The 55,458-nt window shown below is 67.8% G+C and carries 53 protein-coding genes and 1 pseudogene (2 of these 54 cut by a window edge); 20 read left to right on the plus strand and 34 right to left on the minus strand.

From position 1 onward, the window contains the following. A protein-coding gene (locus B9Y64_RS05230) for an NAD(P)-dependent oxidoreductase (RefSeq protein WP_100439749.1) crosses the window boundary here: on the plus strand, positions 1-184 show its end. It extends 455 nt beyond the left edge of the window; 184 of the gene's 639 nt are visible here — the last part of the coding sequence; its start codon lies beyond the left edge, outside the window; the stop codon is at positions 182-184. A 91-nt stretch (positions 185-275) separates the two neighbouring features. Next, positions 276-1,187, plus strand: coding sequence for an MBL fold metallo-hydrolase (locus tag B9Y64_RS05235; RefSeq protein WP_100439750.1), 912 nt, complete (start codon positions 276-278; stop codon positions 1,185-1,187). 105 nt (positions 1,188-1,292) lie between these two features. Here the strand turns inward: B9Y64_RS05235 and dinB are convergent, their stop codons facing one another. Next, positions 1,293-2,387, minus strand: coding sequence for a DNA polymerase IV (gene dinB, locus B9Y64_RS05240; protein ID WP_100439751.1), 1,095 nt, complete (start codon positions 2,385-2,387; stop codon positions 1,293-1,295). A gap of 191 nt (positions 2,388-2,578) precedes the next feature. Between dinB and fabA the strand changes: the two genes are divergently transcribed. Together fabA and fabB are read left to right on the plus strand one after the other, a co-directional pair. Next, positions 2,579-3,094: a 3-hydroxyacyl-[acyl-carrier-protein] dehydratase FabA gene (gene fabA / locus B9Y64_RS05245; protein ID WP_100439752.1), complete on the plus strand. Its 516-nt coding sequence runs from the start codon at positions 2,579-2,581 to the stop codon at positions 3,092-3,094. Further along, positions 3,094-4,302 (plus strand): beta-ketoacyl-ACP synthase I, encoded by a 1,209-nt coding sequence (gene fabB, locus B9Y64_RS05250; RefSeq protein WP_100439753.1) that lies wholly within the window; start codon positions 3,094-3,096, stop codon positions 4,300-4,302. Before fabA ends, fabB begins: the two co-directional genes overlap by 1 nt. Positions 4,303-4,657: 355 nt before the next feature. On the opposite strand, the gene B9Y64_RS05255 is transcribed toward fabB, so the two are convergent. From B9Y64_RS05255 to B9Y64_RS05265, 3 genes are read right to left on the minus strand one after another with little or no spacing between them, the layout of a single operon-like run. Further along, the gene (locus tag B9Y64_RS05255) at positions 4,658-5,341 is read right to left on the minus strand and encodes an HAD family hydrolase (RefSeq protein ID WP_100439754.1); all 684 of its coding nucleotides are present in this window, start codon (positions 5,339-5,341) and stop codon (positions 4,658-4,660) included. Further along, positions 5,338-6,039: a pseudouridine synthase gene (locus tag B9Y64_RS05260; protein ID WP_075675469.1), complete on the minus strand. Its 702-nt coding sequence runs from the start codon at positions 6,037-6,039 to the stop codon at positions 5,338-5,340. The genes B9Y64_RS05255 and B9Y64_RS05260 overlap by 4 nt, the downstream gene beginning before the upstream one ends. Next, positions 6,036-7,100: a class I SAM-dependent methyltransferase gene (locus B9Y64_RS05265; protein ID WP_100439755.1), complete on the minus strand. Its 1,065-nt coding sequence runs from the start codon at positions 7,098-7,100 to the stop codon at positions 6,036-6,038. The genes B9Y64_RS05260 and B9Y64_RS05265 overlap by 4 nt, the downstream gene beginning before the upstream one ends. 157 nt (positions 7,101-7,257) lie before the next feature. Here B9Y64_RS05265 and B9Y64_RS05270 point away from each other — a divergent pair, with 157 nt between their 5' ends. Continuing rightward, positions 7,258-7,521 carry a hypothetical protein gene (locus B9Y64_RS05270; RefSeq protein ID WP_005407925.1) on the plus strand — a complete coding sequence of 88 codons (264 nt, stop codon included), beginning with the start codon at positions 7,258-7,260 and terminating at the stop codon, positions 7,519-7,521. Between the two features lie 133 nt (positions 7,522-7,654). On the opposite strand, the gene B9Y64_RS05275 is transcribed toward B9Y64_RS05270, so the two are convergent. After that, a complete protein-coding gene (locus B9Y64_RS05275; protein WP_100439756.1) occupies positions 7,655-7,945 on the minus strand; it encodes a DUF3247 family protein in 291 nt (96 codons plus the stop codon). Positions 7,946-7,988: 43 nt separating this feature from the next. Further along, positions 7,989-9,977 (minus strand): annotated as a pseudogene (locus tag B9Y64_RS05280) (PAS domain-containing hybrid sensor histidine kinase/response regulator). A gap of 243 nt (positions 9,978-10,220) precedes the next feature. On the opposite strand from B9Y64_RS05280, the gene B9Y64_RS05285 reads away from it, so the two are divergent. After that, the gene (locus B9Y64_RS05285) at positions 10,221-10,787 is read left to right on the plus strand and encodes a DUF3016 domain-containing protein (RefSeq protein ID WP_100439757.1); all 567 of its coding nucleotides are present in this window, start codon (positions 10,221-10,223) and stop codon (positions 10,785-10,787) included. Positions 10,788-10,895: 108 nt separating this feature from the next. Here B9Y64_RS05285 and alr read toward each other — a convergent pair whose 3' ends face one another. Together alr and B9Y64_RS05295 are read right to left on the minus strand one after the other, a co-directional pair. Continuing rightward, positions 10,896-11,963 carry an alanine racemase gene (gene alr / locus B9Y64_RS05290; RefSeq protein WP_100439758.1) on the minus strand — a complete coding sequence of 356 codons (1,068 nt, stop codon included), beginning with the start codon at positions 11,961-11,963 and terminating at the stop codon, positions 10,896-10,898. After that, positions 11,942-13,246 carry a D-amino acid dehydrogenase gene (locus B9Y64_RS05295; protein WP_100439759.1) on the minus strand — a complete coding sequence of 435 codons (1,305 nt, stop codon included), beginning with the start codon at positions 13,244-13,246 and terminating at the stop codon, positions 11,942-11,944. The genes alr and B9Y64_RS05295 overlap by 22 nt, the downstream gene beginning before the upstream one ends. A 149-nt stretch (positions 13,247-13,395) precedes the next feature. Here B9Y64_RS05295 and B9Y64_RS05300 point away from each other — a divergent pair, with 149 nt between their 5' ends. Continuing rightward, a complete protein-coding gene (locus B9Y64_RS05300) occupies positions 13,396-13,875 on the plus strand; it encodes an Lrp/AsnC ligand binding domain-containing protein (RefSeq protein ID WP_004140558.1) in 480 nt (159 codons plus the stop codon). 103 nt (positions 13,876-13,978) lie between these two features. On the opposite strand, the gene B9Y64_RS05305 is transcribed toward B9Y64_RS05300, so the two are convergent. Beyond that, positions 13,979-14,164 (minus strand): lana protein, encoded by a 186-nt coding sequence (locus tag B9Y64_RS05305; protein ID WP_100439760.1) that lies wholly within the window; start codon positions 14,162-14,164, stop codon positions 13,979-13,981. A 144-nt stretch (positions 14,165-14,308) separates the two neighbouring features. Further along, the gene (locus B9Y64_RS05310; RefSeq protein ID WP_100439761.1) at positions 14,309-14,683 is read right to left on the minus strand and encodes a classical arabinogalactan protein 4; all 375 of its coding nucleotides are present in this window, start codon (positions 14,681-14,683) and stop codon (positions 14,309-14,311) included. A gap of 140 nt (positions 14,684-14,823) precedes the next feature. Here B9Y64_RS05310 and msrB point away from each other — a divergent pair, with 140 nt between their 5' ends. From msrB to B9Y64_RS05335, 5 genes are all read left to right on the plus strand, one after another. After that, a complete protein-coding gene (gene msrB, locus B9Y64_RS05315) occupies positions 14,824-15,291 on the plus strand; it encodes a peptide-methionine (R)-S-oxide reductase MsrB (RefSeq protein WP_100439762.1) in 468 nt (155 codons plus the stop codon). A 91-nt stretch (positions 15,292-15,382) separates the two neighbouring features. Continuing rightward, positions 15,383-16,237 (plus strand): flagellar motor stator protein MotA, encoded by an 855-nt coding sequence (motA, locus tag B9Y64_RS05320; protein WP_005407915.1) that lies wholly within the window; start codon positions 15,383-15,385, stop codon positions 16,235-16,237. A 3-nt stretch (positions 16,238-16,240) separates the two neighbouring features. After that, positions 16,241-17,179 carry a flagellar motor protein MotB gene (gene motB / locus B9Y64_RS05325; RefSeq protein ID WP_100439763.1) on the plus strand — a complete coding sequence of 313 codons (939 nt, stop codon included), beginning with the start codon at positions 16,241-16,243 and terminating at the stop codon, positions 17,177-17,179. Between the two features lie 97 nt (positions 17,180-17,276). Beyond that, the gene (locus tag B9Y64_RS05330) at positions 17,277-17,765 is read left to right on the plus strand and encodes a hypothetical protein (RefSeq protein WP_100439764.1); all 489 of its coding nucleotides are present in this window, start codon (positions 17,277-17,279) and stop codon (positions 17,763-17,765) included. A gap of 13 nt (positions 17,766-17,778) precedes the next feature. Continuing rightward, positions 17,779-18,054, plus strand: coding sequence for a DUF4031 domain-containing protein (locus B9Y64_RS05335; RefSeq protein WP_100439765.1), 276 nt, complete (start codon positions 17,779-17,781; stop codon positions 18,052-18,054). Positions 18,055-18,278: 224 nt separating this feature from the next. Here B9Y64_RS05335 and B9Y64_RS05340 read toward each other — a convergent pair whose 3' ends face one another. Further along, entirely contained in the window at positions 18,279-18,821 is a 543-nt protein-coding gene (locus B9Y64_RS05340) for a DUF6630 family protein (RefSeq protein ID WP_100439766.1), read from the minus strand. 90 nt (positions 18,822-18,911) lie between these two features. Here B9Y64_RS05340 and B9Y64_RS05345 point away from each other — a divergent pair, with 90 nt between their 5' ends. After that, positions 18,912-19,160, plus strand: coding sequence for a DUF3297 family protein (locus tag B9Y64_RS05345; protein ID WP_100439767.1), 249 nt, complete (start codon positions 18,912-18,914; stop codon positions 19,158-19,160). Between the two features lie 78 nt (positions 19,161-19,238). Here B9Y64_RS05345 and B9Y64_RS05350 read toward each other — a convergent pair whose 3' ends face one another. The 3 genes from B9Y64_RS05350 to B9Y64_RS05360 form a co-directional block, all read right to left on the minus strand. Then, complete coding sequence (locus B9Y64_RS05350; RefSeq protein WP_100439768.1) at positions 19,239-20,888, minus strand: Na+/H+ antiporter; 1,650 nt, start codon at positions 20,886-20,888, stop codon at positions 19,239-19,241. Between the two features lie 117 nt (positions 20,889-21,005). Then, the gene (locus tag B9Y64_RS05355; RefSeq protein WP_100439769.1) at positions 21,006-21,794 is read right to left on the minus strand and encodes a dioxygenase family protein; all 789 of its coding nucleotides are present in this window, start codon (positions 21,792-21,794) and stop codon (positions 21,006-21,008) included. A 31-nt stretch (positions 21,795-21,825) separates the two neighbouring features. Next, the gene (locus tag B9Y64_RS05360; protein WP_100439770.1) at positions 21,826-22,236 is read right to left on the minus strand and encodes a DoxX family protein; all 411 of its coding nucleotides are present in this window, start codon (positions 22,234-22,236) and stop codon (positions 21,826-21,828) included. A gap of 96 nt (positions 22,237-22,332) precedes the next feature. Here B9Y64_RS05360 and B9Y64_RS05365 point away from each other — a divergent pair, with 96 nt between their 5' ends. Then, positions 22,333-23,214, plus strand: a complete 882-nt coding sequence (locus B9Y64_RS05365) for a LysR family transcriptional regulator (protein WP_100439771.1) — start codon at positions 22,333-22,335, stop codon at positions 23,212-23,214. Positions 23,215-23,304: 90 nt separating this feature from the next. On the opposite strand, the gene B9Y64_RS05370 is transcribed toward B9Y64_RS05365, so the two are convergent. Further along, on the minus strand, positions 23,305-26,367 hold the full coding sequence (locus B9Y64_RS05370; RefSeq protein WP_100439772.1) for a bifunctional diguanylate cyclase/phosphodiesterase: 3,063 nt from the start codon (positions 26,365-26,367) through the stop codon (positions 23,305-23,307). A gap of 176 nt (positions 26,368-26,543) precedes the next feature. Between B9Y64_RS05370 and B9Y64_RS05375 the strand changes: the two genes are divergently transcribed. After that, complete coding sequence (locus B9Y64_RS05375; RefSeq protein ID WP_100439773.1) at positions 26,544-28,655, plus strand: M13 family metallopeptidase; 2,112 nt, start codon at positions 26,544-26,546, stop codon at positions 28,653-28,655. A 292-nt stretch (positions 28,656-28,947) separates the two neighbouring features. Here B9Y64_RS05375 and B9Y64_RS05380 read toward each other — a convergent pair whose 3' ends face one another. Further along, entirely contained in the window at positions 28,948-29,877 is a 930-nt protein-coding gene (locus B9Y64_RS05380; RefSeq protein WP_100439774.1) for an oxygenase MpaB family protein, read from the minus strand. 309 nt (positions 29,878-30,186) lie between these two features. On the opposite strand from B9Y64_RS05380, the gene B9Y64_RS05385 reads away from it, so the two are divergent. After that, a complete protein-coding gene (locus tag B9Y64_RS05385) occupies positions 30,187-30,801 on the plus strand; it encodes a hypothetical protein (RefSeq protein ID WP_014035825.1) in 615 nt (204 codons plus the stop codon). Between the two features lie 39 nt (positions 30,802-30,840). On the opposite strand, the gene B9Y64_RS05390 is transcribed toward B9Y64_RS05385, so the two are convergent. From B9Y64_RS05390 to B9Y64_RS05450, 13 genes are all read right to left on the minus strand, one after another. Further along, complete coding sequence (locus tag B9Y64_RS05390; protein ID WP_100439775.1) at positions 30,841-31,185, minus strand: hypothetical protein; 345 nt, start codon at positions 31,183-31,185, stop codon at positions 30,841-30,843. A gap of 35 nt (positions 31,186-31,220) precedes the next feature. After that, complete coding sequence (locus B9Y64_RS05395; protein ID WP_075675481.1) at positions 31,221-31,991, minus strand: LytR/AlgR family response regulator transcription factor; 771 nt, start codon at positions 31,989-31,991, stop codon at positions 31,221-31,223. Further along, entirely contained in the window at positions 31,981-33,240 is a 1,260-nt protein-coding gene (locus B9Y64_RS05400; protein WP_100439776.1) for a sensor histidine kinase, read from the minus strand. Before B9Y64_RS05400 ends, B9Y64_RS05395 begins: the two co-directional genes overlap by 11 nt. Before the next feature lie 212 nt (positions 33,241-33,452). Continuing rightward, entirely contained in the window at positions 33,453-35,102 is a 1,650-nt protein-coding gene (locus B9Y64_RS05405) for a M28 family metallopeptidase (protein WP_100439777.1), read from the minus strand. A gap of 260 nt (positions 35,103-35,362) precedes the next feature. Beyond that, the gene (locus tag B9Y64_RS05410; RefSeq protein WP_100439778.1) at positions 35,363-37,012 is read right to left on the minus strand and encodes a CsgG/HfaB family protein; all 1,650 of its coding nucleotides are present in this window, start codon (positions 37,010-37,012) and stop codon (positions 35,363-35,365) included. Positions 37,013-37,028: 16 nt separating this feature from the next. Beyond that, positions 37,029-37,715, minus strand: coding sequence for a hypothetical protein (locus B9Y64_RS05415; RefSeq protein ID WP_100439779.1), 687 nt, complete (start codon positions 37,713-37,715; stop codon positions 37,029-37,031). An 89-nt stretch (positions 37,716-37,804) separates the two neighbouring features. Beyond that, entirely contained in the window at positions 37,805-38,905 is a 1,101-nt protein-coding gene (locus B9Y64_RS05420) for a hypothetical protein (RefSeq protein WP_014035818.1), read from the minus strand. Then, positions 38,896-40,092, minus strand: a complete 1,197-nt coding sequence (locus tag B9Y64_RS05425) for a hypothetical protein (RefSeq protein WP_100439780.1) — start codon at positions 40,090-40,092, stop codon at positions 38,896-38,898. The genes B9Y64_RS05420 and B9Y64_RS05425 overlap by 10 nt, the downstream gene beginning before the upstream one ends. A 106-nt stretch (positions 40,093-40,198) precedes the next feature. After that, the gene (locus B9Y64_RS05430; RefSeq protein WP_100439781.1) at positions 40,199-41,461 is read right to left on the minus strand and encodes an RNA polymerase sigma factor; all 1,263 of its coding nucleotides are present in this window, start codon (positions 41,459-41,461) and stop codon (positions 40,199-40,201) included. Between the two features lie 45 nt (positions 41,462-41,506). Continuing rightward, a complete protein-coding gene (locus tag B9Y64_RS05435; RefSeq protein ID WP_100439782.1) occupies positions 41,507-41,863 on the minus strand; it encodes a DUF1428 domain-containing protein in 357 nt (118 codons plus the stop codon). Between the two features lie 23 nt (positions 41,864-41,886). Continuing rightward, complete coding sequence (locus B9Y64_RS05440) at positions 41,887-42,297, minus strand: VOC family protein (RefSeq protein WP_100439783.1); 411 nt, start codon at positions 42,295-42,297, stop codon at positions 41,887-41,889. Between the two features lie 34 nt (positions 42,298-42,331). After that, a complete protein-coding gene (locus B9Y64_RS05445; RefSeq protein ID WP_014035813.1) occupies positions 42,332-42,754 on the minus strand; it encodes a VOC family protein in 423 nt (140 codons plus the stop codon). Between the two features lie 67 nt (positions 42,755-42,821). Then, on the minus strand, positions 42,822-43,235 hold the full coding sequence (locus B9Y64_RS05450) for a YciI family protein (RefSeq protein ID WP_100439784.1): 414 nt from the start codon (positions 43,233-43,235) through the stop codon (positions 42,822-42,824). An 815-nt stretch (positions 43,236-44,050) separates the two neighbouring features. Between B9Y64_RS05450 and B9Y64_RS05455 the strand changes: the two genes are divergently transcribed. Then, positions 44,051-44,458 (plus strand): YciI family protein, encoded by a 408-nt coding sequence (locus B9Y64_RS05455; protein ID WP_100439908.1) that lies wholly within the window; start codon positions 44,051-44,053, stop codon positions 44,456-44,458. Here the strand turns inward: B9Y64_RS05455 and B9Y64_RS05460 are convergent. Further along, positions 44,436-46,517: a gluconolaconase gene (locus B9Y64_RS05460; protein WP_100439785.1), complete on the minus strand. Its 2,082-nt coding sequence runs from the start codon at positions 46,515-46,517 to the stop codon at positions 44,436-44,438. The two genes, B9Y64_RS05455 and B9Y64_RS05460, sit on opposite strands and share 23 nt — an antisense overlap. A gap of 167 nt (positions 46,518-46,684) precedes the next feature. Between B9Y64_RS05460 and B9Y64_RS05465 the strand changes: the two genes are divergently transcribed. Beyond that, positions 46,685-48,205 carry a hypothetical protein gene (locus B9Y64_RS05465; RefSeq protein WP_100439786.1) on the plus strand — a complete coding sequence of 507 codons (1,521 nt, stop codon included), beginning with the start codon at positions 46,685-46,687 and terminating at the stop codon, positions 48,203-48,205. Between the two features lie 48 nt (positions 48,206-48,253). Here the strand turns inward: B9Y64_RS05465 and B9Y64_RS05470 are convergent, their stop codons facing one another. Both B9Y64_RS05470 and cycA read right to left on the minus strand, forming a co-directional pair. Next, positions 48,254-49,030 (minus strand): lytic transglycosylase domain-containing protein, encoded by a 777-nt coding sequence (locus tag B9Y64_RS05470; RefSeq protein WP_100439787.1) that lies wholly within the window; start codon positions 49,028-49,030, stop codon positions 48,254-48,256. A gap of 156 nt (positions 49,031-49,186) precedes the next feature. After that, complete coding sequence (gene cycA, locus B9Y64_RS05475; RefSeq protein ID WP_100439788.1) at positions 49,187-50,557, minus strand: D-serine/D-alanine/glycine transporter; 1,371 nt, start codon at positions 50,555-50,557, stop codon at positions 49,187-49,189. A gap of 231 nt (positions 50,558-50,788) precedes the next feature. Between cycA and B9Y64_RS05480 the strand changes: the two genes are divergently transcribed. Beyond that, positions 50,789-52,405 (plus strand): EAL domain-containing protein, encoded by a 1,617-nt coding sequence (locus B9Y64_RS05480; RefSeq protein ID WP_100439789.1) that lies wholly within the window; start codon positions 50,789-50,791, stop codon positions 52,403-52,405. A gap of 107 nt (positions 52,406-52,512) precedes the next feature. On the opposite strand, the gene B9Y64_RS05485 is transcribed toward B9Y64_RS05480, so the two are convergent. Next, positions 52,513-53,697, minus strand: coding sequence for an MFS transporter (locus B9Y64_RS05485; protein ID WP_100439790.1), 1,185 nt, complete (start codon positions 53,695-53,697; stop codon positions 52,513-52,515). Then, on the minus strand, positions 53,694-54,872 hold the full coding sequence (locus tag B9Y64_RS05490; protein ID WP_100439791.1) for a serine hydrolase domain-containing protein: 1,179 nt from the start codon (positions 54,870-54,872) through the stop codon (positions 53,694-53,696). Before B9Y64_RS05490 ends, B9Y64_RS05485 begins: the two co-directional genes overlap by 4 nt. Before the next feature lie 228 nt (positions 54,873-55,100). Here B9Y64_RS05490 and B9Y64_RS05495 point away from each other — a divergent pair, with 228 nt between their 5' ends. Further along, positions 55,101-55,458, plus strand: the beginning of a protein-coding gene (locus tag B9Y64_RS05495) for a LysR family transcriptional regulator (RefSeq protein WP_100439792.1). It continues 542 nt past the right edge of the window; the window shows 358 of its 900 coding nt (coding positions 1-358); it begins with the start codon at positions 55,101-55,103; its stop codon lies off the right edge, out of view.

Consider the following 55,458-nt stretch of genomic DNA (forward strand, 5'->3'; position numbering starts at 1 on the left):
CTTCTCGCCGGCCGCCGAAATCGGCCCGGGCGAAGAGCGCGGCCAGTACCGCGTGCAGCCCAGGGCCTTCCTCGCCGATGCCAGCGGCCACAGCCGGATCAGCTATGCCGACTACGGCGCCGCCTTCGTTGCCGAGCTGGAAGCACACGCGTACCCGAAGCAGATCATCACCGCCGCGTACTGATCGACACGCCTGTTCTGTAGAGCCGGGCCCACGCTCGGCTCTACGCAGACATGCAGCCGAGCATGGCTCGGCTCTACACAAGGAATTTCCCATGCGTACCGCTGCCCTGCTGCTTCCCCTCGCCCTGGCCGCCGGCTTCACCAGTGCGCCACTGCTTGCCGCACCGGCCACCACGGCGCCGGCAGCGGCGACGAAATCCCAACTGCACCTGCAGACCTTCCACCCGGGCCCGCAGGCGATGTTCTCGGTGTCCTCGGTGCTGATCGAAGGCCGTCATGACGCCATCCTGGTCGATGCGCAGTTCGGCGCCAGCGACGCACGCAAGCTGGTCGAGCTGATCCGCGCCAGCGGCAAGCAGCTGACCACGATCTACATCAGCCACGGTGATCCGGACTACTACTTCGGCCTGGCCACCCTGCAGGACGCATTCCCGCAGGCACGCATCGTCGCCACCGCGCAGACCGTTGCCCACATCCAGCAGACCCAGGCCGGCAAGCTGGCGTACTGGGGACCGAAGATGGGCGCCGACGTGCCGGCACGCATCGTGGTGCCGCAGGTACTGGACGGCGACGCCCTGCAGCTGGAAGGCCAGCGCCTGCCGCTGATCGGCCTGGATGGCCCGACCCCGGACCGCACGGTGCTGTGGGTGCCGTCGCTGCGCGCGATCGTCGGTGGCATTCCGGTGGTGGCCGGTGAACACGTGTGGATGGCCGACACGCAGACGCCGAAATCGCACAGCGACTGGCTGCAGACCCTGCAGCGGCTGCAGGCACTGAAGCCGAAGGTAGTGGTGCCTGGGCACTACGCGCCCGGCGCGGCGCTGGATGCCAGTGCGTTGCGCTTCACCGCCGACTACATCCGCGCGTTCGATGCCGAGACTGCAAAGGCCAAGGACAGCGCAGCGCTGGTGAAGGCGATGCAGGCGCGCTACCCGAAGCTGGCCGGCGTCGCATCGCTGGAGCTGAGTGCAAAGGTAGCCAAGGGCGAGATGCAGTGGCCGTGAGATAGGGGGGTCTTTTGCAGGGCTGCGTCCTGCAGCCGTTCCCACGGGATGCCGATGGGGTCAGATCCGTTTTCCTTCGGGAAACGGATCTGACCCCAGGCTTGATCAGCTGTGCGGAGAGTCGCTGGATTCACTCTCGAACAATTCCCCCTGCACCACCGCCTCCTTTTCGCGGAAGCCACCGAGCCCGACGCCGACCAGGCGGTAACGCGTCTCCGCCGGCAGATCGACGCGGGCGCGCAGGGCCAGTGCGATATCGCGCAGTTCTTCCATCGATTCCGGCGGGCGTTCCGGGGTGAAGCTGCGGGTGAGGATGCGGAACTGCGCGGTCTTCAGCTTCAGCACCACGGTATGCCCGACACGTTCGGTCTTGCGCGTGGCGTTCCAGGTCTTCTCCGCCAGCTGCACGATCGCTTCGCCCAGGTCTTCCAGCAGCAGGTCCTCGGCGAAGGTGTCTTCCGAGGAGATCGACTGCACCTGCTGGTCCGGTTCCACCGGCCGCTCGTCGATGCCGCGTGCACGGTTGTACAGGCTGCGGCCAAAGCTGCCGAACGCCTCTTCCAGGTCGATCAAGGCCCACTGCCGCAGGTCGCCGCAGGTGACGATGCCGCGCGCGGCCAGCTTGGCTTCCATCACCTTGCCGACGCCGGGGACCCGGTTCACCGGCAGCGGCAGCAGGAACGCATCCACCCGCTGCGGCGGAATCACGAACTGGCCATCGGGCTTGCGCCAGTCCGAAGCGATCTTGGCCAGGAACTTGTTCGGCGCGATCCCGGCGGAGGCCGTCAGCTGGGTTTCCTCACGGATCTGCATGCGGATGGTACGGGCGATGTCGGTGGCCAGTTCGATGCCGCTCTTCGGCTCGGTCACGTCCAGGTAGGCCTCGTCCAGCGACAACGGCTCGACCAGGTCGGTGTGGCGCAGGAAGATCTCGCGCACCTGGCGTGACACCGCTTTGTAACGTGCGAAATCCGGCGGCACGAAGATCGCATCCGGACACAGGCGTTCGGCACGCAGTGCCGGCATCGCCGAACGCACACCGAACACGCGCGCCTCGTACGAGGCCGCGCACACCACCGAGCGTGCGCCGCGCCATGCCACAACCACCGGCTTGCCGCGCAGTGACGGATCGTCGCGCTGCTCCACCGACGCGTAGAACGCGTCCATGTCGACGTGGATGATCTTGCGCAGTCGGGTCATGTCAGGCGGAAAAGGCGGGGGCGGGCCGGGCGGGCCACACGCCCAAGTATGGTCTTTGCACATCAACAGGATGCGCGTATTCCCTTGAAAACACTACGGTTGCGTACGGTTGAAATGTTTGATCGGCACCGTTTCCACGGGCATCCTCGAGAACTTGTTTTCCCGTTTCCCCGCTTCCAGGATTGTGCTTCATGACCCGTCTCCACGCGTTCAACCGCGAACAGCTGCTGGCCAGCGCACGCGGTGAACTGTTCGGCGCCGCCGCCGGCCGTTTGCCCAACGATCCGATGCTGATGTTCGACCGCATCACCGACATCCACGAGGACGGCGGACCGCACGGCAAGGGCATGGTACGCGCCGAGCTGGATATCCGCCCGGACCTGTGGTTCTTCGGCTGCCACTTCATCGGCGACCCGGTGATGCCCGGCTGCCTGGGCCTGGACGCCATGTGGCAGCTGACCGGCTTCTTCCTGACCTGGCTGGGCGCCCCCGGCAAGGGACGTGCACTCGGCTGCGGCGAGGTAAAGTTCACCGGCCAGGTACTGCCGGACGCCAAGCTGGTGCGCTACGAGATCGACATCAGCCGGGTCATCAACCGCAAGCTGGTGATGGCCCAGTCTGACGCCCGCATGTACGTGGATGATCGCGAAATCTACAGCGCGCGCGACCTGCGCGTCGGCCTGTTCACTGAAACCGGGAGCTTCTGATGCGTCGCGTTGTCATCACCGGCATGGGCATCACGTCCTGCCTCGGCAATGATCTGGATACCGTTTCGGCCGCGCTGCGCGAAGGGCGCTCCGGCATCACCGCGCTGTCCGACCACACCGAAGCCGGGCTGCGCAGCCAGGTCGGTGGCCGTGTCGACCTCGACCTGGACGCCTTGATCGATCGCAAGCAGAAGCGCTTCATGAGCGACGCGGCGGCCTTCGCCTACCTGTCCATGCGCGATGCCATCGCCGACGCCGGGCTCAGCCCCGAGCAGGTCAGCAACCTGCGTACCGGCCTGATCGCCGGTTCCGGCGGCGGCTCCAGCGAATGGCAGATCGGTGCCGTCGACCTGCTGCGCGAACGTGGCGTACGCAAGGTCGGCCCGTACATGGTGCCGCGCACGATGTGCTCGACCGTCTCGGCCTGCCTGGCCACGGCCTACCAGATCAAGGGGGTCAGCTACTCGCTGTCGGCCGCCTGCGCGACCTCGGCGCACTGCATCGGCGCCGCCGCGGACATGATCCGCCACGGTGCGCAGGACATCATGTTCGCCGGTGGCGGCGAAGACCTGCACTGGTCGATGAGCGTGATGTTCGACGCGATGGGTGCGCTGTCGACCAGCTTCAACGAAACCCCGGCCAGCGCCTCGCGCCCGTATGACAAGGACCGCGACGGCTTCGTCATCGCCGGTGGCGGCGGCATGCTGGTGCTGGAAGATTACGACCACGCCGTCGCGCGCGGTGCCCACATCCATGCCGAGCTGATCGGCTATGGCGTGACGTCCGATGGCGCCGACATGGTCGCCCCGTCCGGTGAAGGCGCGGTGCGCTGCATGAAGATGGCGTTGCAGGGCGTCGATCGCCCGCTGGACTATCTCAACACCCACGGCACCTCGACCCCGCTGGGCGACGTCACCGAGCTCAACGCGATCCGCGAAGTGTTCGGCGACGCGGTGCCGCCGCTGTCCTCGACCAAGGCGCTGTCCGGCCATTCGTTGGGCGCGGCCAGCGTGCACGAGGCGATCTACTGCCTGCTGATGATGCGCGATGGCTTCGTCGCCGGTTCGGCCAACATCGGCGAGCTGGACCCGAAGGTGGTGGACTTCCCGATCCTGCGCGAGAGCCGCGAGCAGAAGCTGGATACGGTGATGTCCAACAGCTTCGGCTTCGGTGGCACCAACGCAGCGCTGGTGTTCGGGCGGGTGTGATGCGGCAGGTGTGCCGACCAACGGTCGGCACCCACCAGGGCGGTGGTCGGCACCCTCCCGAAGATGTAGAGCCGAGCCCATGCTCGGCTCAGTGCCAACCAAGGTTGGCACCTACCGGAAGGGTAGCGCCGGGCCATGCCCGGCGGAATCGGCAAGATGTGCCGACCAACGGTCGGCACCCACCAGGGCGGTGGTTGGCACCCACCCGAAGATGTAGAGCCGAGCCCATGCTCGGCTCAGCAAGATGTGCCGACCAACGGTCGGCACCCACCAAGGCGGTGATCGGCAGCCACCGGAGCGGTGGTGGGCATTCACCAGGGCTTTGGAGCATGCCGACCTGCGGCCGGCCCCACGGTTACCTCGGCAACAACGGCAACAGCAGCGCGTGCGCGTCCACCAGCGAGCCGACGATGCGGTGGCCCAGTGCGCGCAGTTCTTCATCCGGGTGCACCAGGTCCGGCACCTGGATCACGGTCATGCCGGCCGCCAGTGCGGCCCGCGTGCCGGCTGGCGAGTCTTCCAGCGCCAGGCACCGCTCGGGCACCTGGCCCAGCCGCTGCGCGGCCAGCAGGTAGATGTCCGGCGCCGGTTTCGGCCGCGCCACGTCACCACTGGTGATCACGGCATCGAAGTACGGCAGCAGGCCGGCAGCGGCCAGCTTGCGGTTGGCCCGCGGCTGCCGCGTGGTGGTTGCCACCGCACGTGGGATCGCATGCGACTTCAGCAGGTCCAGCAGCTCCAGAATGCCCGGCCGCAGCGGCAGCCCGGTCTGCGTGCGTGCTTCGTACAACTCATGGCAACGTGCCGCCACCGCGTCGATCACGCTGTCCTCGATACCCTGCGCATGCAGCAGCGCGTGCGTGTCGCGGTCGCCGAGGCCGACCATGCGCAGGAACACCGCCTCGTCCAGGCCCAGCCCGAATTCGTCGGCCGCCTGGCTCCAGCAGGCCAGCGAGACACGCTCGCTGTCGATCATCAGTCCGTCCATGTCGAAGATGACGGCGTCGGGCAGGAACGGCAGCGCAGCAATGGTAGTCATGGAGCGAACAGCGTATCCAGGTCGGTGGAAGTGAGCTGCCGCCATTGCCCTTCGTCCAGCCCCTGCAGGTCCAGCCCGCCGACGCGGCTGCGGTGCAGGGCCTGCACGTGGTTGCCGGTGGCGGCGAACATGCGGCGTACCTGATGGTAACGGCCTTCATGCAGCACCAGGCGCGCGCGACGCGCCTCCAGCACCTCGAGTTCAGCCGGCAGCAGGGGGGTCTTCTCGGACTCCAGCATCAGCGTGCCGCTGGCGAACAACGCCACTTCGTCGCCGCGCAGGTCGTCGCTCAACTCGACTTCGTAGACCTTCGGCAGTTTCGACTTCGGCGAGATGATCCGGTGCAGCAGGCCACCATCATCGGTCAGCAGCAGCAGGCCACTGGTCTCGCGGTCGAGGCGGCCGACCGTGGACAGCACCGGATCGCGGTCGCGGAAGCGCGGCGGCAGCAGGTCATAGATCAGGCGACCGGTGTCCTTGGTCGAGCAGGTGTAGCCGGCCGGCTTGTGCAGCGCGATCGACAGCCCCACCGGCGGGTCCAGCGGCTCGCCATCGACACGGATCGCCTCGTGCGGCACCTGGTCGTCGGCGTACAGCACCTCGCCGTCGGCGTCGGTGACGCGGCCTTCGCGGAACATCCACTGCACCTGCTTGCGGCTGCCATAGCCGAGGTTGGCGATGTGCTTGACCAGCTTCACTTGCCCTTCCCCTTCACCGCTTCAACCAGCTTGAAGCCGTCGCGCTCGGCGACCACGCGCACCGCGCCGAAGCTGTCGTTGAGGGTGTGCTCGTAGGGCAGGTGGCGGTTGGCCACCACGTACAGGCGCCCGCCCGGGCGCAGCGCCTGCGCGGCCACGGCAATGAAGCGCTGGCCGATGTCCGGGCGGTCGGCACGCGACGGAGTATGGAACGGCGGATTACTGATGATGACGTCGTAGCCCGGCTCGATGCCGGCGGTGACGTCACGCCACAGGAAGCGCAATGGCAGCGCGCGCGGCGGCGGCGCCAGGTTCAGTTCGGCCAGCGCCAACGCACGCTGCTCGGCCTCGTACAGGTCCAACGCGGTGATCTTCGGGCAGCGTTCCAGCAGCTCGCGCGACAGATAGCCGTAGCCGGCACCGAGGTCGGCGGCACGTCCGGCCAGGTCAGCCGGCAGGTGCTCGGCCAGCAGCGCCGACGCCGGATCGATGCGGTCCCAGGCGAACACGCCCGGGCGGCTGAGGAAGCGGCCGCCCATGATCGGGCGCACCGCATCCAGCGCCGACCAGCGCTTGGCCAGGTCGGCATCGTGCTGGCCCTGCAGCGGGGCGGTCCAGTACACGCGGCAGTGGTTCTTGGTCAGGCAGCCACCGAGGCCGGCCAGCTGCTTGAGGTCGCCTTCACCCGAACGCGCGCCTTCGTTGTTGGACTGGCAGGCAACGATGCGGCCGCCTTCGGCGACCAGCGCCAGCGCGCGGGCGAACAGCGCACGGGCTTCTTCACGCTGGCGCGGCGGCAGCACCAGCACCAGCGGGTAACGGCCCTTGCCGGCCACATCATCCAGCTGGCCGCTGACGGTCCAGCCGGCGGCCTGCTGCAGCGGCTGCGCGAACGGGGCAAAGCTCTGTTCGCAGTGCACCTCGCGGTTGCCGGCCGCTTCGCGCAGCGGCCAGCCATCGCGGGCACGCAGGAAGGCCACCGGGCCCTCCGGCCAGCGCAGGGCGCCTTGGGAGAACGGCAGGAGCAGGGTCTGCAGGGGGGCGTCGTCGCTGGAGGCCATCGGCGCGGGTACTTCAAGCGTGAGGGCCGTCCATTGTACCGGCTTGGCCGGGCCGGCCCCGGCAGGCCGCTTTGCAAAACCCGAACGGGGCCTTGATCTGCCTGAAACATTGAAACGTTCAGGGTAGAGGCTCCCCCGGAAACCCAGGAGAACCTGCATGCGAGCCTTGTTCGTCGGTGGCGTGGTCGACAACAGTGAAATGGACCTGGAAGGCAGCCATCCGCCCGTGCATTACCCCGAGGACACCGGCGGCGGCCACTCGCGCTACCGGCTGCACCAGGTCGGCCATGGCGCCGACGGCAGCGTGGCCTATGCGGTGTACGGCGCACCAGACCTGGCCGATGACGAGGTGGCGAGGGTTGCAGAGGAACGCGCCTACGCGCGGCGCTTCGAGGCCACGCCGACATTGTTCGAGCATTGATGGACGGCGGCCACGCGTGGCGTGGACTTGATGCGCTCATCCACGCGTGGCGTGGATCTACTGCATTGCGTGGATGTGACGCGAGGTGTGGCGCATTCCATCAGTAGATCCACGCCATGCGTGGATGACGTTGTCAGACCTTCGGTGGCAGGCGGTCGATGCTGGCGATCTCGTCCAGCCAGACGTGGTGCTGCTGCACCGGCGTATCGTAGTCGTCCAGGCGCAACTGGCCGTTGCTGCCTTCATCGCCGGCCTCATTGCGGTACTGCTGCACGGTCGGTTTCACCGCGACGGTGCCCAACAGGCGGCGGCCGTCGTGCAGCGTGAGCTGCACCTGCGTTTCGCCTTCCAGCTGCGGCAGCAGGGCTTCCAGGCGCGCGATCTGCGCCGGGTCGGTATGGATGCGGGGAGCTATGCGGGACATCGGCGACCTCCTGCATGCAGGGTCGCCGATCGGCCGTGAATGCTCAGTGCAGCGCGCTGTCCGCGCGTGGCACCTGCACCTTGCGCACCGCAGCCACCAGCTGCGCCACCGAATACGGCTTGGCCACATGCTCCTGGAAGCCTGACGCCAGCGCACGTCGCCGGTCATCGGCACGTGCCAGCGCAGTCACGGCGACCGCAGGCAGGGTCATGGCATCCACCCCCATGTCCTCGCGCAGCGTGCGCACCAGGCCATAGCCATCCATGCCCGGCATGCCGATGTCGGTCAGCATCACGTGGTACTGCAGATGGCCGGTGTCGGCCAGCAACGCCAGCGCCTCGCCGGCCGAACTGGCTGCCGACACGCTGGCACCCTGCTCTTCCAGCATGCGCCGCAGGTACTCCAGCACTTCCGGCTGGTCTTCCACCGCCAGCACATGCATGCCGCGCAGCGGATACGGCTCGACGATCACCGGCTCCAGGATCGGCCCGCTGATCACTTCACGCAGCGGCCGCCGTTCGGCATCGGGAACATGCTGGGGCAGGCGCACGGTAAACGTCGCACCGTGGCCGTGGCCCTCGCTGGCCGCGGTGACGGTGCCGCCATGCAGCTCGACCAGCTGCTGCACGATCGCCAGGCCCAGGCCCAGGCCGCCATGGCGGCGGGTGGTGGTGCCGTCGGCCTGGCGGAAGCGGCTGAACAGATGATTGAGGAATTCGGGCGCGATGCCATCTCCGGTATCGCGCACGGTGATCACCCAGTGGCCGTCCTCGGCCTGCAGCTGCACGTCGATGCGGCCTTCGGCCGGGGTGAACTTGATCGCGTTCGAGAGCAGGTTCCAGAACACCTGCTGCAGGCGCGTGGCATCGCCCAGTACCAGGCTGGATTGCTCGGGCAGCTGCAGGTGCACATCCAGCGCCTTGCCTTCGGCCACCAGTTCCTGCGCGCCGATCGCCTCGCCCAGCACCGAGCGCAGGTCCAGCACCTCCACCTCCAGCTGCACCTTGCCCAGCAGCATGCTGCTGAGGTCGAGCATGTCCGAGATCAGCCGCTTCTGCGCACCGGCGCTGCTGGCGATCACGTTCAGACCCTTGTACAGCGGGCTGGTGTTGTCCACGCGCTGCAGCAGCAGTTCGCTCCAGCCGAGAATGGTGGTCAACGGCGTACGCAGCTCATGCGACAGCGTGGCCAGGAATTCATCCTTCAGCCGCGCCATGTTTTCTGCGGCACTGCGCGCAGCACGTTAGGACTGCAGCAGTTCCTCGCGGGCCAGTTCGATCTCGCGGCGTTCGGTCACGTCCGGGCTGCTGCCGGCCAGGCCGATGAAGCGCCCCATGCGCGAGAAGCGCGGGCGTGCATTCATCTCCAGCCAGCGCCACTGGCCATCGGCACGGCGTGCACGCACCAGCGCGTGCATCGAGCGCTGCGCCTTCAGCGCTTCCTGCAGTTCGTACTCGAATACCGATGCATCGTCCGGGTGCACCAGGCCGCGCCAGACGTCTTCCGGCACGCGCGTCTCGTCGCCACCGAAGAACTCACTGAAGGCGCTGTTGACGAAACGGGCGTGGCCGCGCTCGTCGAGCACCCACACCGGCATCGGCAATCCATCTGCCAGTGCGCTGAAGCGGGCTTCGCTCTCGCCCAGCTCCACTTCCATCTGCTTGCGCGCGGTGATGTCGAAGAACAGGATGCCGACCTTGTCCTCGCCTGCCCGGCCCACGCGCACCGCGTCGACCGCGAACGAACGGCCCAGCGCTCGCGCTTCCATCTCGAACTGGGCGGGGCGGCCGCTGCGTGCGACCTCGCCGTAGATGCGGAACCAGTCTTCCTCGTGGTGCGGCTCGAGCAGGCTCATGCGCTGGCCGCGCGCGTCCTTCAGGCCGGTGTGGCGCTCGAAGGCGTCGTTGACCTCGATGAAACGATAGTCGACCGCACGGTCGCCCTCGAACAGCACCTGGATCACGCAGAAACCGGCGTTGATGCGCTCAAGCACGCCATGATGCAGGTCGGGTTCGGGCGCCGGCACCATCATCGGTGGGCGCTCCACTAGGGGCGGCAGTGTGGACAAGGGCGTCTGGACGGGCCGGATTGGAGGCACAGCATCTTCCAAAGGGCGTATTCACAGCGTCAAGCGCCGTCAGTCATGGTTGACGACAATGAATTGGCGGCAACCGCTCTTGCGTATGTCGCAATCGGCCGTTGCGATGGCCAGAAAGCAGGATCACACTCGATCCGTAACCCGTATCGTCCCTCTGATGGGACGCAGGAGACCGTCATGAACCGCCCATTGGTCGCTGCCCTGCTGCTGGCAGGCGCCCTCATGGCGGGCAGCGCGAACGCCGCACCGCGCGCCGTCACCGATCCGGATGCGCCCCGAGCGCTGCAGGCCAATGGCCCGGTCAGCGTCAAGTGGGACGATCCGGCCAAATTCACCGAAATCCGCCAGAGCACCAACCGCTTCGAGGCCGAGCGCGGCAACTGGGTGCAGCAGCTGGCCAGCTACGTGCAGACCACCGCGGCCAAGCCACTGCAGCCCGGGCAGACTCTGGACGTGACGCTGGTCGACATCAAGCGCGCCGGCGACTACGAGCCCTGGCACGGCCCGCGCGGCAGCGACATCCGGATCATGCGCGACATCTATCCGCCGCGGATCACCCTGCAGTACACGCTGAAGGACGCCAATGGCCGCATCGTCGATGAGGGCGAAGCCAAGCTCAGCGACACCGGCTACCTGCACAACCTGGGGCTGAAGAGCGACAGCGACCCGCTGCGCTATGAGAAGCGCCTGATTGACGACTGGGTGAAGCGGCAGCTGACAACGCAGGCCACCGCAGCACGGTGATCCCGGGCAGCACGACCCTCCGGTAGGTGTCGACCTGGGTCGACACGCATTCACGGCGCCGACCAAGGTCGGCGGCTACCAGGGCCGCGCGCGGCAGCAGGCTCGGCCCTACAGGTATACCTTGGCCACGCGCTTGACCGCGCAGGGCAGCTGGTAGGCACTCACGCCACAACGCGGCGCCAGCTCCGACAGCGTCGGCGCAGAACCCCACAGCTCCACCACGCTGCCGATGCCGGCCTGCGCGTGCGCGGTCAGGTCCACCGTCAGCATGTCCATCGACACGCGCCCGATCAGTGCGCCGGGCTGGCCATCGATCAGCACCGGCGTGCCGTTGGGCGCGAACTGCGGATAGCCATCGGCATAGCCCAGCGCGACCACGCCAACACGCGTACGTGCCTTCGACACGAAGCGGGCGCCATAGCCCACCGGCTCGCCGGCCTCGATCCAGCGCTCGGCGATCACCCTGGACTGCATCGTCATCACCGGGCGCAGGCGCGCGGTGATCTCCGAGGTGTCCGGCAGCGGATTGGCACCGTACAGCATCAGGCCCGGGCGTACCCAATCGCTGCGTACATCCGGCCAGCCCAGCAGCGCCGGCGAATTGCACACGCTGGTCTCGCCCTCCAGGCCGTCGATGGCCCGCGCGAAGGTCGCCGCCTGCTCGTGCGTGCGCTCGCTGTCCAGCTCGTCGGCACGCGCCAGGTGGGTCATCAGCACGATGCGCTCGACCTGCGGCAGCGCCGACAGGCGTGCATGCGCCGCGCGGAAGCTGTCTACGTCCAGCCCGAGGCGATGCATGCCGCTGTCCAGCTTCAGCCACACCGTCAGCGGGCGCGGGCTGGCGAACGCCGCCAGCGCTTCCAGCTGCCACGGCGAACCCACCGCGAACCAGAAGTCGTGCTCGGCCACCAGCGCCATGTCGCTGGGCTCGAAGATGCCTTCCAGCAGCAGGATCGGCGCACGGATGCCGGCCTGGCGCAGCTCCAGCGCCTCTTCAATGGTGGCCACGCCGAAGCCATCGGCCTCATCTTCCAGCGCTTGCGCACAGCGCACCGCGCCATGGCCGTAGGCATCGGCCTTGATGATCGCCAGGGCCTTGCCACCGCCCAGTTCACGGGCGAGCCGGTAGTTGCTGCGCAGGGCGCCCAGATCGATCAGCGCGCGGGCAGGACGCATGTGCGGTTCTCATGTTGCGGGGCGTGACCGTACTGGCCGTAGCGGAAAATATCCAGGCCTTCGGTGCTGATCTGCGGCTGGCGCCCGCTCATCAGGTCGGCCAGGTAACGGCCCGAACCGCAGGCCATGGTCCAGCCCAGGGTACCGTGGCCGGTGTTGAGGTACAGGTTGCGGAACGGCGTGGCGCCGATCACCGGCGTACCGTCCGGCGTGGCCGGGCGCAGGCCGGTCCAGAACTGCGCGCGCGACAGGTCACCACCCTTCGGGTAGAGGTCGCTGACCACCAGTTCCAGCGTCTCGCGGCGGCGCTGCGACAACGACAGGTCGAAGCCGGCCACTTCGGCCATGCCACCGACACGGATGCGGTCGTCGAAGCGGGTCACCGCCACCTTGTAACTCTCATCGAGGATGGTCGAGGTCGGCGCCATCGCCGGGTCGGTGATCGGCAGGGTCAGCGAGTAGCCCTTCAGCGGATACACCGGCAGGCGCATGCCCAGCGGTGCGACCAGCGCCGGCGAGTAGCTGCCGAGCGCGACCACGAAGCGGTCGGCGGTTTCCAGCTTGCCGTCGATGCGCACGCCGGTGATGCGGTCGCCATCGAACTCCAGGCCGGTGATGTCCTGGTCGAAGCGGAATTCAACGCCGGCATCCACGCACATCTGCGCCAGGCGGCGGGTAAACAGCTGGCAGTCGCCGGTCTGGTCACGCGGCAGGCGCAGCGCGCCGACCAGGCCGTCGACATGGGCCAGGGCCGGTTCGGCCTGGATGATGCCGGCGCGGTCCAGTACCTCGTACGGCACGCCGTACTGGGCCAGGATCTCGATGTCCTGCGCCGAGGCATCCAGCTGCTGCTGGGTACGGAACAGCTGGGTGGTGCCCAGGTCGCGGCCTTCGAATTCGATGCCGATCTCCGCACGCAGCGCGTTCAGGCAGTCGCGGCTGTACTCGGACATGCGCACCATGCGCGCCTTGTTGATCGCATAACGCTCGTGGGTGCAGTTGCGCAGCATCTGCCACAGCCAGCGGTACTGGGCCAGGTCCATGCCCGGCTTGATCGCCAGCGGCGCGTGCTTTTCGAACAGCCAGCCGATCGCCTTCTTCGGCACGCCCGGCGCCGCCCATGGCGAGGTGTAGCCGAATGACAGCTGGCCGGCATTGGCGAAGCTGGTCTCCAGCGCCGGGCCGGGCTGGCGGTCGATGACCGTGACTTCAAACCCGGCCTGTCGCAGGTACCAGGCACTGGTGGTGCCGATCACGCCGCTGCCGAGAACTAGGACTCGCATGGGACTTCTCCAACCCGATCATTCCCTGCACTGGAGCGTGCCGGGACCATAATTGGGGAAGTATAGACAGCCAATACCAGTTGATTTGCCTGATTTGAAATCAACCGGCAGGATGTTCTCCTGCAATTCATTCCCCGAGGTTGACGGCCATGGCCACCCGTACCCGCGAACTGGACAAGATCGACCGCAAGATCCTGCGCATCCTGCAGGCCGAGGGCCGTATTTCCTTCACCGAACTGGGTGAACGGGTCGGCCTGTCGACCACGCCGTGCACCGAGCGCGTGCGCCGGCTCGAGCGCGAAGCGGTGATCACCGGCTACCACGCCCACCTCGACCCGGCCGCGGTGAAAGCCAGCCTGCTGGTATTCGTGGAGATCAGCCTGGCCTACAAGTCCGGGGACATCTTCGAGGAGTTCCGGCGCGCGGCCCTGAAGCTGCCCAATGTGCTGGAGTGCCACCTTGTGTCGGGCGACTTCGATTACCTGCTGAAGGCGCGGATCAGCGAGATGGCCTCCTATCGCAAGCTGCTCGGCAGCACGTTGCTGACCCTGCCGCACGTACGTGAGTCGAAGAGCTACATCGTCATGGAAGAAGTGAAGGAAACGCTGAGCCTGCCGATTCCGGACTGAGGGCGGAAAGGGGTTGGGTCAGAGCCCGCCATGCGGGATCCGACCCCGATCAGGGTGCTGTGAGGGGTCAGATCCCGCAACGCGGGCTCTGACCCCAGATCTGTCAGCGCTGCTGCGGATGCTTCTGCGAGCGCTGCTCCTGCTGCTTGCCGCCCTTGTGCGGCTGCTGCGGCTCCATCTGCTGCTGTTGCTGCTGCTGTTGGTGCTGCGGGTTGCGGCCCTGCGGCTCCTTGCCGGGATGACGGTTCTGCTGGTTTTTCATGATCGCGATCCAGTGGACGAAGGACATGCGGCGGCGGAATGCCGGCGCACGGCCACGGTGGTCCCGGAACGGTTAATCGCAGGCGAAAAAGCAGTGATCGGCGGAAGGATGTTTTCGTGCGTTCAGGCCGCACAGCGCACGGTCGCTGCCAACCCTGGCTGGCACCAGGGCTCAGCGCTTGATCTGCTGGCCATCGCCGGCCGGCACGCTGTCGTAATACCGGCCGGTGCGCGAATCGAACACGCGGTTCGGGCCCGCCGGGCGCACACCCGGCACGATGCGGCCGTTGCGGTCATAGACCTTGTCGGCCGGCTTCGGTACCGGCGACGGCGCGACCTGGGCCGGACCGGTGGACCTGATCGGCTGCGCCGGCTGCGGTGACGGCAGCACCTGCGGCTGCGGGCGGGCCGCCTGTGGCGGCGGCACCACCGGCGGCGGTGCCACGGTGGTCGCACTGCGGGTGGCAGTCGGGTCGGCGGTGGGCACCTGGGCCAGCGCCAACGTAGGCAACAGGGCCATCAACAGCAGGGAAAGGGTCGGTTTCATTTCACGCTCCGGCGTGGCTCACATTCACCTTGCGCCTGCACCTGTGTGCCGCCCATGAACGGCCGTCACACTTGCAAGCGCGCGCCGGCACCCCCACGTGTTCCGGCATCCCCAGGCCATCGACCCCACGGAGCGCCGCCATGACTGCCTTCGACCTGACGCCCCCCACTGCCACCCAGACCGAGGCGCTGATCGCCGGCCTCAGCAGCGAGGAGCGCCGCGTGCTGCTGCAGCACGGCACCGAGGCGCCGTTCTGCGGCGTGTTCCTCGACAACAAGCGCGAGGGTGTCTACTGCTGCCGGCTGTGTGCGCTGCCGCTGTTCCGCTCCAGCACCAAGTTCGATTCCGGCACCGGCTGGCCCAGCTTCTTTGCCCCGTTCGACCCGGCGCACGTGCGCGAGATCCGCGATACCAGCCATGGCATGGTGCGCACCGAGATCACCTGCGCACGCTGCGGCAGCCATCTGGGCCACGTGTTCCCGGACGGTCCGCCGCCCACCTACGAGCGCCACTGCCTGAACTCCGTCTCACTTTCGTTCACTGGCAATGGCGAGCCCTGGCCCGATCCGTTGCGGCGTGGCGGCGCAGAAAGCGGCGTGGCGGGCTGAAACACCCCGCTGACCGATTTCACAGAATTCCCTCTTCAGAAAACCGGGCGACGGGCCGACAAGGAGATATCCCCTCTCCTTGCGTCGCCCCATGCTCATCATCGTTGGATTCCTGGTCGTCATCATCAGCGTGATCGGGGGCTACCTCGGTGCCCACGGCCGCCTGGGTGCCCTCTGGCAGCCCTATGAGCTGGTCATCATCGGCGGCGCCGCACTCGGCGCCTTCCTGGTCGGTACCCCGGCCAAGACGGTCAAGCAGACCCTGCAGGCCATGGTGGGGGTGTTCAAGGGGCCGCGCTACAAGCAGCAGGACTACATCGATGTGCTCAGCCTGCTCTATGAACTGCTCAACAAGGCCCGCCGCGAAGGCTTCATGGCGCTGGAAGACCATGTCGAACGCCCGGCCGAGAGCGCACTGTTCGGCAACTACCCCAAGGTGCAGGCCGACCATCACCTGATCGACTTCATCACCGACTGCCTGCGCCTGATGATCGGCAGCAACATCGAGCCGCATGAGCTGGAGCCGCTGCTGGAACTGGAGCTGGAAAAGCACCATGCCGAGGCGATGGCACCGTCGCAGGTGCTGACCAAGGTCGCCGACGGACTGCCCGGTTTCGGCATCGTCGCGGCGGTGCTGGGCATCGTCATCACCATGGGCTCGATCGGCGGGGACATCGTCGAGGTCGGTGGCCATGTGGCCGGCGCGCTGGTCGGTACCTTCCTCGGCATCCTGCTGGGCTATGGCTTCGTCGGCCCGATGGCGGCCGCGATGGAGGCCCGCGCCGAACAGGACAGCCGCATCTACGAATCGGTGAAGACCGCCCTGCTGGCCTGCCTGCGCGGCTACAACCCGAAGATCGCGCTGGAATTCGCCCGCAAGACGCTGCCGTCGAACGTGCGCCCGGCCTTCTCCGATTTCGAGCAGCACCTGAAGACGGTCAAGTAAGCCATGGCCGAGAACAAGCCCACCGTCATCGTCCGTCGGGTCAAGAAGGCCGGCCACGCCGCCCACCACGGCGGTTCGTGGAAGGTGGCCTATGCCGACTTCGTGACCGCGATGATGGCGTTCTTCCTGGTGCTGTGGCTGATGGCCACCACCAACAAGAACGACCGTGCAGCCATTTCCGAGTACTTCCGCAACCCCAGCCCGCTGAGCGGGCAGAGCGCCAGGCCGGCACCCGGCATGGCCGGCCCGGGTGGCGCCAGCACCTCGATGATCAAGCTGGGCGGTGCCACCGACATCTCGCGGGGCAGCAGCAACGATCCCTTCCAGAACCAGAAGGAAGCGGTGCCGCAGCCGGTGGACCAGCAGCAGCGCGACAAGCAGCAGCTGGAAGCGCTGATGAAGGAACTGCAGGAAGCCATCAGCAGGAGCCAGGCGCTGGAGCCGTTCAAGGACCAGCTGCTGCTGGACCTGACCCCGGAAGGCCTGCGCATCCAGATCGTGGACAAGCAGAACCGGCCGATGTTCGACCTCGGCAGCGCCACGCTGAAGCCGTACACGCAGCAGATCCTGCACGAGCTGGCCAATTACCTGAATCACGTGCCGAACCGGATCAGCCTGACCGGCCACACCGACATCACCGCCTATTCGGCTGCGCGCGGCTACGGCAACTGGGAACTGAGTGCCGATCGTGCCAACGCCGCACGGCGCGCACTGGTGGACGGCGGCCTGGAGGACAGCAAGATCACCCGCGTGGTCGGCCTGTCTTCCTCGGTGCTGTTCGACAAGGCCGACCCGCAGAACCCGATCAATCGCCGCATCAGCATCGTGGTGATGACCCAGGCCGCCGAAGCGGCTGCCCTGGCCGGTGCCGGCCCGCAGGTGGGGCTGTCAGCGCCCACCACCGACCCGGACGTACAGGCCGCGCAGGGGCCCGCGCACTGAATCGGGGTCAGATCCCTTTCCACCGGAAAGGGATCTGACCCCACCTGCATGCGGCCGCTACAATGGGCGTCTTTCCGTTTCCAGGTGACCCCACCCCATGTCCCAGAACTCCAAGGCCAAGCGCGACAAGCGCAAGAAGCAGCAGGCCAAGCGTCCGTTCCTCCGCCTGAATGCGCAGCAGCAGGTGCAGAACCATGCCGTGCTGACCAGCGAAGACGGCCAGGTGGTCGCGGCCATCGGCCTGCAGGGCCGTGAGTGGCTGCTGGCCATCGGCGGCCAGACCATGGGCAACGCCGAGAACCCGGTACCGATGCTGGCCATGCTCAAGCACCTGGCCAACGTGCAGGAGAAGGAAGGCCGCAAGGTCAACCTGGAGTACTCCGAACTGCTGCAGAAGCTGCTGGACACCCTGGCCGCCGACGCTGGCCAGACCGCTGACGAGTACCTGGACAAGCTGGTCGCCGAGTTCGAAGGCGTCGACGCCGAAGAGGGCGAGGAAGGCGAAGCCGCCGAGGCCGACGTGGCCGAAGAGGCCGCTGCCGAGGCCACCCCGGCCGCTGACAGCGACAGCAAGCCGCAGGCCTGAACCGGCCACGGCGGTGACGGTCTACGTCGATGACGCGGTGCATCCCTGGCGCGGACAGCGCTGGGCGCACCTGATGGCCGACACCCTGGCCGAGCTGCACGCGATGGCGGCGCAGCTCGGCATCCCCCCGCGGGCCTTCCAGAACAAGGCCAGCGGCGCCCACTACGATGTCACCGCCGAACTGCGCGCTCACGCGATCGCACTCGGTGCGCGGGCGATTTCCCGGCACACCGACCGCGACCTGGTCAAAGCAGTGATCGCCAACGCGCGGGCGCAGTACCGGCCGTAGGCGCGCTGCCGTTTGCCTCCTGTAGAGCCGAGCCCATGCTCGGCTGCTCTACGCGGACTGCAGCCGAGCATGGGCTCGGCTCTACAAGAGAACGGACTGCAGCCGAGCATGGGCTCGGCTCTACAAGAGAACGGACTGCAGCCGAGCGCGGGCTCGGCTCTACAAGAGAACGGACTGCAGCCGAGCGCGGGCTCGGCTCTACATGCGCAGCGCTGCCGGCCCGATCAGAACGGATCGCTGCCCAAGCGGATTTCCACGTTCAGCAACGAGCACAGCGCCAGCATCGCGTCATCGTCACGGGTCAGCGCCATCACACCGGTGAAGCCATCGCTGCCGGCATCCACGCTCCACAGCGTGTAGTTGTGCTCGCGCAGGCGGTCGAAAGCCGTGGACATCAACTGCACGCCGTCCAGGTCTTCGGTGAAGTCCTCGTCGTCCAGGTCGCCGCCCCAGTCCAGCTGCAGGTTGAAGCGCGCCGACAGCTCGTTCACCGCCGACTGCAGCGATTCCAGATCGTCACGCTCGACCTCGAAACCGGACTGCCAGGCGATGGCCGTGAACAGTGCCGGCAGCCAATCGCTGTCCGCCTCCAGCGGCTGCCCGTCCTCGGACAGCTGCTCGCGCCAGCGGTTGAACTGCTGCAGGGCCAGCTCCTCGTCGCCCGGGTTGATCAGCACCAGCAGGTTCCAGACCCGCGCCTCGAAGCCTTCTTCGTCGAAGTCGTGGATGTCTTCCTCGAAGTCGAAATAGTCGCTGTTGTCGGGCATGGCGGAACTTCCTCTGGGGCAGGCCGGCATTCTACGGTTTATCCTGTGCCGCTGAAGCCGGCCTTGGTGGCCGTCACTGTGAATGAAGCGATGAGCGATACCCCTCCCGACCACCTGGCGATCAACCCGGCCAGCCCCTTCCATGATGCGCAGGCGCTGGAGCGCGGCGTCGGCGTGCGTTTCAACGATGTCGAGCGCGACAACGTCGAGGAATATTCGATCAGCGAAGGCTGGATCCGCGTACAGGCCGGCAAGGCCCGCGACCGCCGCGGCAACCCGATGACCATCAAGATCAAGGGCAAGGTCGAGGCATATTTCCTGGAAACGAAGCCCGAGTAAGCGCGGCTCCCGGATCCTGGGGTCAGATTCCTTTCCTGCGGAAAGGGATCTGACCCCGATCGACGGCGCCCGACAGCGTCATTCGCGCTTGCGCGATTCCAGCAGGTCCAGGTTGCGGATCAGGCGCCGCGAGATCTCATCGGAGATCACCCCGCGCCGGGTCAACCGGAACAGCTCCTCGCGCTCGGCATTGAGGCCGGCGCTGCGCAGCTGGCGGTAGCCCATCTCCATGCGCCGCACCTTCTCCGGGTCCACGTCGGGCCCGTCGTTGTCCTTCTCCAGGTGCCGCTGGTACAGCAGGCTCACCCGCGAGGCGGCGTCGTTGTACAGCTGCACGTTCTCGGTGTTCTGGTTCATCACCAGCTGCTGGCGCATGCGCTCGACCCCGGCCAGCGCGGCCTTCGACGACAGCCGGCGCGCCAGGTCCTCTTCCTTGCGCTCGCCCGAATCGGCGGGCAGCTGCAGGCCCTTCAGCAGCTGCGGCAGCGCCACGCTGGCGCCGATCAGCGAGAACAGGATCACGGCCGCCGCCAGGAAGATCACCAGGTCGCGTGCCGGGAACGCACTGCCATCGGGCAGGAACAACGGCAGGGTCAACACACCGGCCAGGGTGATCGCGCCGCGCACACCAGCCACCGAGGTCGCCACCACGATGCGCCAGTTCGGCGCCTCGCCGCGCTCCAGGCCACGGCGGCGCGCGCGCAGCAGGTTCCAGCGCAGCGACAGCCATACCCACAACAGGCGCAACGTGATCAACGCCAGGTTGATCACCACGACGTACACCACCAGCCACCACGCACTCTGGTGGCCGGATTCGTTCATGGTGGTCGTGGCGCGTTCGACGATGCCCGGCAGCTGCTCGCCCAGCAGCACGAACATGATGCCGTTGAAGCTGAACTGCAGCATGTTCCAGACCCCCGCACGCTGCACGCGCATGCTGCCGGAGACACGGCCGGTCAGCTCGACGTAGCTCATCGCGATACCGGCCGCCACGGCGGCGAGGATGCCGGAGGCATGGATTTCTTCGGCCAGCAGATAGGCCGCGAACGGGATCAGCAGGTTGACCAGCATCGCGGCACCCGGCTCTTCGCCGAAGCGGCGCCACAACCAGCGCTGGAACGTGGACACGCCCAGGGTGACCGCCACGCCCACGGCGAGGCCGGCCACCGCCACCCACAGGAAGGTCAGCGAGGCGGTGGCCAGCGAGAAGGAGCCGGTCATCACCGCCGCCACCGCGAAACGGAAGCAGACCAGGCCGGACGCATCATTGAGCAGCGACTCGCCTTCCAGGATGTGCATCAGTCGCTTCGGGATCGGTGCCTTGGAGGCGATCGCCCCCACCGCCACCGGGTCGGTCGGCGACACGATGGCCGCCAACGCGAAGCACACCGCCAGCGGCATCACCGGAATCATCCAGTGGATCAGCAGGCCGGCGCCGATCACGGTAAACACCACCAGGCCGAACGCCAGTTCGAGGATCGCGCCCTTGTCGCGGAACAGGCCCTGCTTGGGGATGCGCCAGCCATCAAGGAACAGCAGTGGCGGCAGGAACAGCAGGAAGAACACCTCCGGCTCCAGCGCATGGCCGCGGTTGAACACCCCGGCGATCACCGCACCCAGGCCGATCTGCACCAGCGGCAGCGGCAACGAGAACGGGAGGACGCGAACCAGGTAGCCGCTGGCGACAACGGCCACCAGCATCGCCAGGACGACTTCAATGGTATGCATGCTTCTTCCAGGAAGCGGCGCGCGGGGAGGCTCGGGAGCCAGCGCCGGAAACCCGGAAAAAACTACCACATGCGGCCATGACCGCGGCGGCCGGAGCCGCCGCGCGTCAGCCCCGGCTCATGCCCCGTCGAAGCGGTACAGATCCATGGCGAGGAAGCCTGCATCGATACCGGCGTCGATGCGGCGTGCACCGAAGCGGTCCTCCCCGGCCGCGCCCATCGCGAAGAACAGCGGCAGCAGGTGCTCGTCGGTGGGGTGCGCGCGTTCGGCGAACGGCGCCTGCCGGCGGTAATCGAGCAGGGCCTGGCGGTCATCGGCGGCCAGGCGCTGCTCCACCCACTCGATGAAGGGCCGCACGTACGGCGCTTCCTTGCCGTCCTGGTAATCGCCCCAGTCGTGCAGGTTGTGGGTGATGCTGCCCGAGCCGACCAGCAGCACGCCCTGCTCGCGCAGCGGCGCCAGCGCGCGGCCCAGCGCGAACTGGTGCGCGGGGCCCAGCAGCGGCTGGATCGACACCGGTACCACCGGGATGTCGGCCTGCGGGCGCAGCAGCCGCAGCGGCACCCACGCGCCATGATCGAGGCCACGCTGCGGGTCGAGTGCCACCGGCAGGCCGGCAGCGGCGATGCGGCCGGCCACCTCTTCGGCCAGCGCCGGATCACCCGGCGCCGGGTACTGCAGTTCGAACAGTGCGCGCGGGAAGCCGCCGAAGTCGTGGAGGGTGGGCGGTTGTGGATGCGCGCCGACCAGCGGCTGCCGGCCCAGCCAGTGCGCCGAGGCCATCACGATGGCGCGCGGCGCCGGCAGGTCGCGCGCCAGCTCGGCCAGGCGCACGCCGACCTGGCCCGGATGCAGGGCGGTCATCGGCGAACCATGGGAGATGTACAGCGAAGGCAGGCGGGACATGGAATTCTCCAGTTGCAGGGTCGGGCGGCGATCAGCGCGAACGCAGGGTCCACTTGCCATCGCCGACCAGGAACAGCACCACCAGCGCCAGCGCCCAGAACGCCGGGTATTCCCAGCCGCCGCCAGCATTGGCAAAACCGAAGCCGTTGGCGCCGTGCACGGTGACGATGGTGCCCAGCAGCAGCGGCACGCCGATCAGGCCCACCCAGCGCGCATAGACGCCCAGCAGCAGCGCAGCGGTGATCAACAGCTCGACGCCGATGGTGAGGTAGCCGAGCACGCCGGGCAGGCCCAGCGACTCGAAGAACGCCGCCGTACCGGCCGGGGTGAAGACCAGCAGCTTGACCAGCGCATGGGCCAGGAACAGCACGCCCAGGGCCAGGCGCAGCAGAGTGGCGCCGTACGGGGCCAGCGGTGAAACAGGAGCGGTCGTTGCGTGCATGGCGGAGCACCTTGAAGGGAGTGGACACAGGTTATTGCGCCTTCACGGGCCGATAAATACGATCGATTGACCGTATTTATTTCAAAAGGCGCAACAATGGACACTCTCGAAGCGATGCGCGTGTTCGTGGCGGTGGTCGAGCGCAATGGCTTCAGCGCCGCCGCCCAGGCCCTGGACATGTCCACTGCCGGCGTCACCCGCCAGGTCGCCGCGCTGGAGAAGCGCTTGTCCACCCGCCTCCTCCACCGCACCACACGGCGGGTCAGCCCGACCAGCACCGGTGCCGCCTACTACGCCCAATGCGTGCGCCTGCTGGCCGAGTTCGACGCGCTGGAGGCCAGCATCGGCGCGCAGGCGCTGGAGCCCTCGGGCACGCTGCGCATCAACGCACCGGTCAGCTGGGGCATCGCCCGTCTCGGCCCGCTGCTGGCCAGCTACCGCGAACGCTTCCCGCAGGTGGAACTGGACCTGGCCCTGTCCGACCGCCTGGTGGACATGGTCGAGGAAGGCTACGACGTGGCCATCCGCATCACCCGCGAGCCTGGCCCCACCCTGATCGCGCGCCGCCTGGGCGAATCGCGGGTGAGCCTGTGCGCCGCGCCGGCCTACCTGGCCGCACGCGGTACGCCACAGACACCGCAGGAGCTGCAGGCGCACGCCTGCCTGAGCTACAGCTACTGGGCCGCAGGCAGCCATTGGCCACTGCAGGGGCCCGCAGGAGAGGTGAAGGTAGCGGTGAGCAGCCTGCTGCACGCCAACAACGGCGATGTGCTGCGCGAAGCGGCGATCGCCGGCATGGGCGTGATCCTGCAGCCCGACTTCCTGCTGGAAGACGCGCTGGCCGATGGCCGCCTGGTGCGCGTGCTGCCGGAATGGGAGGCCTCGCCGATCGGGATCTTCGCGGTCTATACCAGCCGCAGCCACCTGGCACCGAAGGTGCGCAGTTTCATCGACCACCTGGTGGAAACCGGGGTGTAAGGGCGCGTCCGCCGGTAGTGCCGGCCGCTGGCCGGCATCCGCCCATGGCCGGAATGCGCCCGATTGCCGGCCAGCGGCCGGCACTACCGCTCAGGCAGGGACTTCATCCAACGCGTCGATGATCTGTTCCAGCGGCGCCGGCCGCCCCAGCAGGTAGCCCTGCACCTGGTCACAGCCGTGCGCAGCCAGCCAGTCCAGCTGCCCCGGCGTTTCCACGCCCTCGGCGATGATGGTCAGGCCCATGCTGTGGCCCAACGACAGCAGCGCGCGGCAGATCGAGGCATTGCGTGGATTGGTTTCCACGTCGGCAACGAAGCTGCGGTCGATCTTCAGGATGTCCAGCGGCAGGTGCTGCAGGTAGGACATGCTGGAGTAGCCGGTGCCGAAATCATCCAGCGACACGCTGATGCCCTGCTCGTGCAGGCGCTGCATGGTCTGCATCGCCTGTGCCGGCTTGCGCATCAGGCTGCTCTCGGTCAGCTCCACGTGCAGCGCGCCGCGGGCCAGGCCGAAGTCCTGCTGCGCACGGGTGAACTCGGCCACCAGGTCGCTGTTGAAGAACTGCACCGCAGACACGTTGACCGCGATCGGCAGCTCGCCCCACCCGGCTTCGACCAGCCGGCGCTGCGCCTTCGCCGCCGCGCGGATCACCCAGCGGCCCAGCGCCAGGATCAGCCCGGTCTCCTCGCACAGCTGGATGAACTCGTTGGGCGGGATGAAGCTGCCGTCGGCCTGCGGCCAGCGCAGCAGCGCCTCCAACGCCGCCGGGCTGCCATCGCTGGCATGCCGGATCGGCTGGAAGTACAGCTGGAATTCGTTGTCGATGGCGGCATGGATGCGCCCGGCCAGGCGCAGGCGGTCGGCCAGGCGCGTGGTCACCGCCGCATCGAACCAGACCACCACATTGCCTTCGGCGCGCGCGGCATGCGCGGCCTGCGCCGCCATGCCGATCACCTGCTCGGCACTGTGGCCGTCACCGGCACTGTGCACGGCCACGCCGATGCGCGGCTCGAACTGGTGCAGTGAATCCTTGCCGCGCATCGGCGCCGACACGATCTGCAGCAGGTCGTCCAGCACGCGCTGGGTGTCGTGCTCGGCACCGATGGCGAACACGAAATCCTCCGCCGGCTGGAACGCCAGCGTGCCACAGCGCGCGCCCAGGCCACCCAGCCGGGTCGCCATCGACTGCAGCACCGCATCGCCGATCTCGCGACCCAGCGTATCGGCCACCAGCTGCAGACCGCGCAGCTGCACGAAGGCGATGGTGTAGCCCTCGTCCAGTTCGTCCAGCTGCTCGGTCAGGGCGCGCACATTGAGCAGGCCGGTAGCCGGGTTGTGCCGTGCCTGGTAGGCCAGGTCACGCTCGTAGGCCAGCCGTTCGCTGACATCCTCGGCCAGCACCAGGCACGCGGGCTGCCCGTCGAAATCAAGCCTGGACAGGTGTGCGCGCACTTCGAACACGCTGCCGTCCTTGCGCCGATGCAGGCGCACGGTGGCGTCCTGCAGCTCGCCGACGCGGGCCTTGGCGATCGCACCCTTCACCTCATCCCAGCCTTCGCGCGGACGGATGTCCAGGATGCTCATCGCCAGGAACTCGTCGCGGCTGTAGCCGTACTGGCGCACCGCGGCATCGTTGACCTCGATGAAGCGCAGCGTATCCGGGTCGAACACCCAGAACGGCGCCGGGTTGCGGTCGAACAGCAGGCGGAAGCGGCGTTCCACTTCGCTCACCTGCTCGCGCGCCTGGTAGCGCTCGCTCAGGTCGGTCAGTGCACCGATCATGCGCCGCTCGCTGTCGCCCACTTCCACGCGCTGACCGCGCGCGCCCACCCAGCGCACCTCGCCCCCGGGCAGCACCAGGCGGAACACCTGGTCGAGCACGGCGCTGCCGGCGAAGGCCTGGTCAAACGCCTGCTGCAGGCGCGTCGCATCATCGCGATGCACGCGTGTAAAGAAGTCGGCGACCGGCAACGCATCGGTCTGCACGCCAAAGATCTCGCGCGCCAGCGGCGACCAGCGCAGCAGCGCGGCGTCCTCATCCACGTACCAGGTGCAGACACGACCGACCTGGTGCGCAAGACGCAGCTCGGCATGGCCGGCTTTCAGCTCCTCGGCCATCGCCTGCTGGCTGCGGGTGCTGCGGCGCACGGCGTACAGCAGCACCAGCAACACCACGATGTAGGCCAGTACGATCGCCACCGACGCCTGCAGGTACGGCCACCAGGGCGCCAGTACGTCCTCGTCGGCCAACCCGACCTGCACTGCAAGCGGGCTGCGTTCCAGTGTGCTGATGGTGATGATGCGCGGCACGCCGTCGACGGCGCCGGGCAGGCTGCCCAGCTCGACCACCGCCTGCTTGCCGAGCAGGTCACGGCGCGGCAGGTCGTAGCGGCGGCCCACCGTGCCGTGCGGATCGGGTACGCGGGCCAGCATGTAGCCCTCGGCATCGCTGATCGAGACCAGGCCGTTGGGGCCGACATCGAGGCCGCCGGCGATGCGTTGCAGTTCACCGCAGCGCAGCCGCGCCAGCAGCCAGCGTTCACCGGCCATCGGCAGCGCCAGCGGGACCACCCAGCCGCCATCGCTGGCCCGCTGCGGCGGGCCGATGTACAGCGCACTGCCCGGGCCACGGCGCTGCGGATCGGTCCACAGCGGCAGCTGCAGGTCGCCGGTGCCGGCCGTCAGCGGTCGCCCATAGCTGTCGAGCACGACGATGCTGTGCAGCTCGGCATGCCGCCGCAGCACGCCGCCGATGGAGGCATCCAGCAGGGCAGGCGCCTGTGCCGGCACTGTGCGGAACACCTCGGCGGCGTCGGCGGCGATGCCGGACATGGCCCGCTCCAGGTTGCGCAGTTCCAGCGCCAGCAGGCGCTCGCTGCCCACCGCCAGCGCGCGGCTCTGCCGCTGCGCCGCTTCCAGGCGGCGGTGGTGGTCATTGACCAGCATGAGGGTCAGGCCGGTCACCAGCAGTACGCCCAGCAGCACACCGCCCCAGGTGATGGCGCGCAGCGGCCGGGCCAACGCCCGTTTCAGCGCGGGCATCGGTTGATCTCCCTTGTGCAGTCGGCTGGCTTCATGCGCGAACGAATCCTCCACGTCCCCGACCTCAACGGCCGGCGGACGCCATTCTTGACGCCTGACCCCGTCCTGCATGGCCACCTCCCCGTGTCCGCGCAGGGCTCCAGGTTCCAGCATGCACCACCCCGGTGACGGCGTGAAGATCGCGTCTGCGCGTTCAGCCAGATCCTGCACAGGGCGGACGCCACACGAGGGCGGCCAGTGGCGCCGGGGCGGATTAGACTTGGTGTTTTCCGCTGCAAGAGAAGCCCATGTCCAAGCTGCGCCGTCCCACCCTGGCGCTGGCCATCGTTGCCAGCCTGTCCCTGGCCGCCTGTGACCGCCCGGCCGACCCGGCCGCCGGTGCCACCGCGCCGGCCGATGCCGCCCCCGTTGCGGCAAAGCCGATGCTGGGCAGTTTCGGCTTCGATGCCAGCGGCATGGACCGCAGCATCGCCGCAGGCGATGACTTCTTCGGCTTCGCCAACGGCACCTGGGTGAAGAACACCGAGATTCCGGCCGACCGCTCGCGCTTCGGCAGCTTCAATGTGATTGCCGAGAAGACCCTGGCCGATACCCGCGCCATCCTGGAAGGGGCGGCCGGCAACAGCCAGGCCAGCGGTGACGACAAGCTGATCGGCGATTACTACGCCGCCTACATGGACGAAGCCGGCATCGAACAGCACGGCCTCGCGCCGGTGCAGCCGCAGCTGAAGGCCATCGATGCGATCGCCGACAAGGCCGGGCTGGCCCGTGCCCTCGGCGGCGACGTGCGCGCCGACGTCGACCTGCTCAATGCCACCAACTTCTACACCGACCGCCTGTTCGGCCTGTGGGTGTCGGTGGACATGCTGCAGCCGGACCGCACCGCGCCTTACCTGGTGCAGGGCGGCCTGGGCATGCCCGACCGTGATTTCTACCTGGGCGATGGCCGCATGGCCGAACTGCGCAAGCAGTACCAGGCCTACATCGCGCAGATGCTGCAGCTGGCCGGCGTGGCCGACCCGGCCGGCAAGGCGCAGCGCATCCTCGCGCTGGAGACGAAGATCGCGCAGGCACATGCCACCCAGGAAGAAACCAACGACGTGACCAAGGGTGCCAACCCCTGGACCCAGGCCGACTTCAATGCCAAGGCACCGGGCATGGACTGGAATGCCTTCCTCGATGCGGCCGCACTGGGCAACCAGCAGGACTTCATCGTATGGCAGCCCAAGGCCGTGGCCGGCCTGTCCAAGCTGGTCGCCACCGAGCCGCTGGACGCCTGGAAGGACTACCTGGCCTTCCACGCGCTGGACCGTGCCGCCGCCTACCTGCCGAAGAAGTTCGCCGATGCCCGCTTCGCCTTCCATGGCACCGCGCTGAGCGGCACGCCGCAGCAGAGCGACCGCTGGAAGCGCGCGGTGGACGATGCCAACCATGCGGTCGGCGAAGCCATCGGCAAGCGTTATGTCGAGAAGCACTTCGACGCCAAGACCAAGGAACGCGCGGACGAGATGGCGAAGAACATCATCGCCGCGTTCGCCAAGCGCATCGACGCGCTGTCGTGGATGTCGCCGCAGACCAAGGCGCATGCCAAGGCCAAGGTCACCGGCCTGACCGTGGGCATGGGTTATCCGGAGAAGTGGCGCGACTACACCGGCCTTGAAATCCGCCGTGATGACCCGCTGGGCAATGCACAGCGCGCCGAGCTGTTCGAGTACCAGCGCAACATCGCCAAGCTGGGCAAGCCGGTCGACCACAGCGAGTGGGCGATGCTGCCGCAGACCATCAACGCGATGAACGTGCCGCTGGAAAACCGCCTGGTGTTCCCGGCCGCGATCCTGCAGCCGCCGTTCTTCGACGGTGCTGCCGACGACGCGGTGAACTACGGTGCGATCGGCGCGGTGATCGGCCACGAGATCAGCCACGGCTTCGACAACGCCGGCGCGCTGTTCGACGAAACCGGCAAGCTGCACAACTGGTGGACCGCCGAGGACCTGAAGCAGTTCAATGCCGCCGGTGATGCACTGGCCGCGCAGTTCAGCAGCTACGAGCCGTTCCCCGGCGTGCATGTGAACGGCAAGCTCACCCTGGGCGAGAACATCGCCGACGTGGCCGGCCTGGGCACCGCCTACGACGCCTACCAGCTGTCGCTGCAGGGCAAGCCGGGCCAGACCCTGGAAGGCTTCACCCCGGACCAGCGCTTCTTCCTCGGCTTCGCCCAGGCGTGGCGCAGCAAGAGCCGCGAGCAGGCGCTGCGCAACTCGCTGCTGACCGATGTGCATGCACCGGGCCAGTTCCGCGCACTGACCGTGCGCAACATCGACGCGTGGTACCCGGCGTTCGAAGTGAAGGAAGGCCAGAAGCTTTACCTGGCCCCGGACAAGCGGGTCAAGGTGTGGTGATGTAACCGGAACGGGCGCCGCAAGGCGCCCGTTTCACGTTCCGGTAGCTGCCAACCTGGGTTGGCGTGCTTCTGGAATCCCCGTGCGTGGATGAGGCAGCGCGCAGAAGCGTGCCAACCAAGGTTGGCATCTACCAGGGCATTTCGGGCTACTCGCGCAGAAACGTGCCAACCAAGGTTGGCACCTACCAGGGCATTTCGGGCTACTCGCGCAGAAGCGTGCCAACCAAGGTTGGCACCTACCAGGGCATTTCGGGCCACTCGCGCAGAAGCGTGCCAACCAAGGTTGGCATCTACCCACGCGCGGCGGGCCAGTCGCGAAGGATCTCCACCGGCACGCCCATGCGCGCACAGGCGCGGCTGGCCAGGCCATCGGGCAGCGCGCGGCGGAACAGCGGCGCCATGCCCTGCATCAGCTTCGCCGATGCTGCGGCCTGTGCGCGCTGGCGGCCACTGCGTTCAAGCATGCCTTCGGCCCAGTCCGGCAGCAGTGCCGCGCCCGCACCCAGGAACACTTCGCGCGACAGCCCCGGCACCGGTACCGGCAGGCGCACGCCGGACAGCACTTCCAGCACCTCGCGCGAGCGCTCATCCACACGCAGCTCCGGCTGCCGCGCACAGAAGTACGCCGCCACTTCCGCTTCGCTGCGCGGCACGTCCACCGCGCCCAGTGCCTCGGCCACGCAGCGGTACTCGTCGTAATAGCGATCGGCGATGTGCGCCGGTACCTCGCGCCCGTAACGACGAAACCCCTGCAGGAACCCGAACGCTTCGGTCACGTGCACCCAGGTCAGCAGCTGCGGATCGTCGGCGGCGTAGGGCTCGCCCTGCGCGGTCTGCCCGCGGATCTGCGCATGGATGCGGCGCACCCTGGCCACCAGCGCCTCCACCTCGCCGGTGGGCGCATAGCTGGTGCCGGCAACGAAGGCCGTGGTGCGGCGCAGGCGACCCACCAGGTCCTGGCGGAAATTGGAGTGGTCGTAGACCCCGGCCAGCGCGCGTGGGTGCAGCGTCTGCAGCATCAGCGCGCACAGGCCACCGGCCAGCATCGAGGGGAATTCGGCGTGCAGCCGCCAGGTGACGCTGTCCGGGCCGAACCAGCCCGGGTCGCCCTGCGGATGGTCGTAATCGATGCCGCTCTGGCCACGCGGAAAGGCCTCCAGTACCCAGCGCCGGATCGGCGCGGTGACGGGGCGGGAGAGTCGCTGCAGCAGAGCCGGCATCACAGGTCCAGGAAAGGCGGAAGAACGGCCGCAGGTTGCGCGGTCGCCCCCGATTCTGGGCGATCACGGGTCCGGCGGCGAGTCTCCGCACTCAGCCACGGTTTCATGTGCGGCCGCAGCACGTTTCACCCTGCGACATCCTGTCGCAGGCTGCGACTCCAATGCTGCGGCGCAGCAGAATTCACCCGTTCAGACAAAACCCTTACGCCGCTTGGCGTTGCGCCCATTGCACGGCTCGCTGGAAGTGCTAGAACTGAACCCGCCACACCGTCCAACGCTGATCGACGCACGTTCCACAAGGAGCCAGCCATGATTGCTTTGTTCAAGGGTTTGGGACTACTGCTTCGCGACAACGAGCTCTACAGCAGCCCGTTCGAAAAACAGGTCGCGCACTGGCGCAGCCTCAGCGAGCAGCAGATCCGCGATGAAGTGGCTGTGCTGGCCCAGGCCAAGTGCCAGTGGCTGATCGCCTCGATCGTCGGCTGGCAGGCGGCCTCGCTGCTGATCCTCGGCCTGATCACCAACTACCTGTGGCGCGACGATTACCACATCACCTTCACCCGCGTGGTCGTGGTGTTCGGCTCCTGGATCTCGATCCTGTTCGTGATCTGGTTCATGGCCAACATGTTCGACCGCACTGCCGGTTTCGAGCGCTGGATGAAGGCCTTCAACAGCCGCGCGCGCATCAGCTCCAAGGCTGACAGCGTCGAGCACGTGGCCGAGGCGCTGGACCTGGCCGAGCACTACCCGGAAGTGCTGGACTACAAGCAGGCGGTCACCGCCAAGCGCGAACTGCGCCACGAGGACATCCGCATCATGACCGAGATCGGGCGGATGAAGCAGCACTCCGAACTGGTCGGCCGCCTCAACCATGTGGGCGAGACCGAGCATCATCACGATCTGACGCTGCAGCCTGCCTACTGACCCTTCAGGGAAGCGGGGGGACCCACAATGCCACCGTGATCACTCACGGTGGCATTGTTCTATCGGGTCCTGGCTGACGCACTGGCGGAAGCCGTTGGGCAGGCCACGCATGGCCTCGGTCCTGCCTGCTGCCACCGCGAACCGGCGCAGCGGCGGTGTGGCGCAGGTGGCATCGGGGCTGCAGGCCGGATCGAGCACCAGGTAGTGGCAGTAGCCACTGCGGCTGGCAATGCACTGGAAGCGTGCCTCGCCATCGACGACGGTGCCCTTGCTGTACAGCGTATCCACGCCGTTGGCCTGGGTGCGGGTGATCGAGGTGTTGCGGGATTTTTCGCAGCCGGCCAGCGCCAGCATGGCGACGCATACAATCAACAGTCGGGGCATGTTCGTTCCTCGGAACAGGGGCGATGCTGCTGCGGCTACATGCCGCGGAACAGGCTCATGAACGGCTGGCTGACCACCAGCGTCTCCGTGCGCCCGCGCAGGCGCAGCACGCCACGCCCGGTGTCGTCGCGGCTCACCGCCGCCACCGCCTTCATGTTGACGATGGTCGAACGATGGATCTGGCGGAAGTGCTGCGGATCGAGCACTTCCAGCAGTTCGCGCAACGGGGTGCGCAGCAGGCTTTCGCCGGCGGCGGTGACCACGGTGGTGTACTTGTTGTCGGCGCGGAAGTACGCCACGTCTTCCAGCATGATCAGCTGCGTCTCGCGGCCGTTGCTGGCGGTGATCCAGGCCAGTGGTGGGCGCTCCGCTGCGCCCTGCGATGGGCCCAGCCGCTGCAGCAGGCGCTCCAGCACGGCATCGTCCTGTCGCGTCGATGGCAGCCGCGACAGGATGCGCTCGCGGGTGGCCAGCAGGCGCTCGTCGCTGACCGGCTTCAACAGGTAATCCATCGCGCCCTGCTCGAACGCGTCGATGGCGTACTGGTCGTAGGCGGTGACGAACACCACCTGGGTGCGCGGGCTCAGTTCGGACAGCGAGCGCGCGACCTCGATGCCGCTGATGCCGGGCATGCGGATGTCGAGAAAGGCGATGTCCGGCTGCTTCTCGGCCAGCTGCTCCAGTGCGCTGGCACCGTCCTCGCACTCGGCCACCAGCTTGAGGTCCGGCCACAGCCGGCCCAGCTGCTCCACCAGTGACTGCCGCAGCAGTTCCTCATCTTCGGCGATCAGGGCTTCAAGCGGCATGGCTGCGCTCCTTGTGCGACTGCGGCAGGGTCATGGTCGCGGCCACGCCGCTGGGGAAGTTGGCGACGATCGCCACGCCGGCCTGCTCACCGCAGGTCAGGCGCAGGCGCTCGCGCAGGTTCTTCAGGCCGATGCCGGTACCGCTGGTGCCCTGGCCGAAGCCGAGCCCATCGTCGGCCACGGTCACCGTCACATGGTCATCGAAACCGCGCGCCAGGATCCAGATCGTGCCACCGCCGGGCTTGGGTTCCAGGCCGTGCTTGATCGCGTTTTCCACCAGCGTCTGCAGTGCCATCGCCGGCAGGTGCACGCCATGCAGCTCGTTGGGGACCTGCACTTCCACCGCCAGGCGTGCACCCATGCGGATGCGCAGGATTTCCAGGTAGGCGCGGGTGCGATCCAGCTCCACACCCAGTGTCGATACCGATTCGTCCACCTGCGGCAACGAGCTGCGCAGGTACTGGATGAGGTGGCCGAGCATCTGCTCGGCACGCGCCGGATCGGTGCGGGTCAGTACCTGCGCGTTGGCCAGCGTGTTGTAGAGGAAGTGCGGTTCCACCTGCGCATGCAGCAGGTTCAGGCGCGCCACCGACAGTTCCTTTTCCACCTGGGTCTGTTCGGCCGCGGCCTGTTCGTCACGGCGCTGGTCGGCAACGCGGCGGCTGATCGCACGGGTGACCGCCTCGGCGTTCTCGTAGTTGCTGCCCTCGTCCAGCGCCAGCAGGTCGGCCCACCAGCCGGCATCGGGTTCGAACAGCAGGGTAACGGTGCTGGTGCCCTGCCCCGGCGTGACCGTGGCCAGCACGCTGTTGCGCTTGATCGCCAGCCGCGCCGGCAGGTTCCAGCGCGACGGCTGGCGACCATTCCAGAGGTCGACCCGGCGAACATAGGCGCGCACCTGCAGGCTGCCGGCCGAGCTTTCCACATCCTCGACACGCGGCAACTCCGCGATCGCCGCTTCCACCACGGCGTAGGCCTGGCCGGCATCCATCGGCAGTTCCACCTGGCGGCGCTGGCGCCCGGACAGCGTGGTCGAATCGAGCCGGCCAGCGACCAGCCAGACCCGTCGTATATGGGTGATCGCGCTGCCCAGCGCGGAGATCATCAGGAACATCGCCAGCAGGCCGAAGACCCAGCCCGGGCCATCGTTCATGCCGCTGAAGATGCCGCTCCAGACCATGCCGGCTACAACCAGCGCGGCGGCCCAGGCCAGCAAGTGACGGATCAGGAGAGAGAGGCTGGCGAACACGGCGGCGCCTTGGAGGAAGGGGGTGAGCCGAGCATAGGGCGGCCCGCCGGGCAAACAAGCGGGCTGCGACGAAGGGCCGGAAAGCGGGGATGGAATCGGTTCTGGTCGTGCCGGCCGCTGACCGGCTCCCCGATACCCCGGCAAGCATCACAGGGGTGCCGGCCAGCGGCCGGCACTACCCGGGAGGCGCCGGGCGAACCCGGCGCATTCCCTTACTTGCGCTGGTCGGCGCTGGCGTCACGCACGGCGCGGAACGACTCGTCCTTGCTCCAGTTCGGCCAGCTGCGCGAGTTGGCCAGCTGGTTGCCCAGCGTGTACAGCACTTCCAGGTCGCGGGCAGCACCGGCGAACACCCAGTCCGGCTGCCACTCATCGCCCTGCTGGTGATAGCGCTTGGCGGTGTAGTCCTCGGAGGCCTTCTTGCCTGCGGCCACGCCACCATCCACCCAGTCCTGGCCGGCCGACCAGGACAGCGCCGGCACGCCACGCTTGGCGAACGGGAAGTGATCGGAGCGGAAGAACAGGCCCGCTTCCGGTTTCGGGTCCGGCGTGTAGCGGATATCCCAGCCCTTGGCCACATCCTTCAGCTGGTCCAGCAGCTCGAAGCGCGCGGCACCGTAGATGCCGAAGTCACGCGACGGGCCGAACGGCGCCATGCCGTCCATGTTGATCACCGCCACGGTCTTTTCCAGCGGATACAGCGGATGGGTGGCGTAGTACTCCGAACCCAGCAGGCCCTTTTCCTCGGCGGTGACCGCCAGGAACAGCAGCGAACGCTGCGGGCGCTTTTCCTTGGCGAAGCCACGCGCCAGCTCGATCAGCGAGGCGGTACCACTGGCGTTGTCCAGCGCGCCGTTGAAGATGCGGTCGCCACGCGCGTCCGGCTCACCCACGCCGATGTGGTCCCAGTGCGCGCTGTAGATGATCGTCTCGTCCGGGTGGCGGCTGCCTTCCAGGCGTGCGGCCACGTTGTGCGAGGTGATCACCTCGGTCTTCACCGCGTACTTCGCGTCCAGGCTGGCGCCGGTCAGCGGCACCGGGGTGAAGTCGCGCTGCTGCGCCTTTTTCTTCAGCGCCTCGAAGTCCTGCCCGGCCGAGCGGAACAGCTCCACCGCCAGGTCGCGCTGGATCCAGCCTTCCAGCAGCGGGTGGCTTTCTGCCGGGTTGTCGCGCACCACATCGAACATGGTGTTGGTGTTGGAGCCGGCCACGGTGGCCCAGCCGTACGATGCCGGTGCGGTCTCGTGCACGATCAGCACGCCCAGCGCACCCTGGCGGGCGCCTTCCTCGTACTTGTAGGTCCAACGGCCGTAATAGGTCATGCCCTTGCCGTCGAAATCGCCCTGGCCGGTTTCGAAGTCCGGGTCGTTGATCAGCACGACGGCGATCTTGCCCTTCAGGTCCACGCCCTTGAAGTCGTCCCAGTTGCGCTCCGGGGCCTTCACGCCGTAGCCGAGGAACACCAGCGGCGCCTTGCTGATGTCGACGTTGCTGGCGCCGTTCATGGCGGCGCGCACGGCGATCTGCTTGCCCTGCTCCAGCGCAACGGTCTTGCCACCCTGGTGCAGCGCCAGCTGCGGTGCGCCAACGATGTCACCCTTGCGCAGCGGCACGGCCTGGGTCCACAGGCGCTTGCCGTCCTTGAGGTCACCGCCGGGCTGCAGGCCGGCGTCGGCGAACTGCTTGCTGAGGTAGGCGATGGTCTTCTCTTCGCCGGCGGTGGCCGGCGAACGGCCTTCGTAGGCGTCGGACGCCAGTTCCTTGACGTCGGCGGAGATCCGCGCGCCATCGAATTTCGGGGTGGCCGCCATCAGTGCGCTCGACACCGACAGGGCCAGCACGCCCAGTACCACTCGTTTCATTGCTCTCTCCAGCAGGGAAATCCTTCTGGAGTGTAATGGGATTCGGCAGGGCTGCGCCCTGCACCCGCCGAAGCCAGGGCAACAGCAACAGCAGATGCTGACACTCCGTGGGATGGCGGGGTGGGTAGGTGTCGACCTTGGTCGACACGCCCCTCTTGGTAGGTGTCGACCTTGGTCGACACGGACGGAAACAAGAAGGGGTCAGATCCCCTTCCCTGCGGGAAAGGTCTCTGACCCCATCCATGTATTGCTTGAGCGTATTACCAGTTCGGGTCTTCGGCCGGGGCGGCAGCAGGCTTGGGCTTCGGCTTGGCGGCCGGGCGGGCGGCGGGAGCGGCCGAGGCCGTCGCACCGGCAGCCGCCGCAGCCGGCTTGCTGCCCAGCTTCTGGCGCAGTTCGATCTGGCCCGGACGGAAGCCCCCACGCATCGCGTCGACGCCGTCTTCGATGGTGCCGTAGGAGGTCTGCGCAGCGACGCGGTCGATGCGGATGGTGCAGCACGGATGTTCGCTGCGGCCCAGCGAACGGCCGGTCTGCGGGTCTTTCAGTTCCTCGCCCAGGCGCACGGCCTGCCAGCGCTGGCCGGCCTGCACGGTGTCACCGCCCTGGCTCAGCACCACCTGGTCACCGTCCACCGAAACCACCGACACGGGGAACAGCGTGGTGACGATGGTGGTACCGATCTGGCCGGACAGCGACTCCATCATCGCCGCGGCCATGTTGCGGCCGTTGACCACGCGCGGCAGGGTGCTGGGGCCGGTCGAGGCCAGCTGGTGGTCGAAGCTGTCGGACATCACCACCTGGCCGGTGGTGGCGTTGATCAGGCGCAGGGTGATGCGGCCGCCACCAGAGTAGGAGGTCACCTGGCGGTCGGACATGCGCAGGTTGCGCACGCTGCGCGGATACTCGAAACGCTCGATGGTCGGGATCAGGATCAGGTCGGTCGCCAGCTGCTGGCCAACGCGCGCGGTGTCCTGCAGGCGCACGTTGCCACTGTTGATGTGGTCGATCTCGGCCTGCAGTTCGTCGCCGAACTCGCGGTCCAGCACGATGAAGCGCTGGGTCTGGGTCAGCGTATCGGACAGGCGCGCGCGGATCGCGTCGGCCACGTCATCGGCACTGACGCGGCCATCGCCGACGGCATAGCTGCCAGCCTTGGTGCGCGGCAACGCGACCACGATCTTCGGCTTGCCCTGCTCGTCCGGAGCGCGGTACTGGGCGATCTGCGCACGCACGCGCACCTTCCAGTAGCTGCGCATGCTGCGATGGGTCACGTCGGAATCGAACGAGCTTGCGCCACGCTTGGCATCGACGCTGACCTTCTCGTCGTAGCTTTCCTTGACGCTGGCAGAGCCACCCGCGCCCTTGGCCGTGGCTTCGCCGGAGGCGCTGGCAGACGCCGAGCCCTTGAAGCTCCAGCCTTCATCGCTGGCGCGCACGCGGGCGATGGTTTCTTCGTCCAGCTGCCGCACTTCGTCCTGCGACAGGATTTCATAGCCCAGCACCGCGCCCTGCGAGCCGGCGATCATCTGCTGGGTGAACGCGTCGGCGCGGATATCGCCGACGTGTTCGTCATCCACATCCACATGCAGGCCTGCACGCAGGCTCTGCATCTGGCTGGCCACGCGTACGCCATTGACCTGCGCCACCGCCGACTGCAGTGCCGCCAGCACCGCCAGTTCCGGGGTGCTGCCGATGCCGTCGGCCTCGCGCGCAACCTGGGTGGTGCCGCCGAAATCCGGCGTGCCACGCAGCGGCGCTGCTTCCACTGGCGCATTGCTGGCCAGTGCACTGGTTGCCTTGTCCTTGGCGGGTGTGGGCGCATCGGCAGCCGGGGTGTCCTGCTTGCCACAGGCTGCAAGCAGCACCGTGGCCAGGCCCAGGCCGATCAAACGGGAGGTCGTACGCATGGGGATTCGCCTCGGATCAGTTCATCTTGTCCAGCTGGCCCAGCATCGAGTCGGCGTTGGACGGCACCTTCACCTTGCTCTTCTTGGCGAAGGTGACGGCCGACTTGGTCGAACCGTACAGGCCCTGGATGAAGCCCGGCGATTCCTTGGCCACCCATGCACCGGCGGCCAGCTTGCGGCCGACGGTGGCCATCTGGGTCGCGCCCAGGTTCTTCATGCCGGCGGTGAAGTTGCTGGCTTCGCCACCCAGCTTCTGCGCTTCGGCCGCCGAGGACAGCAGCGAGACCAGGCCTTCGGCGTAGTGCTGCTTGGATTCAGCGTTCAGCTCCGGCTGCGCGGCCTGGCGCTCGTCGATCGCGGCCTGGGCGGCTTCGCTGACCGACACCGACTTCTTCATCGCATCGACGCTGACCGAACCCGACGACAGCGCCTGGCGCTCGGCTTCCAGCAGCTGCACCTGCTCGGCCAGGCCGAAGGCACGGGCGAACGAGGTCTGGGCCTGCAGCGAGTTCGACTGCGAGCTGACGAAACGGCGCACCAGCGCTTCCTGCGCGGCTTCGTTCGGGGCAGCGGCGCTGGAAGTGCTGCTGGAGGTGCTGCTGGAGGCACCCGTCAGGTCCTTCAGCTTGCCCAGGCCTGCATGGGCCGGCATCGACAGGGTGGCGGCCGCGATGGCCAGGACAAGAGCGGTATTGCGGATCATGTGAGAGTCCTTTGGGAGAGACGGCCGCGGTGCGGCACGTGGAAACACGGGGGTGGCGCCGGGCCATGCCCGGCGGGAACGGCCAGGGATCAGCGGACCGCCTTGACGTTCAGTTCGTTGATCATCTGCTGGGCAGCCTTCTCGGCAGCCAGCTGCAGGGCATTGGTACGTGCCACGGTTTCATTCGGACCGGTGCCGGAGAACTGCACCGGGCCGACCGACGACACCGTGCGCGGGAAACGACCGGTCACGTCCAGCACCTTGCCGGTGACGGTGACGAACACGCGGGTGTTGCCACTGGCCGGATCGCGGTCGCGCATGCCGACGTCGAGGGTGCCGACGGCGATGTACGGAATGTTGGCCGCACGGATGCCGTTGGCGGTGTCACGCAGCGTGGCCGGGGCCAGGTCGTTGCCGGTGCTGAAGTCCTTGCGGATGCGCTCGATGCTGAGCAGGCCGCGCGACTCGCCTTCCACGTATTCGGCTTCAACCACTTCGTAGCCGGCGGCACTGAAGGCACCGGTCATCGCGGTGTTGACCTCGGCGGCGTTGGCCACCTTCCAGGTGATGTTGTCGGCACGTGCGGTGGTGCTGCCGCCACTGGTGACCGACACCGAGCCGTTCTGGTTGATGCTGCCGTTGGTGCTGACCGAGTTGCCGCGGAAGCTGTCGCCTTCACGGGTGTTCTCGCTGTAGCTGCTGCTGGCGTCGACGCGACGGTATTCCTTGTCCTGGAACGACTGCACGGTGTCCTGCGAGCGTGCCATGAACAGGAACGTCAGCAGCGAGCGCTGCGCGGCGGTGGCGCCGGCAACGGCCGAACCCGCATCCAGCTTGGTCTGCAGCAGGGTGGTGTTGATCTCGGCGCGGACGGTGACGCTGTAGGTCTTGGCCTTCTTGTCTTCGGTGTCCGACAGCTGCACCGCGCTGAGCACGTAGCGGTCGATCTCGCCGATGAACTCGGCGCGGCGCGCTTCGAACAGGCGCAGCTTGGCCGCACCGGTTTCGGCGATGTACGCCTCAAGTGCATTGACCTTGGCCTTGTTCAGGGCCTGGGCGCGGGTGTCGGCACTCAGGCGCAGGCCGTAGCTGGCCGAGCCGGTACCACGCGAACTCGCGGTCTGTGCTGCGACCGGCGAGGCCACCACCAGCGCAATGAGGATAAGCAGGATGGTACGCATCAACGACATGACTTGATCAACTCCTGGAGGGCTTGGGTCTGCTGCTGCAACGGGCGGCCGCCCGGCTTCTGTTCGTCCAGCCAGGCGCGCGAATCGGCACGCTTGGCAGCGGCGCCGGCGAAGGCGTCGAAGCCGGCCAGCAGGGTTTCGTAGCTGGCCGACCACTGGTCAACCTGCCACTGCGTGACCGGCACCACCTTGGTGGCACCCTTGCGCAGCGGCTGTTCGAAATAGACCTTGCCCGAGAACGGTTCGGTCACCCTGGCGGTGAAGAAGGCGCCGAACAGCATCGTCTTCATCGCCGGGGTTTCCTCGATCACGCCGTTCTTCAGTGCATCGACCTGCAGGTTGATGACGTAGTCGGGTTCGGGAATCTTCAGCTGGTAGACCTTGCCGTCGGCAAAGCGGGCGGCCATCGCACCGCCGATCGCCTGGCCCGAGGCCGGCGGCAGCAGGCCGACGCCGGTGTTGGACGACAGCGTCTTGGACAGCTCATGGGCCAGGGTGGCGCGCAGCGGCGCTTCCCACTTCGGGTCGGGCAGCTTGGCGCGCACCGCGTCGGACAGGGTCACCCCGCCCACCTGCAGGCGGCGCACGGCGGCGTCGGGCAGCCTGGCCTGTGCCAGGCTGCCCGCGAGTACCTGCGACAGGCTGGTATCGGCGCCGCCGTACAGCAGGTCGGCGACGATCGCGTCGATATCGTCGTTGTCAGGACGGTAATCCTGCACGTCGATACGCTGCAGGGTGAGCGGATAGGAGGCAATCACCTGGCGCTCGCGGAAGTCGAAGAACAGCGCCTGCAGCGCAACTTCCACCAGCACCTTGTACTGGCCACCGATCGGCTCGACCGAGACCAGTTCGCGGTCCAGTGCAGCGGCCAGTACGGTGGCGCTGGTGGTGCCGTCGAGCATCGCCACCGGCTGGTCGATCAGCTCCAGATGGGCTGGTGCGCGGCGCTTGAGCGACTGCGCCAGTACCTGGTTCAACGGGACCAGGCCACGCCGCTCCAGCACCGCATGCGCATGCGGCGTGGTCGCCTGCACGGCGGCGGCGTCAGCGGTATAGGCAAAACCGGCCCAATAGGCCTGCTGTGATTTGTCTGCTGCCTGCACGGCCATCGGCCATACGGCCAGGCACAGGGCACAGGCAAGCAGGCGCGCAAAAGCGCGCGATGCGCTCTTCATCCTTGAATACATCCAACCGCTCCTCGGTCAATACGCACGGATCGCAGACACTCATGCGTCCGCTGGGCGCGAAACATAGCCGCTCACGGGCCCGCCGACAAGTGCTGCGCTTGTCGGTTCACTCCGCGGGGGGCAGACCGGCCCGCTTCCGCAGCAGCCCACGCTCTGCCTGGTTCTGGCTGAGCCGCGCGGCCTCGGCAAAGGCAACACGCGCGTCCTGCTCACGTCCCAGTGCCTGCAGCAGCTCGCCACGCACCACCTGCAGCGGCGCGTAGTCGCGCAGGCGCGGATCGACCAGCAGCGGCTGCAGTTGCGCCCAGGCGGCAAAAGGGCCTTCACTGCGCAGGATCGCCACCACGCGATTCAATGCCACCACCGGTGAAGGTTGCACATGCAGCAGCTGTGTATAGAGCGCCGCAATACGCGGCCAATCGGTGGCGTCGGCGCGACGCGCGGCCGCATGGCAGGCGGCGATGCGCGCCTGCAGCACATAGGAATCCTGGCCACCACCCGCGGCCAGCGCACGTGCCAGGGCCTGCTGCCCGCGTTCGATCTGAAGCCAGTCCCAGCGCGCACGGTTCTGCTGGTCCAGCAGCACCGGCACGCCCTGCGCGTCCACCCGTGCCGCTGCGCGCGAGGCCTGCAGTTCCATCAGCGCCAGCAGGCCCAGTACCGGCGGTACCGGCAACCGATGCGCCAGGATGCGGGCCAGCCGCAACGCCTCCTCGCACAGCGCCGGGCGCATCCAGTCATCACCGGCGCTGGCCGCATAGCCTTCGTTGAACACCAGATAGATCGCCTCCAGCACCGAGCCCAACCGCTCCGGCATCGCGTCCGCGCGCGGCACTTCATAGGGCACCTGCTTCTGCGCCAGGGTGCGCTTGGCCCGCACGATGCGCTGGGCGATGGTCGGCTCCGGCTGCAGGAACGCACGCGCAATCTCCACGGTGGTCAGGCCACCGAGCAGGCGCAGGGTCAGCGCCACCCGCGCATCGGCCGGCAGCACGGGATGGCAGGCCACGAACATCAGCCGCAACAGGTCATCGCCCAGGTCATCCTCCAGCGCCTGGCTGTCATCCGGTGCCGGCAGCGCCGCCGGATGCAGTTCCTCGCCCCATTGCGCGTGCTGCTGCGCCACCCGCTGGTGCTGGCGCAGCACATCGATGGCACGGTTGCGCGCGGTGGTCATCAGCCAGGCTCCGGGATTGTCCGGGATGCCCTGCTCCGGCCAACGCTCCAGCGCGGCCAGCCAGGTGTCCTGGGCCAGCTCCTCGGCACGGCCGACATCGCCTCCGAGCAGCCGCGCCAGGCGCGCGATCAGCACTGGCGACTCCATCCGCCAGAGGGTTTCCAGACGCTGCGTCAGTGCGGGATCGGGCATGCGCCGATCACAGCACGCAGGCCCAGCCCGCACAAGCGCCATGGCTCACGCTTCGACGATGGGCTTGAAGCCGCCCCAGAACATGCGCTGGGTATCGAATGGCATGTCCTTCGGGCCCAGCGACGCCAGCCGCGGGTCGGCCATCACCCGGGCGTTGATGCGATCGCGCGCCGCGCGTGAGCGGAACACCACGAAGGCGACGATCACCGTTTCGCCGGGCTTGGCCTTGACCGCCTGTGGAAACGACGTGCGCTTTCCCGGTTCCACATCGTCGGCCACGCACTCCATGTACTGCAGTGCGCCATGATCCTTCCACACCGCGCCGGCCTTGCGGGCAAGGCGGCGGTAGGCCGCCACCTTGTCCTGCGGGCACGGCAGCACGTAAGCGTCCACGTAAGCCATGCGGGTTCTCCCTGCGGCGGCCGTCAGCCCGGCTCGCCGTCCATGTGTGCGATTTCCCATAGATGGCCGTCCAGGTCCTGGAAGCCACGCTGGTACATGAAGCCGTAGTCGCGCGCCGGCTGCGGCTCGCTGGCGCCAGCGGCCAGGGCCTTGTCGACCATCACGTCCACCGCCTTGCGGCTGTCCGCCGACAGGCAGGTGATCACTTCGGTCTGGCTGCGCGCATCGGCAATCGGCTTGGTGGTGAACTGCTTGAAGAACGGCTGGGTCAGCAGCATCACGAAGATACTTTCACTGATGACCATGCAAGCGGCATCGTCATTGGTGAAGGTCGGGTTGAAGCTGTAGCCCAGCGCGGCGAAAAAGGCCTTGGATGCGTTCAGATCCTGCACGGGCAGGTTGACGAAGATCATCTGCGGTTGTGGTGCACTCATCGGTAAAGCTCCTGGGTGGATGGAAAAGACGGGATCAGGGCTGCTTCATGCAGTTGACCATCCACGGCTTGCCGTAGCGGTCGATCAGCATGCCCCAGCGGTGTGCCCAGAACGTTTCGGCGATCGGCATCTGCACCTGGCCACCTTCAGCCAATGCAGCGAACACACGTTCGGCTTCTTCGATGCTGTCGACATCGACATTGATGGTGGTCGAGCCACCCTCGCCGCCACCGGGGCCGTCGGCCGCCATCACGATGGCGTTGCCGATCTCCAGCTGGCTGTGCGCAACGTGGTCCAGGGTCTGCGCCGGCATCTCGTTGCAGCCAGGCATGCCATCGGACGGCGGCATGTCGCGGTACTTCATTTCCGAGGTGACCTGGCCGCCGAGTGCCTTGGCATAGAACGCCATCGCATCGTGGGCCTGGCCGCTGAAGCCGAGGAAGGGAATCAGTCTCATGGCAATACTCCGTTGTGTGGTCCAGGGCGGTAGCGCCGGGTCATGCCCGGCAGGGAGATGCATCGGGTCAACCTTCCAGCTGTGCACGCAGACGCTGTTCCTGCTGCTGTAATTCGGGGGTGAAGGCTTCACCGAAGTCTTCAGCGGAGATCAAGGGACGCAGTTCGAGCGTGCCACCACTGCCGAACGGCGCACGGCTGGCCCATTCAACCGCCTCGTCCAGCGACCGCACGTCCCACAGCCAGAAGCCGGCGATCTGTTCGCTGGCGGGGCCGAACGGGCCGGCCTCGACCTTGGGCGCGGTGCCGCCAAAGTGAATGCGCCGGCCGCGCTGGGTGGCATGCAGGCCTTCACCGGCCAGCATGATGCCGGCGGCCACGAGTTGTTCATTGAAGGCGCCCATTTCGGACAGTTCCTGTTCGCTGGGCATGCGGCCGGCCTCGGAGTCGGCGTTGGCCTTCACGATCACCATCACTTTCATTGCAGTCTCCCGTGGGGACGCGTGGTGCGTGCCCTTCACTGGGTACAACGAACCAGGGGGCTGGGAATCGACACGCCTGTTGGAAATTTTTTCTTCCGCGGAGAGCGCGCCTTCGGCGGGCGTCGGCGAACGGCGGAGCCCCTCCGTGGTGGGGTGGGTTGGTCGCTGAGAGCTGGATTTCTGAGGGTGGGCCGGGCGGGTGGGGCTGGCGGGGACGCCGTGAACCCCGCTCCGCGGCCCGGCCCAGCCGCTGGCGGCTGTGCGTTCGGGCGCTTGCGAAGCAGTGCTTCGCAAGCAAAGCGCCCTCACCCTTGGGGGCTTGGCCGCGGCATCCATGCCGCGGACACCCCCGCCCCGCCTACCCACCCGGCCTTGGACAGTTTCCTGCCTCCGGCGCACACCACGGGAAGATCAAGAGAAAAGGCAGAAGCAAAGGCAAAAGCAAAGGCAAAAGCAACGGCAGCTGGCTGGCGGCCTCGGCTTTGCGAGCGAAGCGACCCGCTTTTGCTCTTGTTGTTGATTTCCCGTGGTGGATCGGCCGCCGGAATCTGTCGGGGGCCGGGCGGGTGGGATTGGCGGGGTATCCGCGCCATGGATGGCGCGGCTAAGCCTCCAGGGACGGATTCACGGCGTCCCCGCCAGTCCCACCCGCCCGGCCCACCCGCAGGAACCCAGCTTTCAGCGACCAACCCAAACCCACCACGGAGGGGCTCCGCCGTTCGCCGCCCCCCGCCGAAGGCGCGCCTCCCGCGCTGCAACATGCCCACGTGCAAACCTGCGCCATCATGGGCACCCGCCCGCGCCAGGACCGTGCCATGCAGCAGTACCTGCTTCTGATCTACATCGAGCCTGCCCTGCTGCAGGCCCTGCCCACCGAAGAATTCAACGCGCTGATGCGCGACTGCCTCGCCCACGCCGACAAGCTGCAGGCCCAAGGCACGCTGCTGGCCGCACAGAAGCTGCAGCCGGTCGACACCGCACAGACCCTGCGCGTCCGCGATGGGCACAGCCGCGTGCTCGATGGCCCCTTCGCCGAAACCCGCGAACTGCTGGCCGGCTTCAACCTGATCGTGGCACGCGACCGCGACGAGGCCATGCGCATCGCCCGCGACTTCCCCTGGGCACGCTTCGGCAGCATCGAAGTGCGGCCGCTGGAAGACATGGACGCCGAGCGCGAACGCTGCGGCGCCCCGGCTGCCGCTATGGCAGCAGCCGTACTCTGATCTCGCGCGGGCCGATGCCTTCGTTGCCGCTGTAGTCGCGCACGCTGGCGCGCACGATGTACTCGCCCGGCGGCAGCGCCGCCGGCTGCCAGCGCCCGGTTTCCATCAGGCCGTCGCGCACGGTGTTGGTGGCCAGGTAACGGAAACGGGTCACCGCACTGCCGTGCACGGTGATGCCGCTGTCGGGGGCGTAGGCCACCCGCACCGCCTCCTTCTGCGGCGGCATGCGGTTGAACACGATGTTCCAGCGCGGCTGTTCGTAGCCCTGCAGCGCCCGGCCACCGGCATCGAGGATCTGGTAACCCACCTGGTACATGCCCAGGCGGCGGCGCGGCAGGTTGTTGTCGACCTGGTCCCAGGCCTCGATCACGATCTGCACGCCGCGGCCCTGGCGGGCCACCATCACCACGCCATCGCTGCCTGCTGCCATCGGCTGGTCGTTGTCGTCCAGCAGTGCTACATCGGTGATGCGCGGCGCGAAGTGATCGGCGTAGCCCTGGAAGCCCAGCGCCACCGCATTGGTCTCGAAACCGCCGGTGCCCACCGCCAGGTGCACATGCGCCTGGTTGTTGATGCTGCCCAGGCGATCACCGACGTGGATGCGCATGCCCCGGCGCACACGCATCCGCTCCAGCTTGCCCTGCTCGTCATACAGTGCCTGCCAGCGCGCGTCGTAGGGTTCATCGCGCGGGGTGCGGCCCACCCGCATGTGGATGTACTTGAGGCGGTCAACGGCCAGTCCCTCGGCCTTCTCGCCCAGGTTCCAGGCCGCCACCGGGCTGCTGATCTTGCCTTCGGCGATCGCCAGCACGGTCTGGCCCACATCACCGCGCACGTCGAAGCCGCCATGCAGATGGTGCCGGCTCTCACCGCTGAAGTTGCCGCGCACTTCACCCAGAGTGCCGACCACTTCGTGCCAGCCGTCCTGCGGAGCCAGCGGCCAACGGCCCCCGGTCTTCGGCAATGCGGCATCGGCGGCCGGGCCGACCAGCGCCGGCGCTGGCAGTTCGCCCACCGGCAGCGGGCGCAGGCGGTGCAGGCGGTAGCTGGCGGCGTCGGCCACCAGCACGCTGCCGTCGGCATCCAGCGCCAACCCGCTGGGGCGGGCCAGGCGCGGCAGGCGGCCGTTGCCGACCAGCGCGATCTGGTGGCCCTGCGGCGTCACCTGCACGATGCGGCCATCGAGATCCCCCACGTACAGCACACCGTCGTGGGTGGTGGCCAGCGACAGCGGCCCATTGATCACGCCACCGTCGGCAACCAGGGTGCTGACCGTGCCATCGGCACCGACCCGGCGCACCGCGTTGTTGAACAGATCGGCCACCAGCAACGCGCCCTGCGCGTCGAAGGCCAGCGCCACCGGCGTATCGAAGCGCGCAGCGGCGCCCACGCCATCGGCAAGGCCCGGCCGATCACCACCGGCCAGGGTGCGCACGCTGCCATCGGTACCGATCACCCGGATGCGGTCATTGAACGTGTCCGCCACATAGACCTGGCCCTGCGCGTCCACCGCAACGCCCATCGGCGCATCGAAGCGGGCCTGCGCAGCCGGGCCATCGGCATGGCCCTGCAGGCCACCGGCCAACGTGCTCACCTGGCCATCGGTGCCGATGCGGCGGATCGCATGGTTGCCGGTGTCGGCCACGTACAGGTTGCCCTGCGCATCGGCGGCGATGCCCGAAGGGGTATTGAAGCTGGCTTGCAGCGCCGGGCCATCGATGCGGCCCTCGCCCTGCCCGGCCACGGTTTCAACACGGCCATCGGGCAAGCGGCGGCGGATCCGGTTGTTGTCACCCGCATCGGTGAAATAGATGCTGCCATCGGCGCCGCGCAGCAATGCATACGGATCGGCGAAGCGGGCCTGCGCGGACGCACCGTCGCGGTCACCAGGATGGCCATCGCCGGCCAGCGGCTCGATCTGCGCGGTCCAGGCCAAGGGCGTGGGCACCGGGCCTGCAGGGCCGGCCAGCGTTTTCAGCGGGGTGTCCCACCAGGTTGCAGCCAGGCCCGCCGCCGTTGCCAATGCCACCCCTGCCGCCATCCATTGCCACCGTGCCATCGCGTTGCGCTGCCTCTGCCTGCTGCTTGAAGAGGCACCGACAATAGACGCTGCGCGAGCGATCCGCCACGGCCTATCCTGCGGCTGAATGCCAGAATTGCCTTCCTCGTGCTTGTCCTCGCTGGCTGCAGCAGGTTCAATGCGGTTCCCACGGATGGAGATCCTCCATGCCCCGTCTTCTCCCGCTCACCGTCCTGCTGCTGGCCGCATTGGCCAACACGCCCGCCTCCGCCTCGATCTCGGTCGCCCCGCAGAAGCCGTCCGCCACCGCCGATGCAGTACACGCGGCGTATGCCACGCGCTGGGATGAAGCGATCCAGCAGGCACGCGGCGGCAACACGCTGGGTGCGCTGATCAGCATGGAGCGGCTGATGGAGGATCCGCTGCTGGACGACTTCGATGCCGAGCATCGTGGCCGCGCCTCGCAGGTCGCCGGCTGGACCGCACTGATGCAGAAGAAGCCGGCACTGGCCCGCCGCTACCTGCAGCGGGCGCAGGAGGCCCTGCCGGAGGATGCCCAGATCCTGCTCACCCAGGTGTCGGTGGAACTGTCGGACAACCAGCCGGGCGCAGCCACCACCTTCCTGGTGAAGGCACTGCAGCATGCCGACGCACCGCTGCCGGTCGATCACCATGCCATCAACTACCTGCAGTACCGCCTGCGGGACCAGCCGCAGAAGCGCATGGACCTGCTGCAGGCGCTGTTTGACAACGGCTGGAAGAGTGGCGGCCTGGAACCCACCGGGCTGTGGCTGGCGCTGGCCACGCTGCAGGCCGACAACGGCCGTGGCGACAGCATTCCAGCCACGCTGGCCCGCATCGACAGCCCGGCCGAGATCATCCGCCTGCGCAGCGACAAGCGCTTCGACCGCTATGTCGATCGCGGCGATGCGCGTTTCGATCCGGTCCAGGCGGCACAACGCCATCTCGATGAACTGCGTGTCTCCGGCCTGCTCGACCGGGCACTGGACGCGCGCATGGCCGAGTTCAGCACCACCCTGCTGATGCTGGACCGCAACGAAGAAGTGCTGTCGTTGACCGAAGGCATGGCCGGCGCAGCCAGCAACGGTGAATCGCCTGCCGCCGCGGAAGCGGAATGGGTGGCCTGGCTGCTCAACAGCCGGCTCACCGCGCTGCGCCGGCTGGGCCGCACCGACGACGCACTGACCACGGCAAAGCAGGCCGCGCGCATCGGCGCGCTCGGCCCGGATGGTGTCGAGCACCAGATGAATGTCGGCTTCGTGTTCAGTTCGCTGGGGCGCATGCAGGACGCTGCGCAGGCGGTGAATGACATGCCGGGCCTGGCCGGCTACGGCAAGGCCGCGCAGGCGCTGCTGCAGTTCGCTGCGGCCCGCGAGCGCGGCGATGCCAAGGCACGCGATGCGGCGCGTGCGGTGATCCTGGCCCAGCGCGATGACGCCCGCCTGTTCCATCGCGAAATGCTTTTGGAGGAAGGCAATCTGGACGGTGCCGCCGCCGTGCTGATCGAACAGCTGCGCTCGCCGGTCGAACGCGGTGAAACCCTGGCCAGCCTGCAGGACATGCGCACCTATCCGTCACTGCCGGGCGATGTGCGTATCGATGCCGCTTGGCGCGCGCTCAAGCAGCGTGCGGACGTACAGGCCGAAGTGGCACGCGTCGGCCGCATCGAGCGCTACGAACTGGTCAGCCCCTTCACCTCGCGCTGAGCTTGGGCCCGGCTCTGCAACGGCACCGGCCGCGTCCAGCATCGCCCGCTAGCGCGCCGGCACCTCGGTGCGGATGCCCATGGCTTCGCGGTAGCGTGCGTACAGGGCCATCACCTTGTCCACGTAGGCCAGGGTTTCGGCGTAGGGGGGTACGCCCCTGTAGCGGGTGACCGCACCGATGCCCGCGTTGTAGGCGGCCGCCGCCAACGGTCGGTCGCCGTTGTAGCGGCGCAGCAGCGCACGCATGTAGCGCGCGCCGCCCTCGATCGACTGCTGCGGCGAGAACGGATCGCTCACCCCGTACTCCTGCGCGGTATCGGGCATCAGCTGCATCACCCCCTGCGCGCCCTTGCTGGATACGGCCAGCGCATCGAAATTGCTTTCGGCGTGGGCGATTGCACGCAGCCAGGCATCATCGACGCCGGTGGCCTTGGCCGCGGCCTTGAACTGCCGGGCGTGCTGCGCCAGCTGCGGCTTGCCAACCTTGCCCAACCCTTCGTGCGCCGGCTCACCCGGCGGCGTGGCCACGGTGAACTTCAGGAACACCCGCGAGCCGGGCAGGTTGCGCGTGGAGTAGACCAGCGCCCCGTCCTGCTCGCGCTCGTACAGCACGCCGCTGAACACGCCCATGTTGCCCCACAGGTTCGGGGTCTGGATGGCGTTGTCGTCGATCTCTTTTGCGGTACAGCGCGAGCCGGGTTCCGGGGCGGTGGCCAGGCTGACAGTGTTGCCCTGCACGCAGCGATAGACGGTGCGCGCGGCAGCCAGCCCGGGCCACAGGCTGGGCAGCAGCAACAGCGCGAGCAGGAGGCGGCGAGCGGACATGGCGGCCGGATGATCCGGCCGTGCCCGCTAATGCCGGGTGAATGGGGGGGCGGCAACCTCGACATCAATGGCAAGAGCCGATTCCCGGTGGGAAGGCGGGGTCCGATCCCGTGGCTTCGCAACGGGCTCTGACCCCCACTCCACACACGCTCGACCCTACCCGGTCCTGCGGCGCGCCCAATAGCCCACGCCCAGCAGCACGAACCACGCCGGGCTGGCAATCAGCGCCTGGCGGGTGTCGCCCTGCAGGCTCAGCAGCACCAGCACGGCAGCGAAGAACACCAGGCAGGCCCAGCACATGGCAACGCCGCCGGGCATCTTGAAGATCGATGCAGCATGGCGCTCCGGGTAGCGGCGGCGATAGGCCATGTAGGCCACCAGGATCAGCGACCAGACGAAGATGAACAGCACCGTCGCCAGCGTCGTCACCAGGGTGAAGGCGGTCACCAGGTTGGGAATCAGGTAGATCAGCAGCGTGCCGCCCAGCAGGCACAGGCACGAGAACAGCAGCCCGCGGGCCGGCACTGCGGCGCGCGACAGTTTCGACAGCCCGCGCGGGGCGTGGCCCTCTTCGGCCAGGCCGTACAGCATGCGACTGGTGGAGAAGATGCCGCTGTTGGCCGAGGACGTCGCCGAGGTCAGCACCACGAAGTTGATCAGGCTGGCGGCGGCCGGAATGCCGGCCAGCACGAACAGCTGCACGAACGGGCTCTTGTCTGGCACCACCTGGCGCCATGGGGTGACCGCCATGATCGCGATCAGCGCCAGCACGTAGAAGATGATGATGCGCACCGGGATCGAGTTGATCGCCTTGGGCAGGTTGCGTTCGGGGTCAGCGGTTTCGGCGGCAGTTGTGCCGACCAGTTCGATGCCGACGAAGGCGAACACCGCAATCTGGAACCCGGCGAAGAAGCCGACCAGGCCCATCGGGAACATGCCACCGTCATTCCACAGGTTCGACAGCGACGCCGTGTGGCCACTGGGTGAGGTGAAGCCCCAGGCCACCAGCCCGGCACCGGTGATGATCAGCGCGCAGATCGCCACGATCTTGATCAGCGCGAACCAGAACTCCATTTCACCGAACAGCTTCACCGTCACCAGGTTCAACGCCAGCAGCAGCATCACGCAGGCCAGCGCCGGTTTCCAGGCTTCAAGCCCGGGAAACCAGAACTGTGCGTAGGCGGCGATTGCGATCACGTCGGCAATGGCGGTGACGATCCAGCAGAACCAGTAGGTCCATCCGCAGAAGAACCCGGCCCAGGGGCCGAGCAGGTCGGTGGAGAAATCGATGAAGGATTTGTACTGCAGGTTGGACAGCAGCAGCTCGCCCATCGCGCGCATCACGAAGAACAGCATCGCGCCGATGATCAGGTAGACAAAGACGATGGAGGGACCGGCCAGGCTGATGGTCTTGCCCGACCCCATGAACAGGCCGGTGCCGATGGCACCGCCAATGGCGATCAGTTGCAGGTGGCGGTTGGACAGGCTGCGGCGCAGGTGCTCGGGGGGCGTTGCGGGCTCGGTCATGGGCGCGGGCAAATGGGGCGGGCGAAGCGTTCGACGGTAGTCCTCCGCGGCGCCGAGCGCCAGCACCAGGCAGCCCCATTACGTCAAAGAAGGCCGCTTTCACCACAATGTGACCGAATACCGATTTGATCCCATTCCGCCCAGCCCGGCGCCATGCTCAGATAGCCGCACCTGCCCAAGCTCCGGCCCTACCATGCGCCCTGCCCCGCCCGCCCCGCTGGAGCCCCGGCCATGAGCCGCCTGCGCGTCATCATCGGAGGCACCGCGCTGGCCCTGCTGGCCGCTGCGGTGCCGATCGCCGTCATGGCCTACGCCACCTGGGACCGTGCGATCAGCGTCGAACAGCAGCGCCTGCGCGACATCGCCGATCGCGCCCTGCGCCGCTCCGACCAGTCCTACCAGGACGCGTTGGCGGCGCTGAAATCGGCCGAGGCCGGTGGCTTCGTCCCCTGCAGTTCCGAGCACATCCGGCGCATGCAGACGCTGGTGATGACCACCCCATCGATCGACCAGATCGGCTACTTCAAGGACGGCAAGCTGCGCTGCACCTCCTGGGGCCCTTTCCTGTCCGATGTGGATCAGCCTACGCCGGACCACGTCACCAGCGACGGCGCGGGCATCGCGGTGGATGTGCGCCCGGAAGCCAGCGGGCGTCGCCAGGCGCTGGCGATCCTGTATGGGTCCTACGACGCACTGATGGATCCACGCCGCTTCGTCGATGTCATCGCCGACCCGAATGTGCGGCTGGCGCTGGCCAGCCCCGATGGGCGCCTGCTGGCCAAACAGCCGGGCCTGGATCAGGACCTGCTGCAGGCACTGCTGCGTGACCCCGGCCACGGCCTGGATCACGCCACGCTGTTCGCCGCCGCGCGCAACGAGGAATGGCTGGCCATCGCCACCAGACCGCGCACCGCGCTGGCCGCGACCTTCCGCCAACAGGCATGGCTGTACGTGCCGGTAGGACTGCTGCTGGCCGCTGCCGGGGCCGGCCTGGTGATCTGGCTGTCGCGGCGCCGCCTGTCGCTGCGCGGTGAACTGGCCACCGCCATCCGCCGCCGCGAGCTGTACCTGCATTACCAGCCCATCATCGAACTGGACACCGGCATCTGCGTCGGCGCCGAGGCACTGGTGCGCTGGCAACGCCCGGATGGCACCCAGGTGCGGCCGGACCTGTTCATTCCGATGGCCGAAGAGGCCGGCATGATCGCCGACGTCACCGACCTGGTGATCGAGAACGTGGTGCGCGACATGCGCGAGCTGCTGGTAGCCGATCGCAGCGCGCACATCGCGATCAACCTCGCCGCCGAAGATATCAGCAGCGGCCGCGCCCTGAAGATGATTTCCACGCACATGGCCGGCAGCGGCATCCTGCCGCAGCAGATCTGGATGGAAGCCACCGAACGCGGCTTCCTCGATCTGGACCGCGCGCGCACCATGCTCGCCGCCGCCCGCCGCGCCGGCCACAGCGTGGCCATCGATGATTTCGGCGTTGGCTTCTCCAGCCTGCAATACCTGGAGCAGCTACCACTGGATGCGCTGAAGATCGACAAATCGTTCATCGATGCGATCGGCACCGAAAGCGCCACCAGCCCGGTCACGCCGCACATCATCGACATGGCCAAGGAGCTGGGCCTGTGGGTGGTGGCCGAAGGCGTGGAAACCGAAGCACAGCTGGCCTACCTGCACAGCCGGCATGTGGAATTCGGCCAGGGCTGGCTGTTTTCGCGGCCACTGCCGCGCGATGAATTCATCGCCTTCCACCACAAGCGGCAGCAGCAGTACGGGGCTGCACGCGAGCACATGCAGAACCCGCGCAGCGTGCCCATCGAGCAGGTGCCACTGGAATAGTGGCAAACGGAGGTCGCCTCGCCCCGGCAGATCGGCGCCCTGCGTCGATGGGATGCACCCCGGTAGTGCCGGCCGCTGGCCGGCACCGCGTCATCATTGATCGGCGCCTACACCCACGCCTTCGGCCGTGCCAGCAGCCACGCTGCGGTCACCACCAGCAACAGCAACGGCAGCCATCCCAGCTGGCTTGGGCCGCTGGCCTGCAGCAGCACACCACCGGCCACGCCACCGGCGGCGATGGCCAGATTCCAGCCGGTCACCAGCATCGACTGCGCCAGATCCGCAGCGGCCCCGGCGCGCCGTGCCAATGCGGTCTGGAACAGGGTCGGCACCGCGCCGAACGCCACGCCCCACACGAGGGTGGCCAGCAGCAGTGCGCTGGCCACGCCCGGCCATACCAGCAAGGCCAGCACCGGCACGATGAAGCCGATCACCGCCGCCCACACCAGGGCGTGCAGGTGGCGATCCACGCCCCAGCCGGCAATCCCGATGCCGGCAATGGCCGCCACGCCGAACGCAAGCAGCAGCCGGTCCAGCCAGGCACCGGCACCCGCATCGATCGCCAGCGGCTCGATGTACGTGTACAGCACGTTGTGCGCCAGCACGTACAGCACCATCACCAGCAGCGCACTGCGCACACCGGGCATGCGCCATACCGTGGCCAGCGAGGTGCGCTGCCCGGTACCGGCGGCCGGCAATGCAGGCAAGGCCCAGCGCGCGTAGCCCAGCAGCACCACGCCCAGCACGCTCATCAACGCGAACGCCCAGCGCCAGCCGATCTGCTGGCCGAGCAGCGTGCCGGCCGGCACCCCCAGCGACAGCGCCAGCGGTGAACCGACCATCGCCACCGCGATGGCCCGCCCCTGCAGCGATGGCACCACCATGCGCGCCGCGTAGCCGGCCACCAGCGACCACAGCAGGCCACCGCTCACGCCGGCCAGGAAGCGCGCAGCGAGGATCAGCGCATAACTGCTGCTCAGCGCGGTCAGCGTGTTGACCACCACGAAGCCGGCAATGGCGGCCAGCAGCAACGGGCGCCGCGGCAGGCGCTGGGTCAACGCGGTCATCGGCAATGCGGCCATCACCGAGCCCATTGCATACACGCTCACCAGCTGGCCCACCGCCGCATCACTCACGCCCAGGCTTTCGCCCATCGGCCGCAGCACGCCGGCCGGCAGGGTCTCGGTCAGCAGGGTGATGAAACCGCCACCGGCCAAGGCCAGCAGGCCCGCCCACGGCAAGCGCGTGGCGTCACCGGCCGGGCTGGCCGCATCAACGGCATGGCCGCTCATCGCGTGGCCTCCAGGTCGGCATAGACCGCATCGCGCAGGTCATCGACAAAGGCACCATGCATGCCTTCGTACAGCGTGTTGGTCAGCGCCACCACGCTCAGCCCACGCGCCGGATCAACGAACCAGCTGTGCCCGTAAGCACCACCCCAGCGCCACGTGCCTTCGCGCTGCGGTGTGCCGCTGGCGGCGGCGTCGCGCAGCACCGCAAAGCCCAGTCCGAAGCCCCAGCCGGCCGGTTCCGGCGGCCCCTGCTCGCCCACCTGCGCGGTGGCCATCTCCACCGCCAGCGCGGGCGGCAACAGGCGCGAAGACGGCACATCGCGCAAGGCCTCCAGTACCGCCATCACCTCATCGGCAGTACCGACCAGGCCGGCACCGGCCGAAGCGAAGTGGCGGGCGTCGGTGGCGCGCGCAAGACTGTACGTGATGCCCACCGTTCCCTCGAACGGCGCGACCACTTCCCCTTCCTGCAGGCGATGCGGCTGCGGTGCGTCGCTCACATAGGGCGTGGCCAAGCGTGCGGCATCGCGTGTGGCGAACGCGGTATCACGCAGGCCCAGGGGGGCGGCCAGCAAGCGCTTGAACAGCGCCTGCAGCGGTTCACCGGTCGCCGCTTCGGCCACCGCACCGGCCACATCCACGCCCAACGAGTACAGCCATTGGCTGCCCGGCTCGAACAGCAGCGGGGCCTGCGCGATGCGGCGCACGTTCTCGGCCAGCGAGAGCGGGTCCGCGTCCAGGCCATCGCTGACCCCAGCGCGCGCATAGGGGCCATCTGCATCGGCCTCCAGGAAACGGTAGCCCAGCCCGCTGCTGTGGCTGAGCAGCTGGCGCAGGCTGATCGGCGGCGTGCGGCCATCGGCCAGCGCCGGGCGGAAATCCGGCAGCCAGCGCTGCACCGGCGCATCGAGGTCGAGCACGCCTTCGGCCACCAAGCGCAGGATCACCGTGGCCAGCAGCGGCTTGCTGACCGATGACAGCCGGAACAGCTGGTCGCGCTGCATCGGCGTGGCCGACTCGCGATCAGCCAGCCCGGTCGCGCTGGCATGGCGCAGCACGCCGTGCTCGCGCACCAGCACCACCGCACCGACCAGGCGCAGCGGGTGGACCTGCTGCAGCAGCCGCTGCAGCGAAGGCAGCGTCGGTGCCGGTTCGAGGGAAAGAGCGGCATTCATCGCGGTGATCCGTGGGGAGAGGCCCGCCACGTTAGGCGGCACAGCACGGCGCAAAAAGCCGGTTGCCGCTCCGGGCATCATGGACCGTGCAGTCCGCAATCGGCATCATGGCCGGAACTGCAAGGCCGCAACGGTCGGCACTCCGTCCCGCACCACAGTGTTGCGGTGCCGGCACCGCCCGCCGCGGTCATGCGCCCCCACCCTGCCGTTTTCATTGCCCGTACGCCCATGTCAGTCCTGGACAACCTCGCCAACCTGCAGACCTTCGTCCACGCCGCCGACACCCGCAGCTTCGTCGAGACCGGGCGCCTGCAAGGCATCTCCGCCTCGGCCGCCGGCAAATGCGTTGCCCGGCTGGAGCACGTACTGGGCGTGCGCCTGTTCCACCGCAGCACGCGCAGCATCACCCTCACCGCCGAGGGCCAGCTGTTCCTGGCGCGCTGCCGGCGCATCCTCGACGAGCGCGATGCGGCGCGCACCGAGCTTGCACAGCCACACGCCACGCCCCGCGGCACGCTGCGCATCGGCCTGCCGCTGGTGGGCGACCTCACCCTGCCGTTGATGGCCGAGTTCATGGCCGCGTATC

It is taken from the genome of Stenotrophomonas maltophilia, from assembly GCF_002799245.1.
Taxonomy (GTDB): Bacteria; Pseudomonadota; Gammaproteobacteria; order Xanthomonadales; family Xanthomonadaceae; genus Stenotrophomonas; species Stenotrophomonas maltophilia_S.

Coding starts and splice junctions, on each gene's coding strand:
- B9Y64_RS05235 (WP_100439750.1), top strand. CDS start 276: ATGCGTACCGCTGCCCTGCTGCTTCCCCTCGCCCTGGCCGCCGGCTTC.
- dinB (WP_100439751.1), bottom strand. CDS start 2,387: ATGACCCGACTGCGCAAGATCATCCACGTCGACATGGACGCGTTCTAC.
- fabA (WP_100439752.1), top strand. CDS start 2,579: ATGACCCGTCTCCACGCGTTCAACCGCGAACAGCTGCTGGCCAGCGCA.
- fabB (WP_100439753.1), top strand. CDS start 3,094: ATGCGTCGCGTTGTCATCACCGGCATGGGCATCACGTCCTGCCTCGGC.
- B9Y64_RS05255 (WP_100439754.1), bottom strand. CDS start 5,341: ATGACTACCATTGCTGCGCTGCCGTTCCTGCCCGACGCCGTCATCTTC.
- B9Y64_RS05265 (WP_100439755.1), bottom strand. CDS start 7,100: ATGGCCTCCAGCGACGACGCCCCCCTGCAGACCCTGCTCCTGCCGTTC.
- B9Y64_RS05270 (WP_005407925.1), top strand. CDS start 7,258: ATGCGAGCCTTGTTCGTCGGTGGCGTGGTCGACAACAGTGAAATGGAC.
- B9Y64_RS05275 (WP_100439756.1), bottom strand. CDS start 7,945: ATGTCCCGCATAGCTCCCCGCATCCATACCGACCCGGCGCAGATCGCG.
- B9Y64_RS05285 (WP_100439757.1), top strand. CDS start 10,221: ATGAACCGCCCATTGGTCGCTGCCCTGCTGCTGGCAGGCGCCCTCATG.
- alr (WP_100439758.1), bottom strand. CDS start 11,963: ATGCGTCCTGCCCGCGCGCTGATCGATCTGGGCGCCCTGCGCAGCAAC.
- B9Y64_RS05295 (WP_100439759.1), bottom strand. CDS start 13,246: ATGCGAGTCCTAGTTCTCGGCAGCGGCGTGATCGGCACCACCAGTGCC.
- B9Y64_RS05300 (WP_004140558.1), top strand. CDS start 13,396: ATGGCCACCCGTACCCGCGAACTGGACAAGATCGACCGCAAGATCCTG.
- B9Y64_RS05305 (WP_100439760.1), bottom strand. CDS start 14,164: ATGTCCTTCGTCCACTGGATCGCGATCATGAAAAACCAGCAGAACCGT.
- B9Y64_RS05310 (WP_100439761.1), bottom strand. CDS start 14,683: ATGAAACCGACCCTTTCCCTGCTGTTGATGGCCCTGTTGCCTACGTTG.
- msrB (WP_100439762.1), top strand. CDS start 14,824: ATGACTGCCTTCGACCTGACGCCCCCCACTGCCACCCAGACCGAGGCG.
- motA (WP_005407915.1), top strand. CDS start 15,383: ATGCTCATCATCGTTGGATTCCTGGTCGTCATCATCAGCGTGATCGGG.
- motB (WP_100439763.1), top strand. CDS start 16,241: ATGGCCGAGAACAAGCCCACCGTCATCGTCCGTCGGGTCAAGAAGGCC.
- B9Y64_RS05330 (WP_100439764.1), top strand. CDS start 17,277: ATGTCCCAGAACTCCAAGGCCAAGCGCGACAAGCGCAAGAAGCAGCAG.
- B9Y64_RS05340 (WP_100439766.1), bottom strand. CDS start 18,821: ATGCCCGACAACAGCGACTATTTCGACTTCGAGGAAGACATCCACGAC.
- B9Y64_RS05345 (WP_100439767.1), top strand. CDS start 18,912: ATGAGCGATACCCCTCCCGACCACCTGGCGATCAACCCGGCCAGCCCC.
- B9Y64_RS05350 (WP_100439768.1), bottom strand. CDS start 20,888: ATGCATACCATTGAAGTCGTCCTGGCGATGCTGGTGGCCGTTGTCGCC.
- B9Y64_RS05355 (WP_100439769.1), bottom strand. CDS start 21,794: ATGTCCCGCCTGCCTTCGCTGTACATCTCCCATGGTTCGCCGATGACC.
- B9Y64_RS05360 (WP_100439770.1), bottom strand. CDS start 22,236: ATGCACGCAACGACCGCTCCTGTTTCACCGCTGGCCCCGTACGGCGCC.
- B9Y64_RS05365 (WP_100439771.1), top strand. CDS start 22,333: ATGGACACTCTCGAAGCGATGCGCGTGTTCGTGGCGGTGGTCGAGCGC.
- B9Y64_RS05370 (WP_100439772.1), bottom strand. CDS start 26,367: ATGCAGGACGGGGTCAGGCGTCAAGAATGGCGTCCGCCGGCCGTTGAG.
- B9Y64_RS05375 (WP_100439773.1), top strand. CDS start 26,544: ATGTCCAAGCTGCGCCGTCCCACCCTGGCGCTGGCCATCGTTGCCAGC.
- B9Y64_RS05380 (WP_100439774.1), bottom strand. CDS start 29,877: ATGCCGGCTCTGCTGCAGCGACTCTCCCGCCCCGTCACCGCGCCGATC.
- B9Y64_RS05385 (WP_014035825.1), top strand. CDS start 30,187: ATGATTGCTTTGTTCAAGGGTTTGGGACTACTGCTTCGCGACAACGAG.
- B9Y64_RS05390 (WP_100439775.1), bottom strand. CDS start 31,185: ATGCCCCGACTGTTGATTGTATGCGTCGCCATGCTGGCGCTGGCCGGC.
- B9Y64_RS05395 (WP_075675481.1), bottom strand. CDS start 31,991: ATGCCGCTTGAAGCCCTGATCGCCGAAGATGAGGAACTGCTGCGGCAG.
- B9Y64_RS05405 (WP_100439777.1), bottom strand. CDS start 35,102: ATGAAACGAGTGGTACTGGGCGTGCTGGCCCTGTCGGTGTCGAGCGCA.
- B9Y64_RS05410 (WP_100439778.1), bottom strand. CDS start 37,012: ATGCGTACGACCTCCCGTTTGATCGGCCTGGGCCTGGCCACGGTGCTG.
- B9Y64_RS05415 (WP_100439779.1), bottom strand. CDS start 37,715: ATGATCCGCAATACCGCTCTTGTCCTGGCCATCGCGGCCGCCACCCTG.
- B9Y64_RS05420 (WP_014035818.1), bottom strand. CDS start 38,905: ATGTCGTTGATGCGTACCATCCTGCTTATCCTCATTGCGCTGGTGGTG.
- B9Y64_RS05425 (WP_100439780.1), bottom strand. CDS start 40,092: ATGTATTCAAGGATGAAGAGCGCATCGCGCGCTTTTGCGCGCCTGCTT.
- B9Y64_RS05430 (WP_100439781.1), bottom strand. CDS start 41,461: ATGCCCGATCCCGCACTGACGCAGCGTCTGGAAACCCTCTGGCGGATG.
- B9Y64_RS05435 (WP_100439782.1), bottom strand. CDS start 41,863: ATGGCTTACGTGGACGCTTACGTGCTGCCGTGCCCGCAGGACAAGGTG.
- B9Y64_RS05440 (WP_100439783.1), bottom strand. CDS start 42,297: ATGAGTGCACCACAACCGCAGATGATCTTCGTCAACCTGCCCGTGCAG.
- B9Y64_RS05445 (WP_014035813.1), bottom strand. CDS start 42,754: ATGAGACTGATTCCCTTCCTCGGCTTCAGCGGCCAGGCCCACGATGCG.
- B9Y64_RS05450 (WP_100439784.1), bottom strand. CDS start 43,235: ATGAAAGTGATGGTGATCGTGAAGGCCAACGCCGACTCCGAGGCCGGC.
- B9Y64_RS05455 (WP_100439908.1), top strand. CDS start 44,051: ATGCAGCAGTACCTGCTTCTGATCTACATCGAGCCTGCCCTGCTGCAG.
- B9Y64_RS05460 (WP_100439785.1), bottom strand. CDS start 46,517: ATGGCACGGTGGCAATGGATGGCGGCAGGGGTGGCATTGGCAACGGCG.
- B9Y64_RS05465 (WP_100439786.1), top strand. CDS start 46,685: ATGCCCCGTCTTCTCCCGCTCACCGTCCTGCTGCTGGCCGCATTGGCC.
- B9Y64_RS05470 (WP_100439787.1), bottom strand. CDS start 49,030: ATGTCCGCTCGCCGCCTCCTGCTCGCGCTGTTGCTGCTGCCCAGCCTG.
- cycA (WP_100439788.1), bottom strand. CDS start 50,557: ATGACCGAGCCCGCAACGCCCCCCGAGCACCTGCGCCGCAGCCTGTCC.
- B9Y64_RS05480 (WP_100439789.1), top strand. CDS start 50,789: ATGAGCCGCCTGCGCGTCATCATCGGAGGCACCGCGCTGGCCCTGCTG.
- B9Y64_RS05485 (WP_100439790.1), bottom strand. CDS start 53,697: ATGAGCGGCCATGCCGTTGATGCGGCCAGCCCGGCCGGTGACGCCACG.
- B9Y64_RS05490 (WP_100439791.1), bottom strand. CDS start 54,872: ATGAATGCCGCTCTTTCCCTCGAACCGGCACCGACGCTGCCTTCGCTG.